The 57,240-nt window shown below is 75.3% G+C and carries 43 protein-coding genes, 1 pseudogene and 1 CRISPR repeat array (2 of these 45 running past the window's edge); of the genes and pseudogenes, 21 read left to right on the top strand and 23 right to left on the bottom strand.

Annotated features, from left to right (window positions below; all coding sequences use genetic code 11):
* Window positions 1-482, top strand: the 3' portion of a protein-coding gene (locus ACIQI7_RS00820) for a hypothetical protein (RefSeq protein WP_401103556.1). The gene continues 220 nt to the left of window position 1, outside the view; only the last 482 of its 702 coding nucleotides appear in the window; the start codon falls outside the window, past its left edge; its stop codon occupies window positions 480-482.
* Window positions 483-694: 212 nt separating this feature from the next.
* Here the strand turns inward: ACIQI7_RS00820 and ACIQI7_RS00815 are convergent, their stop codons facing one another.
* The 4 genes from ACIQI7_RS00815 to ACIQI7_RS00800 form a co-directional block, all read right to left on the bottom strand.
* Window positions 695-1,036, bottom strand: coding sequence for a hypothetical protein (locus tag ACIQI7_RS00815; protein ID WP_401103554.1), 342 nt, complete (start codon window positions 1,034-1,036; stop codon window positions 695-697).
* Window positions 1,033-1,260, bottom strand: coding sequence for a hypothetical protein (locus ACIQI7_RS00810; RefSeq protein WP_401103552.1), 228 nt, complete (start codon window positions 1,258-1,260; stop codon window positions 1,033-1,035). Before ACIQI7_RS00810 ends, ACIQI7_RS00815 begins: the two co-directional genes overlap by 4 nt.
* A gap of 70 nt (window positions 1,261-1,330) precedes the next feature.
* Window positions 1,331-3,133, bottom strand: coding sequence for a hypothetical protein (locus ACIQI7_RS00805; RefSeq protein WP_401103550.1), 1,803 nt, complete (start codon window positions 3,131-3,133; stop codon window positions 1,331-1,333).
* Window positions 3,130-4,194 (bottom strand): ATP-binding protein, encoded by a 1,065-nt coding sequence (locus ACIQI7_RS00800; protein ID WP_387755776.1) that lies wholly within the window; start codon window positions 4,192-4,194, stop codon window positions 3,130-3,132. Before ACIQI7_RS00800 ends, ACIQI7_RS00805 begins: the two co-directional genes overlap by 4 nt.
* Window positions 4,195-4,378: 184 nt before the next feature.
* On the opposite strand from ACIQI7_RS00800, the gene ACIQI7_RS00795 reads away from it, so the two are divergent.
* Both ACIQI7_RS00795 and ACIQI7_RS00790 read left to right on the top strand, forming a co-directional pair.
* On the top strand, window positions 4,379-5,314 hold the full coding sequence (locus ACIQI7_RS00795; RefSeq protein WP_401103547.1) for a class I SAM-dependent methyltransferase: 936 nt from the start codon (window positions 4,379-4,381) through the stop codon (window positions 5,312-5,314).
* The gene (locus tag ACIQI7_RS00790; protein ID WP_401103545.1) at window positions 5,298-5,861 is read left to right on the top strand and encodes a GNAT family N-acetyltransferase; all 564 of its coding nucleotides are present in this window, start codon (window positions 5,298-5,300) and stop codon (window positions 5,859-5,861) included. The genes ACIQI7_RS00795 and ACIQI7_RS00790 overlap by 17 nt, the downstream gene beginning before the upstream one ends.
* Window positions 5,862-5,925: 64 nt before the next feature.
* Here ACIQI7_RS00790 and ACIQI7_RS00785 read toward each other — a convergent pair whose 3' ends face one another.
* Window positions 5,926-6,918 carry an alpha/beta hydrolase gene (locus tag ACIQI7_RS00785; protein ID WP_401103543.1) on the bottom strand — a complete coding sequence of 331 codons (993 nt, stop codon included), beginning with the start codon at window positions 6,916-6,918 and terminating at the stop codon, window positions 5,926-5,928.
* A gap of 187 nt (window positions 6,919-7,105) precedes the next feature.
* Here ACIQI7_RS00785 and ACIQI7_RS00780 point away from each other — a divergent pair, with 187 nt between their 5' ends.
* Window positions 7,106-9,187 (top strand): hypothetical protein, encoded by a 2,082-nt coding sequence (locus ACIQI7_RS00780; protein WP_401103541.1) that lies wholly within the window; start codon window positions 7,106-7,108, stop codon window positions 9,185-9,187.
* 134 nt (window positions 9,188-9,321) lie between these two features.
* Window positions 9,322-10,770: a WGR domain-containing protein gene (locus tag ACIQI7_RS00775; RefSeq protein ID WP_401103539.1), complete on the top strand. Its 1,449-nt coding sequence runs from the start codon at window positions 9,322-9,324 to the stop codon at window positions 10,768-10,770.
* Between the two features lie 105 nt (window positions 10,771-10,875).
* Here ACIQI7_RS00775 and ACIQI7_RS00770 read toward each other — a convergent pair whose 3' ends face one another.
* Window positions 10,876-11,892, bottom strand: a complete 1,017-nt coding sequence (locus ACIQI7_RS00770) for an NADP-dependent oxidoreductase (protein ID WP_401103537.1) — start codon at window positions 11,890-11,892, stop codon at window positions 10,876-10,878.
* A 194-nt stretch (window positions 11,893-12,086) separates the two neighbouring features.
* Here ACIQI7_RS00770 and ACIQI7_RS00765 point away from each other — a divergent pair, with 194 nt between their 5' ends.
* The gene (locus ACIQI7_RS00765; protein ID WP_401103535.1) at window positions 12,087-12,656 is read left to right on the top strand and encodes a Uma2 family endonuclease; all 570 of its coding nucleotides are present in this window, start codon (window positions 12,087-12,089) and stop codon (window positions 12,654-12,656) included.
* A 60-nt stretch (window positions 12,657-12,716) separates the two neighbouring features.
* On the opposite strand, the gene ACIQI7_RS00760 is transcribed toward ACIQI7_RS00765, so the two are convergent.
* The 8 genes from ACIQI7_RS00760 to ACIQI7_RS00725 all read right to left on the bottom strand — a co-directional run bounded on the left by ACIQI7_RS00760 (window position 12,717) and on the right by ACIQI7_RS00725 (window position 19,146).
* Window positions 12,717-13,763 (bottom strand): LLM class flavin-dependent oxidoreductase, encoded by a 1,047-nt coding sequence (locus ACIQI7_RS00760; RefSeq protein ID WP_401103533.1) that lies wholly within the window; start codon window positions 13,761-13,763, stop codon window positions 12,717-12,719.
* Between the two features lie 295 nt (window positions 13,764-14,058).
* Complete coding sequence (locus ACIQI7_RS00755; protein ID WP_401103531.1) at window positions 14,059-14,448, bottom strand: SCO5389 family protein; 390 nt, start codon at window positions 14,446-14,448, stop codon at window positions 14,059-14,061.
* Window positions 14,449-14,559: 111 nt separating this feature from the next.
* On the bottom strand, window positions 14,560-16,104 hold the full coding sequence (locus tag ACIQI7_RS00750; RefSeq protein ID WP_401103529.1) for an MFS transporter: 1,545 nt from the start codon (window positions 16,102-16,104) through the stop codon (window positions 14,560-14,562).
* Window positions 16,105-16,275: 171 nt separating this feature from the next.
* A complete protein-coding gene (locus tag ACIQI7_RS00745) occupies window positions 16,276-16,425 on the bottom strand; it encodes a hypothetical protein (protein ID WP_401104580.1) in 150 nt (49 codons plus the stop codon).
* A 28-nt stretch (window positions 16,426-16,453) separates the two neighbouring features.
* A complete protein-coding gene (locus ACIQI7_RS00740; RefSeq protein ID WP_401103527.1) occupies window positions 16,454-16,984 on the bottom strand; it encodes a hypothetical protein in 531 nt (176 codons plus the stop codon).
* Between the two features lie 134 nt (window positions 16,985-17,118).
* Window positions 17,119-17,556: a universal stress protein gene (locus tag ACIQI7_RS00735; RefSeq protein WP_401103525.1), complete on the bottom strand. Its 438-nt coding sequence runs from the start codon at window positions 17,554-17,556 to the stop codon at window positions 17,119-17,121.
* Window positions 17,557-17,674: 118 nt separating this feature from the next.
* Window positions 17,675-18,283 carry an ester cyclase gene (locus ACIQI7_RS00730; RefSeq protein ID WP_401103523.1) on the bottom strand — a complete coding sequence of 203 codons (609 nt, stop codon included), beginning with the start codon at window positions 18,281-18,283 and terminating at the stop codon, window positions 17,675-17,677.
* Window positions 18,284-18,402: 119 nt separating this feature from the next.
* Complete coding sequence (locus ACIQI7_RS00725; protein ID WP_401103521.1) at window positions 18,403-19,146, bottom strand: SDR family oxidoreductase; 744 nt, start codon at window positions 19,144-19,146, stop codon at window positions 18,403-18,405.
* A 130-nt stretch (window positions 19,147-19,276) separates the two neighbouring features.
* Between ACIQI7_RS00725 and ACIQI7_RS00720 the strand changes: the two genes are divergently transcribed.
* Complete coding sequence (locus tag ACIQI7_RS00720) at window positions 19,277-20,215, top strand: LysR family transcriptional regulator (protein WP_401103519.1); 939 nt, start codon at window positions 19,277-19,279, stop codon at window positions 20,213-20,215.
* 21 nt (window positions 20,216-20,236) lie between these two features.
* On the opposite strand, the gene ACIQI7_RS00715 is transcribed toward ACIQI7_RS00720, so the two are convergent.
* Complete coding sequence (locus ACIQI7_RS00715) at window positions 20,237-20,632, bottom strand: ArsR/SmtB family transcription factor (RefSeq protein WP_401103517.1); 396 nt, start codon at window positions 20,630-20,632, stop codon at window positions 20,237-20,239.
* A gap of 113 nt (window positions 20,633-20,745) precedes the next feature.
* On the opposite strand from ACIQI7_RS00715, the gene ACIQI7_RS00710 reads away from it, so the two are divergent.
* Complete coding sequence (locus ACIQI7_RS00710; RefSeq protein WP_401103515.1) at window positions 20,746-22,725, top strand: heavy metal translocating P-type ATPase; 1,980 nt, start codon at window positions 20,746-20,748, stop codon at window positions 22,723-22,725.
* 330 nt (window positions 22,726-23,055) lie between these two features.
* Window positions 23,056-24,972: a glycoside hydrolase family 5 protein gene (locus ACIQI7_RS00705; protein WP_401103513.1), complete on the top strand. Its 1,917-nt coding sequence runs from the start codon at window positions 23,056-23,058 to the stop codon at window positions 24,970-24,972.
* 44 nt (window positions 24,973-25,016) lie between these two features.
* Here ACIQI7_RS00705 and ACIQI7_RS00700 read toward each other — a convergent pair whose 3' ends face one another.
* The 5 genes from ACIQI7_RS00700 to ACIQI7_RS00680 form a co-directional block, all read right to left on the bottom strand.
* Window positions 25,017-25,547: a GNAT family N-acetyltransferase gene (locus ACIQI7_RS00700; RefSeq protein WP_401103511.1), complete on the bottom strand. Its 531-nt coding sequence runs from the start codon at window positions 25,545-25,547 to the stop codon at window positions 25,017-25,019.
* Between the two features lie 92 nt (window positions 25,548-25,639).
* The gene (locus tag ACIQI7_RS00695) at window positions 25,640-27,109 is read right to left on the bottom strand and encodes a condensation domain-containing protein (protein WP_401103508.1); all 1,470 of its coding nucleotides are present in this window, start codon (window positions 27,107-27,109) and stop codon (window positions 25,640-25,642) included.
* Window positions 27,106-40,410, bottom strand: coding sequence for a MupA/Atu3671 family FMN-dependent luciferase-like monooxygenase (locus tag ACIQI7_RS00690; RefSeq protein ID WP_401103507.1), 13,305 nt, complete (start codon window positions 40,408-40,410; stop codon window positions 27,106-27,108). Before ACIQI7_RS00690 ends, ACIQI7_RS00695 begins: the two co-directional genes overlap by 4 nt.
* Before the next feature lie 143 nt (window positions 40,411-40,553).
* Entirely contained in the window at window positions 40,554-41,864 is a 1,311-nt protein-coding gene (locus tag ACIQI7_RS00685; protein WP_401103506.1) for an MFS transporter, read from the bottom strand.
* Window positions 41,865-42,143: 279 nt separating this feature from the next.
* Window positions 42,144-42,602, bottom strand: a complete 459-nt coding sequence (locus ACIQI7_RS00680) for a PaaI family thioesterase (protein WP_401103504.1) — start codon at window positions 42,600-42,602, stop codon at window positions 42,144-42,146.
* Between the two features lie 398 nt (window positions 42,603-43,000).
* On the opposite strand from ACIQI7_RS00680, the gene ACIQI7_RS00675 reads away from it, so the two are divergent.
* The 8 genes from ACIQI7_RS00675 (at window position 43,001) to ACIQI7_RS00640 (ending at window position 50,922) form a co-directional block, all read left to right on the top strand.
* A complete protein-coding gene (locus ACIQI7_RS00675; protein WP_401103502.1) occupies window positions 43,001-43,720 on the top strand; it encodes a Phenylacetic acid catabolic protein in 720 nt (239 codons plus the stop codon).
* Between the two features lie 47 nt (window positions 43,721-43,767).
* Window positions 43,768-44,886 (top strand): radical SAM protein, encoded by a 1,119-nt coding sequence (locus tag ACIQI7_RS00670; protein ID WP_401103500.1) that lies wholly within the window; start codon window positions 43,768-43,770, stop codon window positions 44,884-44,886.
* Between the two features lie 121 nt (window positions 44,887-45,007).
* Window positions 45,008-45,262, top strand: coding sequence for an acyl carrier protein (locus tag ACIQI7_RS00665; RefSeq protein ID WP_387755827.1), 255 nt, complete (start codon window positions 45,008-45,010; stop codon window positions 45,260-45,262).
* Window positions 45,259-46,506 carry a beta-ketoacyl-[acyl-carrier-protein] synthase family protein gene (locus ACIQI7_RS00660; protein WP_401103497.1) on the top strand — a complete coding sequence of 416 codons (1,248 nt, stop codon included), beginning with the start codon at window positions 45,259-45,261 and terminating at the stop codon, window positions 46,504-46,506. Before ACIQI7_RS00665 ends, ACIQI7_RS00660 begins: the two co-directional genes overlap by 4 nt.
* Entirely contained in the window at window positions 46,506-47,318 is an 813-nt protein-coding gene (fabI, locus tag ACIQI7_RS00655) for an enoyl-ACP reductase FabI (protein ID WP_401103494.1), read from the top strand. The genes ACIQI7_RS00660 and fabI overlap by 1 nt, the downstream gene beginning before the upstream one ends.
* Window positions 47,315-48,331 carry a beta-ketoacyl-ACP synthase 3 gene (locus ACIQI7_RS00650; protein ID WP_401103492.1) on the top strand — a complete coding sequence of 339 codons (1,017 nt, stop codon included), beginning with the start codon at window positions 47,315-47,317 and terminating at the stop codon, window positions 48,329-48,331. Before fabI ends, ACIQI7_RS00650 begins: the two co-directional genes overlap by 4 nt.
* Window positions 48,328-49,329 (top strand): alpha/beta fold hydrolase, encoded by a 1,002-nt coding sequence (locus tag ACIQI7_RS00645; protein WP_401103490.1) that lies wholly within the window; start codon window positions 48,328-48,330, stop codon window positions 49,327-49,329. Before ACIQI7_RS00650 ends, ACIQI7_RS00645 begins: the two co-directional genes overlap by 4 nt.
* 33 nt (window positions 49,330-49,362) lie before the next feature.
* The gene (locus ACIQI7_RS00640; RefSeq protein ID WP_401103488.1) at window positions 49,363-50,922 is read left to right on the top strand and encodes a long-chain fatty acid--CoA ligase; all 1,560 of its coding nucleotides are present in this window, start codon (window positions 49,363-49,365) and stop codon (window positions 50,920-50,922) included.
* Window positions 50,923-51,005: 83 nt separating this feature from the next.
* Here ACIQI7_RS00640 and ACIQI7_RS00635 read toward each other — a convergent pair whose 3' ends face one another.
* From ACIQI7_RS00635 to ACIQI7_RS00625, 3 genes are all read right to left on the bottom strand, one after another.
* Window positions 51,006-52,094 carry a branched-chain amino acid aminotransferase gene (locus ACIQI7_RS00635; RefSeq protein WP_401103486.1) on the bottom strand — a complete coding sequence of 363 codons (1,089 nt, stop codon included), beginning with the start codon at window positions 52,092-52,094 and terminating at the stop codon, window positions 51,006-51,008.
* Between the two features lie 160 nt (window positions 52,095-52,254).
* Window positions 52,255-53,031, bottom strand: coding sequence for an NAD(P)-binding domain-containing protein (locus ACIQI7_RS00630; RefSeq protein ID WP_401103485.1), 777 nt, complete (start codon window positions 53,029-53,031; stop codon window positions 52,255-52,257).
* Between the two features lie 82 nt (window positions 53,032-53,113).
* Window positions 53,114-54,151, bottom strand: a complete 1,038-nt coding sequence (locus tag ACIQI7_RS00625; protein ID WP_401103484.1) for an alpha/beta hydrolase — start codon at window positions 54,149-54,151, stop codon at window positions 53,114-53,116.
* 180 nt (window positions 54,152-54,331) lie between these two features.
* Here ACIQI7_RS00625 and ACIQI7_RS00620 point away from each other — a divergent pair, with 180 nt between their 5' ends.
* From ACIQI7_RS00620 to ACIQI7_RS00605, 4 genes and pseudogenes are all read left to right on the top strand, one after another.
* Window positions 54,332-54,997 (top strand): TetR/AcrR family transcriptional regulator, encoded by a 666-nt coding sequence (locus ACIQI7_RS00620; protein WP_401103482.1) that lies wholly within the window; start codon window positions 54,332-54,334, stop codon window positions 54,995-54,997.
* Between the two features lie 68 nt (window positions 54,998-55,065).
* Window positions 55,066-55,278 (top strand): annotated as a pseudogene (locus ACIQI7_RS00615) (MerR family DNA-binding transcriptional regulator); the annotation flags it as partial.
* 318 nt (window positions 55,279-55,596) lie between these two features.
* Entirely contained in the window at window positions 55,597-55,914 is a 318-nt protein-coding gene (locus ACIQI7_RS00610; protein ID WP_401104512.1) for a GyrI-like domain-containing protein, read from the top strand.
* On the top strand, window positions 55,911-56,885 hold the full coding sequence (locus tag ACIQI7_RS00605; RefSeq protein WP_401103480.1) for a BtrH N-terminal domain-containing protein: 975 nt from the start codon (window positions 55,911-55,913) through the stop codon (window positions 56,883-56,885). The genes ACIQI7_RS00610 and ACIQI7_RS00605 overlap by 4 nt, the downstream gene beginning before the upstream one ends.
* A 108-nt stretch (window positions 56,886-56,993) precedes the next feature.
* Window positions 56,994-57,240: a CRISPR direct-repeat array (repeat unit 27 nt; unit sequence GCTGACCCCCGCGGGTGCGGGGAGGAG) (it continues 3,133 nt past the right edge of the window).

Raw genomic sequence — 57,240 nt, 5'->3', positions numbered from 1 at the left:
CGGCCGCCCAGGTTCTCCCGGATCCGGCGGGGCCCGCTCCCGAGGCGGTGGTGGTGGAGCCCGGCCAGCAGCTGCCGTTGGGCCGCCCGGGCTGGTGGATGCAGCTGAAGGACCAGGAGATCTGCGTCCACGACGCCCCCGCGTACGGAAGCTCCCCGGGCTGCGGCGGACACTCCTGGGCGGGCGGAGCGACCGAGGTCACCATGCAGTACTACGGGAACCCCGGGCAGCCGGACAGCCTGTACAACCTCGTCTACCAGGGCCCCGGCCAGGTGGCCCGGATGGCCGTCGAACTGGACGGCCAGTCGCGCTGGGCCACCGTCGCCTCCCTCCCCGGCACCCCGGGCTACGCCACCGGCTTCGTCTGGGGGCCCAGCCGGAAGACCCCCGACGGCCCGACGGTGTTCCCGCTCGAGGGCATCAGGATCGCCGCGTACGACGCCCAGGGAAGGGTTCTGGCGAGCAAGACGCTGTCGTCCTGACCCCCGCGGGTCGGAGCCGACGGGCGAAGCCCGGCCAGGGCAGGGCACACCCCCGCCCTGGCCGCGCCCGCGCCAAGCGCTTCCTGCCCCTGAGCGATCGGCCGGGGCACCCCTCGACGGTCTGTGGACCGCGGCGCCACCGGCTGATCTTTGTTGATCAACGGTGGCCGTCTTCACCGGCAGACCGGCTTGCCCGGCGCGATCAAGGGGCTTCAGTCCGCACGTCGGGACTTCCATGCGAAGGCGTCCGCCGTCCGCCCGGCCAACGATCCGGTCTGCCAGGACTCCGTGATGTCGGTCCAGTTGCGGAGGTGCGCACTGCGGGCACCGTGTTCTGCCTCTTGGTCGTAGAAGAGGCTGAACCTGTAGACCCTGCCCTCGGCGGAGATGATCTGGCCGTCTTCGTGGTCGGGGCCTTCCTGCACGAGGTCGACGACGACCGTCCCAGCGGGATCGAGCCCCTGGGCCCGCAGAAGCTCGCGCAACCGGGTCCAGAGGTCGAAAGTGCTGGTCCGCAGAAGCCCGGTGTACTGGACGACGATGCCGGACATCATGGGCTCAGCCCGATGTGACGGCGGCTCCCCCGGTGGCGGCCGGCCACGACGACGTTCTCGCCGCCGTCGCCCCAGGCCGGTGGTGCGATCCGCACCTTCGCCCCGGACGCGAGGTGCCGCAGCCCCTCGCGGATCTCCAGGCCGCCTTCGCCGTGGCTGGTCTCCTGAGCGACATCGGCCACCAGGCACATGCCCAGCGGCTCCGCTCCGGTTGCGTCCGTCATGACTGCCATGATGGCTCGGTCCGGGCGTAGTGGCGTGGTCTTTTTCCCGAGGGACGGCTCTCGGACCTGTTCAGCTCATCCGGAAGACCGGCCCGCGCGGGGTGAACGGCAGCGCGGCGCCGCGGGGGACGAGGAAGGCGTGTTCGCGGCGCAGCCGCAGGACGTCGCACTCGCCGTCGGTGATGACCAGGACGGGTGCGCCGGGCGGGAAGTCGTCGGCCCGTTCCAGCAGGTCGATGCCCGGCTGGAGGACGGTGCCGCCGCGCCCGTGCACCCGCAGCCGCCCGGCGATCTCCTCGACGGGGAGGTAGCCGGCGTCGTGCGGGGCGGCGTCGCAGTGCACCACCCGGGCGGCCGGGACGTCGCGGGCGGCGGCGTAGGAGGCGATCGCGCCGAGGGCCTTGCCGAGCAGCGGCCGGCTCATCGAACCGGAGGTGTCCAGGACGACCCCGAAGGTGCAGCGCGGCACCTCCTCCTCGGGGCGGTAGCGGCCGGCCCGGGGGATGTCCGGGGTCGCGGACTGCCGGCGGGCGGGACGGGAGTAGCTGCGCACCGGTTCGGGGCTCGGCACGAACTCGTCGAACCAGCGCGCGAGTCGCGCGTCCCAGGGGAGCGGCGGGTGGGCGAGCGCGCGGATCTCCTCGACCAGTCCGGCCGGGAGGAGGCCGCGTTCGCGCCGGTGCAGCTCGAAGCCCTGCTGGAGGCCGCGCCGGTAGAAGTCGTCGAGGTCCACGTAGTCGCGCGGGCCGCGGTCCAGCGGTGCGCCGAGGACGTCCGGGCGGTTCTTCCCGGCCAGGGTGGCGAGCCGGCGGATCCGGCGCTGGTCGCGGACGATCCGGTCGTACACCTCCTCGGCCGACAGGCCTTTCAACTGCGGGTCGTGCAGCAGGCCTTCGGGCATCTCGCCGACGCCCATCTCCAGCAGCCAGCCGTTGATGACGTAGTCGGCGGCGACGTTGAACAGGAACGGGTCCCGCCCGCCCTGGCGCTCGCCGTGCCGAAGGGCGGCGTGCAGCATCTCGTGGCCGAGGATGAACCGCCACTCCTCGTCGGTGTACTGGCGCAGCGGGTTGACGTAGACCTCCCCGGCGTCGGCGTTGACGGCGGCGATGGCGATGTCGTGGGCGCGGGCGAGTTCGGCGTCGGCCACCAGGGTCAGGCCGGCCGCGATGCCGCCGAGCAGCGGGTAGGAGGAGACGAACCAGTTGAGCGCCCTGGTCCAGGGGCGTTCGGGCAGGCGCTGGCCGGTCTTCTCGTCGATCCGGCCGCCGGCCCGGTCCATCGCGGCGGACACGGTGCGGGTGAGCGCGGCCGCGAAGGCGCTCTGCCAGTCCTTGGGCGCGCGGCCGCTGCCGTGCCACTCGACCAGCAGCTGGTCCCGGCCGGCCGGGCCGGCGGTGCCGGCCGTCCCGGCGGCGTCGGCCGGCGGCAGGCCGTCGCGGCGCCAGCGGGCGGTCAACTCCTCCTCGTCGCCGCCCGGGTACTCCGGCGGGAGAGCGACCGGCGCGTGGCCGACCGGGAAGGTGGCGAGGAAGCGGTTGACCACCGCGCAGCGGGCGGCGGCCGCGTGGTCGTCCGGCTGGACCCGGGCGCCGCGGGCGGCCGGGACGTGGCCGAAGCCGAGGTGCAGCAGGCCGTGCGCCAGCACCCACGCCCACTCCTCGGGCTCGGCCCGGCGGCGCGGGTTGACGTGCACGGTGCCGTTGGAGTCGACCACCGCCCAACCGCCCGGAGGGGCGGCCCCGCAGGTCTCGGTGCGGCAGAACTCGGCGGGCAGGGCGGCGAGGGCCGGATTGCGGCGCAGCAGCCGGACGCCCTCGGCGAAGGACTCCGCGCCCGGGTCGGGCTTCCGCTTCGCGGCGGCGGGCTTCACCGGCGGGCCTCGACCAGGCGCGGCATGTCCCGGGCGGCCTCGATCAGGAACCAGGAGGGCAGCACCGGATTGCCGTCCGCGCCGTCGGCGATCACCGTCTGGGCGACCTCCACCGAGATCTCGGCGAGCTGTACCAGCAGCGACTTGGCCCGGAAGGCGGTCTGCCGCTGCGCCCCGGAGGCGTGCTCCTTGCTGGCGGGCAGCTCCTTGACCAGGCGGCCGCGGAAGGAGTCGGCCAGGTAGTAGAGCAGGTCGCGGTCCTCCACCCGGTGCGGCCAGCGGGCGTCGCCCTTGAGGATGGCCTCCAGGCCGTACGAGTTGCGGACGATCTTCGCGTAGCCGCAGAAGGCGATCGCGTGCTGCGGGGTGAGCAGGCCGTACGCGAGGACCTTGAGGGTCTCCTCGTCCAGCGTGGGGCCGAAGGAGTGCAGCGCGTCGGAGAGCATGTGCCAGGCGCGCGGGGTGGAGAACGGCTCCTCGGTCTTTGGCGGGGCGGACCACAGGTGGTCGGGCCGGTCGGTGAGGTGGTCGAGGACCCAGGGGTGGATCCCGGCGCCGGCCGCCCAGCGCAGCCAGTCCTCGGCGCTGGCCCGCAGGTGGACGTGGATCATGCGGTTGACCAGTGCGGACGCCATCGGCCGGGCGAGCGCGCCGTCGGTGGCGCGGTTCCCCGCGCCGATCACGATCGAGCCGGGCGGCAGCTCGTACGAGCCGATCCGGCGGTCCAGGATCAGCGAGTAGAAGGCCTTCTGGACGTCCGGCGAGGCCGCGTTGAGCTCGTCCAGGAACAGGCAGTACGGCTCGTCGCGGGCGATCTGCTCGGGCGGGCAGAACCGGGAGCGCCCCTCGGGGGTGAGCTGCGGGACGCCGATCAGGTCCTCGGGGGCCAGCTGGGTGCCGACCAGGCTCACGCACTCCAGGCCGAGCGACTCGGCGAAGGCCCTGACCAGGGAGGACTTTCCGATCCCGGGGGCGCCCCAGAGGAACACCGGGCGGACGGTGGCCAGGCCGAGCAGCAGCTCGGGGATCTGGGCGGGCGAGACGCTGACTGCTCCCTGCACGGGGCTCCTTACGCGATACGGCGGACGACCGGCCCAGTGTGCGGGCTGGGGTTCGCCGGGCGCACCGGATTTTCGGCGGCGGGGACGGGGGTGGAGCACTGGCGGCCAACCGAGGCAACAGATGTTGCGCCACAGGGCAACGGATGTTGACGCCGCCTGCCACCGGTCCGTACAGTGCCGGGCCATGGAGACGGGTGATCTCGGGCGGCGGGTGGCGGCGGACGTGGCCGGTGGCGGCGGAGTCGACGGGCTGCGGCGGTTGTCGGGGGTGATCGAGGCGCTGGAGGAGCGGCGGACGGAGCTGGTGGAGGAGCTGCGGCGCGGGCGCGAGGCGACCTGGGACGAGATCGGACGGGCCTGCGGGATGACGCGGCAGGGGGCGACCAGGCGGTGGGCCGGACGGCTGCGGGCGCGGTCGTTCGGGGTCGCGGTGGACGCGTACCAGCACGGCCGGCCGGGCTATCCGCGGGCGCTGATCGGCTCGGCGGTGCCCCGGGAGGCCCGCCGGGTGCTCGATCTGGGCGCCGGGACCGGCAAGTTGACCGGACTGCTGGTCGAGGCGGGCCTGGACGTGGTGGCGGTCGAGCCCGACGAGGGGATGCGGGCGCGGCTGGCCGCGGCGGTGCCGAGGGCGGCGGTCCGGGCGGGCTCGGCCGAGCGCCTCCCGCTGCCGGACGCCAGTGTGGACGCGGTGGTGGTGGCGCAGGCCTGGCACTGGTTCGACCCGGCGGCCGCGGTGCCGGAGATCGCCCGGGTGCTCGTCCCCGGTGGGACGCTCGCCCTGGTGTGGAACGTCCGGGACGAGTCCGAGCCCTGGGCCGCCGCACTGGGCGTGCTGATGCACCGTTCGGCGCCGCGGCGGATCGACACCCGGCCGGTCCTCCCGGCGCCGTTCGGTGCGCCCGAGCGGCTGGAGATCCGCTGGGAGCACGTCACCACCCGGGCCGGGATCGTCGACATGGTCGCCTCCCGCAGCTATGTGATCGCGCTGCCGGAGGAGGAACGGGTCCGCCTGCTGGCCGACGTCGAACAGCTGCTGGCCACCCACCCGGACCTGGCCGGCCGGGACGAGATCGCCCTGCCGTACGTGACGAGGTGCACCCGTGTCCGTCTCGGCTGAGCGCGCGCGGCCGGTGCTCCTGCGCCGCCTCGGCGCCGCGGACGCCGGACCGTACCGGGCCTTCCGCCTCCAGGCGCTGCGCGAGACGCCGAGCGCCTTCACCTCCAGCCACGCCGAGGAGGCGGGCAAGCCGATGTCCGTGACGCTGCGCCGGCTGGCCGAGGCCGAGGACGGGCCGGGCGCCCTGATCGGCGCCTTCGACGGCACCGGCGCGCTGGTCGGCACCGCCGGGCTGAAGGTCCCGCGACGCAGCCGGGAACGGCACAAGGGCACGCTGTACGGCATGGCGGTGGCCCGCGGCGCCGCCGGCCGGGGGATCGGCCGCGCCCTGGTGCGGGACGTGCTGCGCACGGCGGAGGACGGACGGCTGCGGCAGGTGCTGCTGACCGTCTCCGAGGGCAACGAGCCGGCCCTGCGGCTCTACACCGCCTGCGGCTTCGAGGTGTGGGGACGGGAGCCGAGGGCCGTCCTGGTCGACGGCCGGGCGGTCGCGAAGCTGCACATGGTGTGCCTGCTGGACGGGGCCCGGGCGGCGGCTGGGGCCTGAGAACAATCCGCTGACGATCGGTCCCCTGGCGAGCGGCCCGGAAGCACCGCGCGCGCGGGCCCGGTCACCGGTGGAGGAGGCGCCGCAGCCAGCGGGTGCGGGCGTCGTGGGCGTCCTGGCTGATGACGGCGTGCGGGGCGAGGGTGTCGAAACCGTGGCAGGCCCCGGGCCACACGTGGAGTTCGGCCTCGCCGCCCGCCCGCCAGATGGCGTCGGCGTAGGCGACGGCCTCGTCCCGGAAGGTCTCGGCGGACCCGACCTCGACGTACGCCGCGGGCAGTCGGGACAGGTCGGTGGCGCGGGCCGGGGCGGCGTACGGCGAGAGGTCGGCGGCACCGTACCGGTGGCCGAGCACGGCCTGCCAGGCGGTGGCGTTGGAGGTGCGGTCCCAGGTGTCGTGGCCGGCCAGCTGGAGGCTGGAGAAGGTGGTGCCGCGGTCGTCGAGCATCGGGCTCAGCAGCAGCTGGCCGACCGGTGCCGGACCGCCGCGGTCGCGGACCAGCAGGGCCAGCGCCGCGGCGAGCCCGCCGCCGGCGCTCTTGCCGCCGACGACCACCCGCCGCGCGTCCACGCCCAGCTCGCCGGCGTGCCCGGCCGCCCAGACGAGTCCGTCGTAGCAGTCCTCGACGGCCCCGGGGAAGCGGGTGCGCGGCGCCAGCCGGTACTCGACGGACACGACCGCCAGCCCCAGCGGCAGCGCCCACCCGCGCAGCAGCCGGGGCAGCACGGACCAGGCGTTGCCCGTCACCATCCCGCCGCCGTGCAGGTAGTACAGCAGCGGCAGCTCCTCGCGCACCCCGGCGGGCCGCGCGCTGACGAGCGTGACCTCGCCCCCGCCGTCGGCGCGCGGCACGCGCAGCTCCGTCACCTCGAACCGGCCGCCGTCGCTCAACTGCTCCGGCGTCGGGCGGGGCCGGGCGGCGAGGTCCCGTTCCTGCCAGGCCGCCAGGCGCTCCGGGGTGAGTACCGGACGTGCCCCGTCGCCGGCCGCCGCCAGTGCCGCCCGCAGCTGCGGATCCAGCGGAGGCACGCCCCCGGTCGCCGACCCGTCCGTCATCAGGACCCCCTCGCCGAGCGGCGCCCGGCGGCGCCGCGATCGGTGCCAGCCTGCCAGCCCCCGCCGTGCGGAGCCGCGGCGCCCCCGAACCGCCGGGGACCGACCGGCGCGTCCGCGGCTCCCGTCGTCGGGCCGGTCCACCACGGTGCCGGGGGAATTGTCGGTCCCCCCTGCGAGCATCCCGCCCATGGACCTCACCACCGCCCTCGCCGGGCTCGACGCCCACCCCTGGGCCGACCTCTCGCACGCCTACGGCCCCGCCGAGGACCTGCCCGACCTGCTGCGCGCCCTCGCCGAGGGCGACGACGGTACGGCGGAGGAGGCGGTCTCCGAGCTGTACGGCAGCATCCTCCACCAGGGCACGGTGTACCCGGCCAGTGTCGACGCCGTGCCCTACCTGGCCCGGATCGCCGCCGCCGGGGTCCGGACGGTCGACGTGCTCGGCCTACTGGGCGGGTTGGCCGAGAGCGAGGGCGAGTGGGAGGTCCCGGACGGCGCCGTCCGGGCCGCGGTGTCCGCCCAACTGCCGCTGCTGCTCCCGCTGTTGGCCGACCCGGACGAGACCGTCCGGCTGACCGCCGCCTGGGCCGTCGGCCACACCGGGGACACCGGGACGGCGCCGGCCGCCCTGTGGGAGCGCTGGGCCGCCGAGGAGAGCCCGGACGTGGCCGCCGAACTGCTCGTCGCCCTCGGCCGGGTGGGCCTGGCCGCGGCCGCCGCCGAAGCCCGGGCACGGCTCGGCGAGGAGACCCCGGTGCCGCTGCGGCTGGCCGCCGTCCTGGTCGGCCTGAAGAACGGGGACCGCTGGGAGGCCGCCCACCACACGGCCGTGCTCGGCCTGCTGCCGGCCCGCGAACTCACCGTCGACCGCTACAGCGTCCACCACGGGGAACTGCTGCTCGCCGTCGTCGACACCCTGCTGGAACGCGACACCGACGCCGACCGCGAGGCCGCCCTCACCCTGCTGGAGGCCGCGCTGCGCGACCCGCGCCCCGAGGTGCGGGCCGAGGCCCTGTGGGCGGCCGACCACGCCTGCTACGTCTCGCGCGCCGCCCCGCCGCGGCTGGTCCCGGCCGTCGCCCCGCTCGCCGCCCAGGACACGGCGGCGAGCCTGCTGGCCAAGCTCGGCCCGCTCGCCGCCGGGGCCGCGCCGGCGCTCCTCGAACTCGCCACCCGCCCGGACGACAGGGCGGCCGACCAGGCCCTCGCCGCACTGGTCCGGGTCGCACCCGGGCAGGCCGCCCCGCTGCTCGCCCGGGACCTCGCACGGCGCCCGGACGCCCGCCGCGCCGCGGGCGACTCCCGTGCCCCGGCCTTCCCGTTCGCCCCGGAGCTGCTCGCCGCCGTCCGCGGCCGGCTCGCCGCCGACGGACTCGGCGACAACGAGACCGCCGACCTGGTCAACCTGCTGCGCCGGTGGGGCCCGCGGGCCGTCGACGGCCTGCCGGAGCTCTGCGCGGTGCTGCCCCGCTTCCCGTACGCCGCCTCCGCCGTCGCGGCCGTCGTCGCGGGCGGCCCGTCCGAGGCCCGCGAGCGGGCCGCCGAGGCCCTGCGGGCGAACGCCGGCCCGCTCCAGGTGGCCCGCGCCCACCACGACGTCACCGGCGAACCAGAGCTGCTGCTCGACGCCGTCGCCGAACGGCTGGCGGCCTCGCGCGAGCGGGCCGAGGCGGCGCAGGCGGCCGCCGACCTGGGCGCGGCCGCCGCCGGGCTGCTCCCGGACCTGCTCGCGGCGGTGAGCACGGAGCCGGAGCCGACCGTCCCGCAGCTGGACGCCGACATCGCCACCGCCCGCGCCCTCTGGCAGATCGACGGCGACGCCCAGGAGGCCGTCCGGATCCTGGCGTCCGTCCTCGACCGCACCGCCGGGAACGGGCCGTGGTACCGCTGGACGACGGTCCGCGCGCTGCGCGCCGCCGCCTCCCTCGGGGCGGCCGGCCGGGACCTCGTGCCCCGGCTGGAGGCGCTGCTCGACCAGCCGCAGGACGCCGCCGGCGCCGCCCGCGCCCTGCTCGACATCGCCGATCCCGACACCCTCGACCTCGGCCGCCTCGCCCGGGCCGCGCTCCACTCCGTCGAGACGGACGCCGACGTCACGGGCGGCTGCGAGGCCCTGCACGCGCTGGGTGCCGCGGCCCGGGACACCTCGCTGCTCCCGTACGTCGGGGACCTCGTCGAGCGCGACCGCCGGATCGTCACCTCCGGCCTCGCGTACGACATCATCGGCGAGGACGAGCGGCTGCGCGCCCTGCTGGCCGAGCTGCGCTGACCCGGCCGACCGACCGGCCGGCCGGCCGCGCCCGCGACCGGCGCCCACTGTCAGTGTCGGGCCGTAGCGTTCGGGGTGTCGGCGGGGCCCGCCCGCCGGCACCCCGACTCCGTCGCCCGAAAGGGGCCTTCGCCGTGTCCGTCGCCGTGGAAGAGCAGGTCACGTACCTCGAACTGTCCGAGGACGAGGGGAGTGCGCACAAGTTCTACGAGGTGCGGCTCGCCGGCCAGGTGGTGACGGTGCGCTACGGGCGGATCGGCGAGCCCGGGCAGAGCAAGGCGACCACGTACCCGAGCCCGGAGAAGGCGGCCGCGTCGGCGGCCAAGAAGATCGGCGAGAAGGTCCGCAAGGGCTACGCCCCGGCCGTCCAGGGCGTGCGCCAGCGCCGGGCGGTGACCAGGCGGCAGATCGTCAGCAGCCGCTCGACCGCCCGTCAGGCGCCGCTGCTGTGGCGCTTCCGCTCCGGCTCGCCCGCCTTCGGGATATTCGTCGGCGAGGAGCACGCCTGGGTCGGCAACGAGCGCGGCGACGTCTACACCCTGACCCACGACGGCGAGGTGACGGCCCGCTACGGCCTGCCGGAGGGCGTCAAGTGCATCGTCGCGGACGACTGGTGGATCTACGCCGGCTGCGACGACGGCAAGGTGTACGACCTGGGCGGCAAGGTCCCGCGGGTGGCCTACGAGATCGCCCAGGACGTGGACATCTTCTGGCTCGACATCCACGACGGCGTGCTCGGCGTCGCCGACGAGCGCGGCGGGCTGACCACGGTGGACCACGAGGACGAGTTCCAGTGGCGCCGCCAGGCCGACGGCCGGTCCGGCTGGATGGTGCGCTGCGACGCCGACGGCGTCTACCACGGCCACTCGCGCGGCGTCGCCCGCTACGACGACCGCAGCGGCGACCAGCGGTGGTACACCCCGACCAAGGGCGAGGTGCTGTTCGGCTGGCAGGAGGCCGACGAGGTGTTCGCCGGCACCGGCCGCGGCTGGGTGCACCGGCTGCGCAAGTCCGACGGCGCCGAGGTGGCCGCCTACCGCTGCGACGCCGCGGTGTTCTCCTGCGCCGCCTCCCCGGACGGCGAGTACGTCTTCGCCGGGGACAACCACTCGTCGGTGTACTGCTTCGCCGCCGACGGCACCCGGCTGTGGAAGCTCGCCACCGGCTGCGGCTCGGCGTACAGCATGCAGTACCGGGACGGCCGGCTCTACCTGGTGACCACCGACGGCTCGCTGGCCTGCCTGGACGCGAGCGAGCAGGCGGTGCGGGCGGCCGAGGACGGCACGCTGCCGAGGACCGCCGAGGTCAGGGACGCGGGCTGGGAGCCGGTGCTGGCCGGCGCCGGGCTGGAGACGGTCGGGGCGGCCACCGTCCGGACCGGTGGCGAGGTCGAGGTCGAGTGCGTGCAGGACGGCGCCCGGCTGCGGATGCGGGTGGTCTCGCAGGGCTACGACCCGTCCTGGCGGGTGCAGTTCCCCAAGGACATCCGGATCGCCGGGGCGCGCTACCTGGTCGCCGAGGTGCGGGAGTCCGCCTCGGGCGGCTTCTACCGGGCGCGCGGCGAGATCAAGCGCCTGCTCTGACCGGGGGCGGGGGGCCGAGCGCCTCGGGGGACGGGAAAACGGGGGAGCGGGCCCGGGCCCCGGGCGGCCGTGCGGGGGCGACGGCCGCCCGGGGGAGTCCGTTCGTCAGACGAGCCGGAGCACCAGCTTGCCGGTGTTCTCACCGCGGAACAGCATCCCGAAGGTCTCCGGGAAGTCGTCCACGGTGCCCTCCACCACCTGCTCCTTGACCTTGATCCGGCCCGCCGCGATCCAGCCGGCGATCTCGGCGGCCGCCTCCGGGTACCGGCGGGCGTAGTCGAACACCACGAAGCCCTCCATCCGGGCCCGCCGCACCAGCAGCGACAGGTAGTTGGACGGGCCCTGCACGGCGCCCTCGTTGTTGTACTGGCTGATCGCGCCGCAGACCACCACCCGGGCGTGCATCGCCAGGCGGGTCAGCGCGGCGTCCAGGACCGGGCCGCCGACGTTGTCGAAGTAGACGTCGATGCCGTCCGGGGCGTGGGTGCGCAGGGCCTTGCGGACGTCCTCCGCGCGGTAGTCGATCGCGGCGTCGAAGCCCAGCTCACCGGTGAGCAGCGCGCACTTCTCCGGACCGCCCGCGATCCCGACCACCCGGCAGCCCTTCACCTTGGCGATCTGACCCACCAAGCTGCCGACCGCCCCGGCGGCGCCGGACACGACGACCGTCTCGCCCTCCTTGAGCGCCCCGACCTCCAGCAGCCCGAAGTACGCCGTCATCCCGGGCATCCCGAGGGCGCCCAGGTACGTCGACAGCGGCGCGAGCGCGGGATCGACCGTGAGCGCGCCCTTCCCGTCCGACACCGCGTACTCCTGCACCCCGAACGCCCCGACCACGTGGTCGCCGACCCGGAACCCCGGGTGGTTCGACGCGACGACCTCCACCACCGAGCCGGCCCGCATCACCTCGCCCACCCCCACCGGCGGCAGGTACGACGGCCGGTCGTCCAGCCACCCCCGCATCGCCGGATCCAGCGACACGTACCGCGTCCGCCCCAGGAACTCCCCGTCCCCCGGCTCCGGCACCGCCTCCGCCACGTGCGCCCAGTCCTCCGGGCGCACCTCCCCGACCGGCCGACTGGCAAGACGGATCTGACGGTTGACTCCGGTGGCTCCGGCCATGACGTCTCCTGGTCACTCGGGTTCGACGGCTGAACGCGCCGATTCTAAGCAAGCGCTTATTCATATGACCAGAGAGTGTCCGGAATCAGTGGGTAGGTCTGGTGGTGCGTGCATATGCAGGCGCGATGCGCCGGTAGGCTTTCCGCCGGGCAGCCCCTGAGCGCGGAGACCGGCGCCTGACAGGAGAGCACTACGTGAGCACAGCGCACATCGGCCCGGGCGACTACAGCCACGTGCCGAACCCCGAACAGGCCCTCAAGTACGCCATTCGGCACATCGCGGGCGAACGCGTCGAGATCGTCGAGGGAGTCATCACCCCCGTGTCGCCGTCTTGGGAGCACGAGAACACCGTCGATCTGATCCGCTTGCAGATCGGGCCCCGTCAGCGCGAACTCGAACTGCGTTCGGGCTCGGGCAACCTAGACCTGCCGGGCACCGAGAACTTCTACATCCCCGACCTGGCCCTCGTTCCGGTGAAGCTGGCCGTGAACAATCCCGGCGCGTTGCTTCCCGACCAGACCGTTCTCGTGGTCGAGGTCACCTCTCCTTCGAACGCCGACACCGACCGGATCGTGAAGCGCCGCCGCTACGCCCAGTTCGGTGCGCCGCTCTACCTCCTGGTGGACCGGCAGGAACGGGCCTGCACGCTGTTCTCCCAGCCGGGGGCGCTCGGTTACACGCGGGTCGAGGGGCCGCATCCGTTCGGGGTGCCGGTGCGGCTGCCCGAGCCGTTCGAACTCGACCTGGAAACCGGCGAGTTCTGACTCGGGGGCGGGCCGGGTCGCGGTTCGATCCGATGGGATCCCGCGTGGGCCGGCGGTCGCTCAGCCCTGGTGCCCGGGCTCGGGTGACCAGCCGAGGGCGGGGCCGAGCCGGGTGGCCAGGTCGGTGAGGATCTGCACGTAGTCCTCGTACGCGAAGGTGAACGGCAGTGCGAAGGCGACCTCGTCCACCTCGCGGTAGCCGGCGTGGGCGTGCAGTCGCTCGACGAGCTCCTCGGTGGTCCCGACCAGGTCGGGGGCGAACAGCAGTCGGGCGGCGCCCTGCGGGGCGAGGGTGCGCGGGGTGCGGGCGAGGGCGTAGGCCTGGTACCTGGCGCGCTGTTCGGGGGTGGCGCTGTCGGTGGGGATGACCACCAGGCCCTGGGAGACCCGCGCGCGCCCGCCGTCGGGGTGGCGCTCGCGGAAGGCGCGGATCTGGGCGGCCTGGATGGCGGCGAAGTCGAGCGGGCCCTCCACTCCGGTGTCCTCCGGCTTGACCACGCTGCTGGTGAGGAGGTTGAGCCCCTGCTCGCCGGCCCAGCGGGCCGAGCGCAGGCTGCCGGCGCCGTACCAGAGGCGGGAGGCGAGGCCGGGGGAGTGCGGCTGGACCCGGCGGGAGTACACCTCGATGCCTTCGGTACCGGCGAAGCCGGAGGCGTCCTCGCCGCGCACCAGGGCGAGCAGCCGTTCGGCGCGCCGGGGCCCGAAGTCCTCCTGCTCGCCGGTGTCGGGGTAGAGCGCGCCGCGCACGTGCTCGTAGTGGGTGGGCGGGCCGACGCTGAAGCCGGGGTTGAGCCGGCCGCCGGAGAGCACGTCGACGGTGGCCAGGTCCTCGGCGAGTCGCAGCGGGTTCTCCCAGCCGAGCGGGGTCACGGCGGTGCCGAGCTGGATGCGGCTGGTGCGCTGGCTGGCGGCGGCGAGGACGGCGAGCGGGGAGGAGATGCCGTACTGGAGGTGGCGGTGGCGCAGCCAGGCGCTGTCGAATCCGAGCCGCTCGCCGAGCGTGATGAGGCCGAGGGTGGACTCGTGGCCGCGGCGCGGGTCCGCCTCGTCGAAGAGCCCGATGGTCAGGAAGCCGAGTTTCCGCAGCGGGCGAGGGGTCGGCGACATGGCGGGCTCCGCGGGGAGAGGCGTGGTGAGGGGCGAGGGCGCGAGGAGGGGCGGTGGGGCGTGGCGAGGGGAGGCCCGGGGTGGGCCCGGCCGGGTGGTGCGTTCCGAACGTACGCAGGCGCCGCGCCGCCCGACAAGATCGACGCGCGATCCGGACACCGGCCCGCAACGGAACGCAATGGCACGCAACCCCCCGCAACGGCCGGCAACCCCCCGCAACGGCGCGCAACGCGGCGACACGTACGCGGCCCCCACCCCGTCGAGCGAGGGTGGGGGCCGCCGCGTCCGGGCGCCGTCAGCAGCTGCGCAGCTCCGGGCTCTGGTTGCGGATCTGGTTGTGCAGCGACGTGAACTCCCGGTACGCCGGGCCGTCCTCGGTGCCGGGGCGGAACGCGCCGACCCGGTGGCAGTTGACGAAGGCGAGCTTCACCCCGAAGTGGTCCTCCAGGCTGCCCCGGATCGCGTTGCTGGCGAGCGCGCGCAGCAGCTGGGCGCGCTGCTCGTCGCTGGGCGTGGTGTTGTCGGTGGTGAACTCCGCCTGGCCGGCGGCGAGTTCGGTGCTGAGCCCGGCGACGACCTGGTAGGCGTACGGGAGCGAGGTGCGGACGGTGTCGATGAAGTCGGCCTCGTCGACTCGGCCCTCCCGGGCCTGGGCGAGGAGGGCGGGGGAGACGTCGAGCGACATGGGTGTCCTCTTTCGGGCGCGTCGGGATTCGGTGGGCGGCGTTCACCCGCAACAGTTATCGAAGATGAAAACCATTGCAATGAAGACTTTCCCGGTCGCCCTGACGCCCTGTCAAGCTCCGTCCCCCGGAGGGCTGACGGCGGGCGGCAGCGGCACCCGGCCGGCCTTGATCACGAACACCGCGACCACCACCGCGAGCGCCGCGAACACCAGGCCCAGCTGGAAGGCGCTCGCGATGCCGTGCACCAGCACCTGGTCGGCGTACGGCGCCGGGAGCCGACCGGTGGCCCGGAACTCGGCGGCCTGCTGCGGGGTGGCCTGCCGGAGGAACGCCCCGGCCTGCTGCCGGGCCTCGGTGCGGCTGGCCGTGCCGTACACGGTGACCAGGATCGACAGCCCGAGCGAGCCGCCCACCTGCTGGGTGGTGTTGAGCATGCCGGTGGCCGCGCCGGTCTCGTGCGGGGCGACCCGGGAGACGGCGGTCAGCATCACCGGGACGAAGATCGATCCCATGCCGAAGCCGAACATCAGGGTCGGCCCGAGGATGCCGCCGAGGTAGCTGCTGCCGATGTCGATCCGGGTCGCCCAGATGACCCCTCCCAGCACCAGCAGCGAGCCGGCCACCAGGAAGGGCTTGGCGCCGAACCTCGTCTGGCTGCGGGCGGCGAACTGGGCGGCGGCCACGATCGCGACGCTGATCGGCAGGAACGCGAAGCCGGCCCGCAGCGGGCTGAAGTCGAGGATCTCCTGCACGAACAGGGTGATGAAGAAGAAGATGCTGAACATCGTCGCGGCCATGCAGAGCATCAGCCCGTACGCGCCCGAGCGGTTGCGGTCGCGGAACAGGTGCAGCGGGGTGATCGGCTGGGGCGCCCGCCGCTCGTGGGCGAGGAAGCCGGCCAGCAGGACGACGGCGAGGCTGAACGCGGTCAGCGTCACGGTGTCCGTCCAGCCGTGGTCGGAGGCGCGGATGAAGCCGTACACCAGCGAGACCATGCCCGCCGTCGCGGAGAACGCGCCGGTCAGGTCGAAGCGCCCGGGGTGGCGCTCGGACTCGTTGATGTAGAGCGGCGCCAGCAGCGCGATCGCGATGCCGATCGGCACATTGACGAAGAACACCCAGCGCCAGGACAGCCAGGAGGTCAGCATGCCGCCGAGCAGCAGCCCGATCGCGCCGCCGGCCCCGGCGACCGCCGAGAACACCCCGAAGGCCCGGTTGCGCTCCGGGCCCTCCCTGAAGTTGGTGGCGATCAGCGCCAGCGCGGTCGGTGAGGCGATGGCGCCGCCCAGGCCCTGGAGCGCCCGGGCGGCCAGCAGCCAGCCGGAGGACTGCGCGACCCCGCCGAGCAGCGAGGCCAGGCTGAACAGCAGCACCCCGACGACGAACACCCGCCGCCGCCCCAGGATGTCGCCCGCCCGCCCGCCGAGCAGCAGCAGGCCGCCGAAGGTGAGGGTGTAGGCGTTGATGACCCAGGACAGCTCGGTGGTGTTGAACCGCAGCGCCTGCTGGATGTGCGGCAGCGCGATGTTCACGATCGTGATGTCGAGGACGACCATCAGCTGGGTCGCCGCGATGACGGTCAGTGCTATCCCCGGGTGCTGGCCCCGACGTGCGGTCGCGGGCGAAGCCTCGGCCAGGGCGCGCGAGGTGGCCATGGCAGGTCCCCCAATGGGTTCGGGGGTGAACGACGGGCAAACGACGGGCAGGGGACGGATTCGTTCACCTCTACCGACGGTATCCCCGGGAGATAGGGAACACAATCGTTCATTACGGACATGCGGCCACGGCGAATCCCTCGCGCACCCGCCTGCCCGGCCGCCCGGCCGTCAGCTGTCGAAGCCGAGGCCGAAGCGGTCCAGGGTGCGCAGCCAGAGGTTGCGGCGCCCGGCGTCGGCGCGGGTGAGGGCCCACTGGGTGATGCCGATGCCGATCGAGCGGAACTGGTGCACCACGTCGTAGCCGCCGTACCCGCCCACCCGCCGGCGCGGAAGTCCCGCCCGCCGGCTACCGCGCCACCCGGCAGCGGCGCCGGTAGTAGGCGAAGGCGAGGGCGAGCACCAGCGGGCCCCAGAGCACGAACAGGCCGCTGACGGCCGCCGCGAGCAGCCGCCACCAGCCGTTGACGTACGGGACCTCCGAGAAGCCGGCGAGCTGGAAGGCGGCGAGCACCCAGTCCACGGTGAGCGCGGTGAGGGCGAGGCCCGCGACCGTGGCGGGGACGAGCACCGCGTACGGGCGGATGTGCCTGCCGCCGAGGACGGGGACCCAGAGCGGCACCACCTCGCCCGAGCGCCGCACCAGGCAGGAGCAGAGCAGCGCGAACACCTCGGACAGGATGCTCAGCGTGCCGACGTACCCCACGCCGGCCCACAGCGGCAGGTCCATGCGGGGCACGTCCATCCCCATCAGGAACCCGAACCCGATGGGCAGGCGCCAGAGGCACACCGGCAGGCCGAGCCACGGGATCGCGCGGGCGGTCCGCTCGGCCCAGCGCGGGACGGGGAGTTCGGTCGGGTGGATCGTTGTGCTGGTCACCCGTCCAGCGTGCCGAGCGGGCGGCGGGCCGGAATCGCGCGTGCGGATGACCGGCCTCCCCCGCCCGGGGGAGGCCGATCATCCGCACGCGGGGCGGGGCTCCGTCGAGTGTCGTGGCCGCGGCCGCGTCGACGTCACCGAGCGCGGACGATGACCACCGGGCAGGCGGCGTGCTGCGCGCAGTGGGTGCTCACCGAGCCGAGCAGGGCGCGGGTGAAGCCGCCGTGGCCGTGGCTGCCGACCACCAGCAGCTCGGCGCCCCTCGCGGCGTCCAGGAGGACGTCGGAGGGGTCGCCCATCACCATGGTCTGGCGGATCTCGGCCCGGCAGTCCTCGCCGAGCACGGTGTGCAGCTCGTCGGCGAAGCGCCGCTCGGCCAGCTCCCGGTCGAAGGCGGTGTCGACCACCGGCGCCGACCAGCCGAAGTGGCTCGGCGGCTCCCAGGCGCCCACCGCGTCCACCACTCCGCCGATCAGCGTGGCGTGCCGGGCGGCCCAGCGCAGCGCGGCGTACGACGACGGCGAGCCGTCGACGCCGACCACGACGCGGGGCGCGGAGTCGTTCGCGTCCATCTGCACCGTCCTGTGGATCGTCGCCCCCTGACCACGGTGCTGGCCCCCGGACGGCGCCGCCACCACGGTCCGGCACCCGGGTGACGGACCGTGGTGGCGGCGCGCGGCCCGGAGGGCGTCAGGCGTGGACGCCCAGCTGGGCCATCAGGGTCGCGTTGTCCTCGATGTGCCAGTCCTCGACGATCCGGTCGGTGCCGACGTGCTGGATGTCGATGGCGTTGAACTCGACGCGCTGGCCCTGGCCCCGCACTCCGTCGAAGGTGCCGGTGAAGTGGCCGCGGAACACCAGCCGGGCGGTGATCCTGTCGCCGGCGACCAGGACGTCGGACAGCTCGCAGGTCAGGTCCGGCACCGCGGCGCGGAAGTTCTTCGAGGCGAAGACCGGCCCGGCGGGGCCCTGCGGACGGCCCGCCGGCAGGGTGTTGTCCCGGAACTGCGGGCTGACCGCCGCGTCCAGGTACCGCTGCTGCCCGGTGTTCCAGAAGGTGTACAACTGCTGGGCCAGGTGTACCTCCTGGGCGGCGCGCCGGGCGCCGATCGAGCGGTCCACGGTGAGCGCCTTCGGCTGGACGAGGCCGGGCGTGCGGTCGATCAGGCGCTGCGGCCAGTCGCGGGCGGAGTCGTGGCGGCCGCCGTCGTGGGCGGGGGCGGCCGCGGCGGTGCCGGCCGCCAGGCCGGCCACCGCCGCGAGGACGGCGGCGGTACGGATCAGGGTGCGCGAACGCATGGGAACAGCTCCTCGGATCGGGTGGTCACGCCCGGGATCCGGGCGTGCGGGGGTGGCCGGCGCCGCGGCCGCGGTGGGTGCGCCGCGGCCGACGGGCCGGTGGTCGGGCGGGCCGGACGTCAGGCGAGTCGGCCGCCGCCGTCGACGTGCAGCACGGTGCCGGTGACGTACGGGTTGTCGACGGCGTAGAGGACGGCCTTGACCAGGTCCTCCGGGGTGCCGACGCGCCGGGCCGGGTTGCGCTCGGCCACGCCGCGCAGGAACGCCTCCTTGTCGGCGCCCAGGCCGTCCCAGGAGCCGGTGTCGACGATGCCGGGGGAGACGGCGTTGACCCGGACCGGCGCGATCTCCACCGCCAGCGCCTGCACCAGGAAGGCCAGCGCGCCGTTGGTGGTGGCCATCACCGTGCGTGCGGGGGCCGGGCGCCACGCGGCCACACCGGAGAAGAAGGTGAACGAGCCGCTCTCGGAGACCTGCCCGACCAGGTGCTTGGCCAGCAGCAGCGGGCCGATCACCTTCGCCGCGAACGCCCGCTGGACGTCGGCCGCGTCGAGCTCCCGCAGCGGGCCGTTGGCGGGCATCGCGGCGGTCGAGACCAGGTGGTCGAAGCGGCCGGCCCGGGCGGCGAAGGCGGCGATCGACTCCTCGTCGGCGATGTCCAGGGCGATCACCTCGGACGGGCCGGCCAGCTCGCCGGCCGTCCACTCCAGCTTGCGCGGGTCCGGGCCGGCCAGCACCAGCGAGGCGCCGGCCGCCGAGGCGGCCTTGGCCAGGGCCTGCCCGGTGCGCGAACCGGCGCCGACCACGACGAGCCGTCGGCCCTGGAGCGAGGTGGCGGCGGGCGCGGAGACGGAAACGGACATGGGGAACTCCTGGGAATCGTCGGGGTGTTCGGCCGCCCGCTGCTTCGTGCGGCGGCCACCCCACGACCCTCTCCCGACCAGGCGTGATGAGTCCAAGGCTTGTTTTCTACCCCAGCGATAAAATCCGTTCATGGCAACACCGACGCTCAGGCAGCTCGAATACCTGGCCACCGTGGTCGACACCGGATCGTTCACCCGCGCGGCCGAACAGCTGCACGTCACCCAGCCCGCGCTGTCCCACCAGATCAGGGCCCTGGAGGGCGCCCTCGGCGGACCGCTGCTGGAACGCCTGCCGAGGGCCGTACGGCTCACCCCGATGGGCCGGGCGGTCCTGCCGCACGCCCGCGCCGCGCTGGCCGAGGCCGAACGCCTGCACGCGGCGGCCCGCCGGTCGGCCGGCCTGGAGGAGGGCGAACTGGAGGTCGCCGTCGTCTACTCGGTCAGCCTCGGCATCCTGCCGCCCGTGCTGCGGGACTGGCACCGCCGGCACCCCGGCGTGCGGATCCGGCTGCGCGAGTACTCCCACACCGGCCTCCTCCAGGAGGCCATGGCCGCGGGCCGCGCCGACCTCGCCATCGGCCCCGCGCCGACCGGCTGGGAGGGCCCGATCCGGGAGCTCGGCGTCGAGGAGTTCACCGTCGTGCTGCCGGCCGAGGACCCGCTGGCCGACCGCCCCGACGGCACCGTCGCGCTGGCCGAACTCGCCGACCGGGACTGGGTCCACTACGCCCCCGACAACGGCCTCGCCGACCTGCTCGACCAGGTCTGCGCCCGGGCCGGCTTCCACCCCCGGGCGGCGATCCGCGCCGAACAGACCTCCGCCGCACCGCTGTTGGCGGCGGCCGGGCTCGGGCCGGCGCTGGTGCCGGCCAACATCGTCCCGGCCCGCTTCGAGGGCGCCCTGCTGCGCCCGGACCCCCCGATCCTGCGCGCCCTCACCGCCTACACCCGCACCCGTCCCGACCCGCTCACGGTGGCCTTCGCGGACCTCCTGGCCCGGCAGGCCCGGGTCAACCCGGTGGTCTCCAGCCGGTCGGCCGGGTCCGGGCCCGACGGGCCGCGCGCCTGAACCAGGACGGCGCCGCGACGCTCAGCGCGCGGCGCCGCCGACCGGCCGGTCCGCGTCGTCGAGGTCGACGGCGTCGCTGAGGCCCAGGCGCAGGTGCTCGATGTGGTAGACGGCCTGGTCGAGCAGCGCGGCCACGTGGTTGTCGTAGAGCGCGTAGACGACCTGGCGGCCGTTGCGCTGCCCGACGACCAGGCCGAGGTTGCGCAGCAGGCGCAGCTGGTGGGAGCAGGCGGACTGCTCCAGGCCGACCTCGGCGGCGAGTTCGGTGGCGGCGCAGGGGCCCTCGCGCAGCCGGGAGAGGATCAGCAGGCGGGACGGTGTGGCCAGGGCTTGCAGGGTGGTGGCCACCCGGGCAGCGCTGGTGGCGTCCAGGCGCGTGTGCGGGACGGCGGTGGCGGGGGCGGCTCCATGACCCATGCGGACCATCCTACAACTCATAGATGAAGGAGCGTTCATATGTTCATGTATCGTGAGTGAGTCATAGGCCCGGCCCACGTCTGCCCGCGCCCGTCCCGAAGGGTCCCGCCCGCATGTCCTCCACCACCCTGGCCGAGCGCCCCGCGCCCTCGGCCGCGCCGCGTCCCGACACCGCGCCCCGCCGGCGCACCCGGGTGCTGTCGCTGCCCGAGGCCCGCTGGGCCGCCGCCGCGACGGTGCTCTTCCTGCTCGCGCTGCCGCTCCAGCTGGCCGGCGCCCCCGCGTGGGCCTGGGGCCCGCTGTACGCCCTCGCGTACGCCACCGGCGGCTGGGAGCCCGCCTGGGCCGGGCTCCGGGCGCTGCGGGAGCGGACGCTCGACGTCGACCTGCTGATGATCGTGGCCGCGCTCGGCGCCGCCGCCGTCGGGCAGGTCATGGACGGCGCGCTGCTGATCGTCATCTTCGCCACCTCCGGCGCCCTGGAGGCGCTGGCCACCGCCCGGACCGCCGACTCGGTGCGCGGACTGCTCGACCTCGCCCCGGCCACCGCCACCCGGCTGCTGCCCGGCGGCGGCGAGGAGACCGTGCCGACCGGGGACCTCGCCGTCGGTGACACCGTCCTGGTGCGGCCCGGCGAGCGGATCGGCGCCGACGGTCGGGTGCTCGACGGCGCCGGCGAGGTCGACCAGGCGACCATCACCGGCGAGCCGCTGCCGGTCGCCAAGCGCCGGGGTGACGAGGTGTTCGCCGGCACCCTCAACGGCACCGGGGCGCTGCGGGTGCGGGTCGAACGCGATGCCTCGGACACGGTGATCGCCCGGATCGTGCACCTGGTAGAGGAGGCCTCCGAGACCAAGGCGCCCACCCAGTTGTTCATCGAGAAGGTCGAGCAGCGCTACTCGATCGGCATGGTGCTCGCCACCCTCGCCGTCTTCGCCGTCCCGCTGGCCTTCGGCGCGGCCTTCACCGGCTCGCTGCTGCGCGCGATGACCTTCATGATCGTCGCCTCCCCGTGCGCGGTGGTGCTGGCCACCATGCCGCCGCTGCTCTCCGCCATCGCCAACGCCGGCCGGCACGGCGTCCTGGTCAAGTCCGCCGTCGTGATGGAACGGCTGGGCCAGGTCGACGCCGTCGCGCTGGACAAGACCGGCACCCTCACCGAGGGCACCCCCCGCCTGACCGGCCTGCGGCCGCTCACCGGCTCCGGCCTCGACGAGGAACGGCTGCTGGCCCTGGCGGCCGCGGCCGAGCACCCCAGCGAGCACCCGCTCGCCCGCGCCGTCGTCGACGCCGCCCGCGGCCGCGGCCTGACCCTCCGCACCGCCGAGGACTTCACCTCCACCCCCGGCGTCGGCGTCACCGCCACCGTCGACGGCCGGGTCGTCGCGGTCGGCACGCCCGCCCGTCTGGTCAACGGCCGCACCGACGCCGCCTCCGTCGAAGCCGCCGCGCTGGCAACCGAGTTGGAGGAGACCGGGCACACCGCCGTCCTGGTCGAGGCGGACGGCGTCCCGGTGGGCGTGCTCGGCATCGCCGACCGGCTGCGCCCGGACGCCGCCGCCACCGTCGCGTCCCTGCGGGCGCTGACCGGCACCGAGCCGGTGCTGCTCACCGGCGACAACCCGCGCGCCGCCGCCCGGCTGGCCGCCGAGGTCGGCATCGGCGACGTCCGGGCCGGGTTGCTGCCGCAGGACAAGGTCGCCGCCGTCCGCGAGCGGGAGGCGGCCGGGCGCAGGGTGCTGGTGATCGGCGACGGCGTCAACGACGCGCCCGCGCTGGCCGCCGCCCACACCGGCGTCGCGATGGGCCGGGCCGGTTCCGACCTCGCCCTGGAGACCGCCGACGCCGTCGTCGTCCGCGACGAACTCGCCACCGTCCCGGCCGTGGTGGCGCTCTCCCGGCGGGCCCGCTCCCTGGTGGTGCAGAACCTGGTCATCGCCTCGGTGTTCATCACCGTCCTGGTGGTCTGGGACCTGGTCGCCACCCTCCCGCTGCCGCTCGGCGTGCTCGGCCACGAGGGCTCGACCGTCGTCGTCGGCCTCAACGGGCTCCGACTGCTGCGCGAGGCCGCCTGGACCAGGGCCCGGGCCTGACGGCCCCGACCAGCGGATCCGACCGCTGCCGCCGCTCGACGGCCGGTCCGAGCCGCTGATCCCGCCCGGCGACGGCGGCTTCGGCTGGTACCGGGCCGGCGGGAGACGCCCCGTCGCGCGGTCCGCTCCACGGGCCACCGGCGCGCCGGGCGCACCGAGGACCGGCGCACCGAGGACCGGCGCGCCGAGGACAGCCCGGGGGAGGGCGCCGAGGACTGAGTGCGGTCCCGGCGTGCGCCCTTCCCGAACATGAGGATCCGTCATATTCTCGGTCCTCGCCGACGGTGCGGAACCAGGCCGTCGATCCCGGGCCGCCTCACCACAGCGGGGATGACCATGAAGAGTCCTGCGGCGCGACTGCTCGCCCTGGCCGCCGTCCTGCCGGTGCTCGCCGTCCTGGCGGCGGGCCCCGGGGTCGCGGCGCCGCAGGACGGCGCGCCGTCCCGGCCGGCCGCGTCCTGGACCGGCCCGCTGAGCACCCGGGGGCGCTACATCGTGGACGCCGCCGGCGAGCGCTTCAAGCTGAAGTCCGCCAACTGGGCCGGCGCCCAGGGCACCTGGCAGGGCAGCGGGAGCCCCGACGACCCGGCCGCCAACCAGGCCGGACAGGTGTCCCACAACATCCCGCTGGGCCTGGACCGGGTGCCGGTGGCCCGGCTGCTGGCCGACTTCCACGGGCTCGGCGTCAACAGCATCCGGCTGCCGTTCGCCAACGCGATGATCCACGACACCGTCCCCGTCCCGGACTCCGCCGTCGCCGCCAACCCGCAGCTGCGCGGCCGGACCCCGCTCCAGGTCTTCGACGCCGTGGTGGCCGCCCTCACCGCCGACGGCTTCGCGGTGATCCTCAACAACCACACCACCGGCTACCGGTTCTGCTGCGGCCTGGACGGCAACGAGCGTTGGAACAGCGGGCAGTCGACGGCCCAGTGGGAGGACGACTGGCTGTTCATGGTGAACCGCTACAAGTCCGACAAGCGGGTGGTCGGCGCCGACCTGCGCAACGAGGTCCGCCGGGACCTCTGGGACGACCCCAACTGGGGCCTCGGCGACGCCCACGACGAGTACGCCGCCTTCGAGGAGGCCGGCAACCGCATCCTCCAGGCCGACCCGGACCTGCTGGTCGTCATGGAGGGCATCAACTGGTACGGCGTCCCCGCCGCGGGGTTCAGCCACGGCCGCCCGATGCTCACCCCGGTGCGCAACCTCTCCAACACCCTGGTCGACTCCGGCAAGCTGGTCTACTCCGCGCACTTCTACGGCTACACCGGCCCGGCCAACACCGGCGCGGGCAGCGGCCCGGGAGCCACCGACGACCCCCGCTACCAGGACTTCACCCCCGAGCAGCTCGCCCAGGTGGTGGACGACCAGGCGCTGTTCGTCACCCGGGCCGGGCAGCACTTCACCGCCCCGGTCTGGATCAGCGAGTTCGGCGCGGGCGGCCGGGGCTCGACCGACGCCGAGGAGCAGGCCTGGCTGCACGCGTTCACCGACATCCTGGTGCGCGGCGACACCGACTTCGCCTTCTGGCCGCTGGTCGGCTGGGCCGACGGCGCCGGCCGGCCACTGGACACCTGGGCGCTGCTCTCCTACGGCCCCGACGGCAGGCGCACCGGCCTCACCGACCCCGGCGACTGGCGGGCCGCCGACTGGAGCAGGCTGATCGGCGCCCCGGCGGTGAGCGGCCCGGTGCCCGCGGTGGACCACTGGAACATGCTCGACCTCGACCACGCCGACCGGAACCTCTCCCGGCGGATGCTCGCCCGCCCGGACTGGAGCCCGGGCAACCGCAAGGGCGACTGCCCGGACGGCCAGCGCCTGACCGCCCTGGCCCGCGGCGACAGCCGGGCGCTGTGCACCGACGCGGGCGAGCCGGCCGCCGGCGGCGGCGACTGGACGACCGTCACCGACGAGCGCTACGTCACCCGGGGCGACTGGGCGTCCGGCTACGACAAGCTCCAGTGCCCCGACCACAGCTTCGCCGTCGGCTACAGCGTGCGCGGCAACGGCATGGCCGCGCTGCTGTGCGCCCCCGCCGCCGCCCCGCTGCCGCTGACCGGCCGCACCCTCTGGTTCGACCGGGGCGACAACCGGCCCGCCGCCGGCGGCTCGGTGGCGAGCGACTGGGCGCCGGGCCGCTACAAGGGCCAGTGCGCGGACGGCGAGTACCTGGCCGGCGTCGCCTCCACCTGGCAGCGGCTCCAGTACGGCGCCCCGGCCGCCCTGCTCTGCCGCCCGCTCGGCTGACCCGGCCCCGGAGGCGGGCTACCGCCCGGACGGACCGTCAGTGGTCACGGCTGCCACTCCTCCACCAGCAGCCCCAGCACGACCTGGTCCACGAACTCCCCGTGGGCCCAGGCGGATCGGCGCAGCCGCCCCTCCGGGGTGAAGCCGGCCGCGGCGGCGGCCCGGAGCATCGCGGTGTTGTCCGCGAGCGTCTCCAGTTGCAGGCGGCGCAGGCCGAGCACCGGGAAGGCGTAGTGGCCGAGTACCCGCAGGACGTCCGGCGCGAGCCCGCGCCCCCGGTGGCCCGGCCGCAGCGCGAGGCCCACGTGGGCGCTGCGGTTGTGGGTGTCGATGCCCCAGAGCAGGGCCTCGCCGGCCAGCTCCCCGGTGGCCGTCTCGACCACGGAGAAGCACGCGGCCTCGTCGGACGGCCCGGTGACGGCGTACGGGGAGTGTGCCGGGCCGGGCGGGACGGGCCGCCAGGGCCGGGAGTCGGCCCGCGAACGGGTCGCCACGTCGTCGTACAGCTCGGCCAGCAGCACCGGGAGGTCGGCGTCGTGCCGGGCCCGGAGGGTGATGTGAGCACCTTGTAACATGTCACATGTCTATCATTGGCGGCCCGACCGCGACCAGCGGAGCCCGGCGGGCCCCGGCGGGCGGCGCACCGCCTGCCGGGGCCCGCCCGGTCTCACGGGAGCGGGACGGCCAACTGCCGGGCCAGGTCCGCCACCAGGGCGTCCAGCCAGCCCCGGACGGTGTCCGGGTCGAACAGGTCGGCGTCGTACTCGGCCAGCCCCGCGTAGCCCTCGGCGTCCGGGGTGAGCGAGAACGCGAAGTCGGCGCGGGCGGACGGGCCGGGCACGTCCTCGATCTCGGTGGTCAGGCCGGGCAGGTCGAGGGCGATGGGCGGGGTGCTCTGGACGGCCAGCAGGATCTGCGGGTGCCAGGCGGGCAGCGGGACTCCGCGCTCCCGCAGCGCGTCGACCAGCAGGCCGAACGGCACCACCGAGTGGTCGAGGCCGGAGGCGATCTCGGCGGCGGCGCGGTCCACCAGCTCCCCGAACCCGGCCTCGGCCCGGCTGGGCACCAGGAGCGGCATGCTGTTGGTGAGCAGGCCGACCACCCGCTCGTCCGCCGGCCGGGTGCGGTTGGCGTTGGAGAGCAGCAGGAACATCCGCGGCGCACCGCCGAGCGAGCCCAGCAGCCGGGCGAACGCGGCCACGATCACCGCCGAGGCGGTGGTGGAGCGCGCGGCGGCGTAGCGCCCGACCGCCTCGCCCAGGGCCGCCGGGATCCGGAACGCGGCGGTCCGCCCGAGCCCGGAGCGCCGCTCGGGGCGCGGCCGGTCGGTGGGCAGGTCCAGCGCGAGCGGGGCGCCGCCGAGCGCCCCCACCCAGTGGTCGACCGCCGCCGCGACGGAGGCCCGGGTGACCACCGTCCGCTCCCAGCAGGCGTAGTCGGTCATCCGGCCGGGCTCCTGCGGCAACGCCCCGCCGGTCCGGTAGAGCGCGCCCAGGTCGGCCAGCACGGTGGCCAGCGACCAGCCGTCGACCGCGATGTGGTGGATGACCAGCAGCAGCACCCACTCCTGGTCCGCCGGGCGCAGCAGCCGGGCGCGCAGCAGCGGGGGCGCGGCCAGGTCGAACGGGCGGGTGGTCTCGGCGTCGAGGGCCGCGGCGAGCGCGGCGTCCCGGTCGGCGGGCGCGAGGGCGCGCAGATCCTCGACCGGGACGTCCAGCGGGGTGTTCGGCAGCACCTGCTGGAGCACCCCGAGCCCGGTGTCCGCGAAGCGGGTCCGCAGGCTCTCGTGCCGCTCGACCACCGCCGTCAGCGCGGCGGCCAGCCGCTCGGGCTCCAGCGGCCCGCGCAGGGTGATCCGCTGGGTGATGTTCCAGACCGCCGGATCGGCCGAGCCCGCGTGCGCCCTGCACATCCGCCGCTGCCCCACCCCGGCCGGCGCGGCGGCCAGGGCGGCCCCGGCGCCGGTCAGGGTGGTCAGCAGCCGGTCGCGGTGCGCCCGGACCAGGCCGGCGACCTCCTCGTCCATCGCCCCCGCCGGGGCGAGGTAGCCGAGCCGCTCGCCGGTGGTGCGCAGCACGATCTCGCGTTCGTCGAGCAGCTTGAGCAGCCGCTCCCAGCCCTCCTCCGCGGCGCTCACAGGGTGCCCTCCTCGTACGCCGGGGCCGGCGTCTGCTCGGCGGCCGGCCGGTGGGCGGCCATCGCGCGGACGGTCGGGCGGCGGAAGAAGTCCAGCACGCCGATCCGCAGGCCGGTCGCCTCGCGGACCCGGTTCAGCAGCCGGGTGGCGGCCAGCGAGTGCCCGCCCAGGTCGAAGAAGGAGGTCTCCACCCCGGCGGGGCGGCCGAGTTCCTCCTCCCAGAGCCGTTGCACGGTGCGCTCCAGTTCGGTGGCCGGCGCGGCCGCGGGCTCGTCCGCGCCGAGCGGGCGCGGCTCGGGCAGGGCGGCGGTGTCCAGCTTGCCGTGCGCGGTGAACGGCAGGGCGTCCACGGCGGCCCAGAGCCCGGGGACCATGTAGTCGGGCAGCAGGTCGGCCAACTGGTCTCGGACCCGGGGCAGTTCGGCGGCCGGGCAGTCGACGTACCCGGCGAGCACCGTGCCCGCGGCGGTGCGGCGGGCCGTCACGGCGGCGGCGCGCACGCCGGGCAGGCCGAGCAGCACGGTCTCGATCTCGCCCGGTTCGACCCGGTAGCCGCGGACCTTGACCTGGCGGTCGGCCCGGCCGAGGTACTCCAGCCGGCCGTCCGGCCGCCACCGGCCGAGGTCGCCGGTGCGGTAGCTCCGGCCCTCCGGGGTGTCGGCGAAGACGGCGGCGCTCTCCTCGGCGCGGCCGACGTAGCCGATGCCGACCTGGACGCCGAGGGCGTGTATCTCGCCGACCGCCCCGGCCGGCACCCGGCGCCCGGCGGCGTCGCGCAGCACGATCCGGCTGCCCGGGGTCGGCCGGCCGATCGGCGCGTACTCCGGGCCGTCCGGCTCGATCTCGCCGGCCGTCAGTGCGTGGGTCTCGGTCGGGCCGTAGTGGTTGATCAGCCGGCAGCCGGGGTTGCGGCGCAGGAAGGCCCGCAGCCCGGGGGTGAGCAGCACCTGCTCGCCGCCGGAGATCAGCTCCCGCAGGTGCGGCACCGGTTCCTCGCCGAGCGCGTCGGCCAGCGCGGCCAGCGGCGTGTACGGCAGGTGGAGCCGTTCGGCCCGGGTGGCCCGGACGACGGCGGCCAGCGCCGTCACGTCGTAGCGGGTCTCCTCCTCGATCAGCAGCAGGGTGCCGCCGCCGGCCAGCGTGGTCAGGATCTCCTGGACGCTGACGTCGAACCCGCAGGAGGCGTACTGGAGCGTACGGGCCGCGGGGTGGCCGGCGACGTTCCAGGCCACGAGGTGGGCCAGGGCCAGGGAGTGCATCAGCACGCCCTTGGGGCGGCCGGTGGAGCCGGAGGTGTACAGCAGGTACGCGGGCGCCTCGGCGGAGGGGGCGGGCAGCGGGGGCAGCCCGGCACCGGCGGTGTCGGCGGGGGCGGTGCCGGTGAGCACCGTCGGTACGGTCAGGCCGAGTTCTGCCGGGGCGTCGGGCGAGGTGGTGAGCAGGACGGCCGGCGCGCTGTCCTCGACGATCAGCCGGCAGCGCTCGGCGCCCTGCAGCACGTCGACCGGCACGTGGACGGCGCCCAGGCGCAGGACGGCCAGCAGCGCGGCCACCTGGTCCACCGAGCGGGGCAGCAGCACGCCCACCCGGTCGCCCTCGCGGACGCCGGCCGCCAGCAGCCGGCCGGCCAGCTCCTCCGCCCGGGCCAGCAGGGTGCGGTAGTCCGTGGTGGTGCCGTCGGCGGCGACCACCGCCGTCCGGTCGGGTCGGCCGGCCGCGGTCGCGGCGACGGTGGCCAGCGGGTGCGCGGGGTCCTGGGCGGCGGCCGGTCCGCACTCCAGGGCGGTGTCGGCCTCGTCCGCGGCCACGGCGGTGAGCTCGACGAGCGGGCGCTCCGGGTCGGCGACCGCGGCGGTGAGCAGCCGCTCGAAGGCGCCGAGCAGCCGGTCGACGGTGGCCCGGTCGAACAGGGCCTCGGCGTACTCCACGTGGCAGCGGATGCCGTCGGGCAGGCTGGTCAGGAAGAGCGTGAGGTCGAAGGCGGAGCGGTCCGCGACGTGGTCCAGCGGACGGGCGGTCAGCCCGGGCAGGTCCAGTTCGAAGACGGCGTGGTTCTCGAACTCCACCATGACCTGGAACAGCGGGTTGCGGCTGGTGTCGCGCCGCGGGTTGAGGTCCTGCACCAGGACCTCGAAGGGCAGCTGCTGGTGCTCGTAGGCGTCCAGCGCGGTGGAGCGGACCCGGCCCAGCGCCTCGGCGAAGGCCGGCTCGCCGGAGAGGTCCAGGCGCAGCGCCAGTGTGTTGACGAAGAACCCGACCAGGTCCTCGGTGCCCTCGGCCCGGTTGGCCACCGGGGTGCCCAGCACGATCTCGTCCTGGCCGGCGTACCGCTGCAGCACGCCGGCGAAGCCGGTCAGCAGCACCATGAACAGGGTCGAACGCCGGGACCTCGCCAACTCGCGCAGGCCGTCCGCGAGTTCGGCGGGCAGGTGGTGGACGAAGGCGCGGCCGCGGCCGTCCGGGACCGCCGGGCGCGGCCGGTCGGTGGGCAGCGCCAGCACCGGCAGGTCGCCGCCGCCGAACACCTTGCGCCAGTAGGCGAGGCTCTCCTCGTACTCGCCGGCGGCCACCCGGGCCCGCTCCCGGGCGGCCTCGGCGGCCGGGCCGGTGGCGAGCACCGGCAGCCGGGCGGCCCGGTCCTCCAGGGCGGCCAGGTACAGCTCGCCCAGCTCGCGGGTGATCACCACGGTGGAGAGGGTGTCGATCACGATGTGGTGCATCGACAGGACCAGGACGTGCCGGTCGGCCGCCTGTTCCAGCAGCAGCGCCCGGAACAGCGGGCCCTCGGCCAGGTCGAAGCGGTGCTCGCCCTCGGCGGCGACCAGGTCGGCGACGGCGTCCGGCGAGGTCCCGTCGGCGGTGACCCGCCGCAGCACCGGGCCGGTGGGCGGCGCCAGCACCTGCTGGAACGGTTCGCCGTCCTGCTCCCGGAAGACGGTGCGCAGCGCGACGTGGCGTTCGACCAGCCCGCGCAGCGCGGTGTCCAGCGCCCGCGGGTCGAGCGGGCCGTCCAGCTCGATGGCCTTGACCTCGTTGTACTGCCCGCCGTCGGGCAGCATCCGGTGCAGGAACCACATCCGCTGCTGGGCGTAGGACAGCGGGGCGCCGCGCAGGGTGTCCCGGCGCAGCACGTCGAGCTGCGGCAGGCCGGCCGCGACCAGCTCGGGGGAGAGCCCGAAGTCCACGAAGGCGGCGATCTCGTCCGCGCCGGCCGCCCGCAGCTCGGACAGCACGCCCTGGACGCTCTGCGGGGTGCCGATCAGCGCGCGGGAGGCGCAGTACCGCTCGTACGCGCGCTCCAGCACGAACTCCAGGTCGTCCTCGCGGGCGTTCTCGAAGTCCAGGGTCAGGCCCAGGCTGTTGGCCATCTGCCCGAACAGCGAGAGCGAGGAGCGCAGGTAGTTGCAGAACGGGCGGTAGGCCTGTTCGCGGGCGGTGGCCAGGTCGGTGCCCAGGTAGGTGTGGACCAGTACGACCACCCGGCCGGCCTCCGGGTCCAGGCCGTGCTCGGCCCGGGTGCGCCGGTAGACCGCGATGTTCTCGGCCAGCTGGGCGACGTCCTGGGTCATCAGGTTGGTGATCACGCCGAGGTCGTTGCGGGCCGCCTCGCGGAAGCTGTCCGGGTTGCCGACGATCGCGGTGAACATCGGCGGCAGGTCCTGCAGCGGGCGCGGGTGCAGGGTCACCTCGATCGGCTCGCCGTTGCCGTTGCGGCCCTGGTACGGCTCGCCGCGCCACAGCGCCCGCACGGTCTCGACCTGCCGGTGCATCAGCTCCTTGTGGCTGCCGTAGCGCTCGGGGAAGAACAGGAAGTCGTTGGGGTGCCAGCCGCTGGCGCAGCCCAGGCCGACCCGGCCGCCGGACAGGTTGTCGACCACCGACCACTCCTCGGCCACCCGCACCGGGTGGTGCAGCGGCAGCACGGCGCAGCCCGCGTTCAGCCGGATCCGGGTGGTCTCCCGGGCGAGGGCGGCGGCCAGCACCGAGGGGTTGGGGAAGATGCCGCCGAAGGAGTGGAAGTGGCGCTCGGGCAGCCAGACCGAGTGGAAGTCGTGCCGGTCGGCGAAGCGGGCGCTCTCCAGGACGATGCGGTACTTCTCGTCCTCCGGGGAGTCCAGCGGGTAGTCGCCGAAGAAGTAGAGGCTGAAGTCCACCGGCCGCTGCGGGTCGCTGACCGGCTGGTACGGAACCGGTTCGGCGTGGGCGCGGACGGCCTCGGCGGGGCGGGGGAGTTCGGCGGCCGGTCGCGGGGCGGGCAGCCGGACGCCGGGCGAGGCCGGGAAGAAGCCGCCGCGCCGCAGGTCGCGCAGCGACTCGCGGACCGCGTCGACCACGAACTCCAGGTCGCCGTCGGTGTGGGCGGTGGAGAGGAAGAAGTTGCGCCACTCCCACACGTAGACCCCGCGGGTCAGCAGGTGCGGGTAGAGCAGCTCCATGTCGGCCCGGGGCTCGAACCGGAAGAGCGAGCCGAAGTGCGCCAGGCGCAGCGGGAACTCCTCCTCCTCGAAGAAGCCGTTCAGGGTGGCCGCCAGCTCGTCGGTGCGGGCGTTCAGGCGCTCCTGGAGGCCGGGGCCGGCCGCCTTGAGGTGGCGCAGCACCGCGCCCGCGGCGGTCATCGCCAGCGGGTGCTGGATGTAGGTGCCGCCGAAGAAGGTGGTGTCCCTGGGCGGGTAGCTGTCGTCCCCGTAGTCCCAGTGCCCGCCGTCGATCCCGTCCAGGATGTCGGCCCGTCCGGCGATCGCGCCGATCGGGTAGCCGCCGCCCAGCACCTTGCCGTAGGTGGACACGTCCGGGGTGACGCCCCAGAAGCCCTCGGCGCCGCGCAGGTGGGGCCGGAAGCCGGTGAGCATCTGGTCGAAGACCAGCACGATGCCGAGCCGGGCGGTCAGTTCGCGCAGCGAGCGGACGAAGTCGACGGGCTGGCGGCCCGGGTGGCGGCTCTGCACCGGCTCGACCAGCACGGCGGCGATCCGGTCGCCGTGCTCCTCGATGACCTTGAGGCTCTCCGGGTCGCCGTACCGCAGCACCAGCAGGTCGGCGACCGCGCTGCCCGGGATGCCGATGGACACCGGCACCGTCTCCCGGTCGGCGCCGTGGCCCAGCGTGCGGCCGAGGGTGTGGTCGAAGTGGCCGTGGTACGAGCCCTCGAACATGACGATCTTGTCCCGGCCGGTGTACGCGCGGGCCAGCCGGATCGCCCCGGCGTTCGCCTCGGTACCGGAGTTGGCGAAGGCGACCCGCTCGGTGCCGGTCAGCTCGGCCAGCAGCTCGGCGGCCTCGCCGGTCTCCGGGCCGCGCGGGCCCAGCCGCAGGCCCGAGGCCAGGTGCTCGCGGACGGCCTCGGAGACGAACTCCGGGTCGTGGCCGAAGAGCAGGACGCCGAAGCCCATGGTGATGTCGACGTACGGGTTGCCGTCGACGTCCTCCAGCCGGGAGCCCCTGGCCCGACGGGCGGCCAGCGGGTAGAGCATCTCCTTGGTGCCGGAGCGGAAGCCGACCACGGCGCGGCTGTCCGCCAGGGTGCGGCGGTGGCGGCGGGTGATCGCCTTGGAGGCGGTGGTGCGGGCGGTGAAGCGGGCGACCAGCTCGTCCACGTGGGCGCGCTGCTGGTCGGTCAGGCCGCCGGAGGCCATGCCGGACTCGCGGGAGACCGTCACCCGGGGGCCGTGCACCTGCGGCCCGGCGGGGGCGGCGGCAGGTGCCTCGGCGGGGGCCTCGACGGGGACCGGGCTCTGCGCGGCGGGGGCGGCGGCGGGCTCCTGGACGGCGGGCGTCGGCGCCGGGGGGAGTGCGGGCGCGGGCGCGCCGCCGGCGAGCAGGCCGAGCTGGTCGCGCATCAGGTCGGAGAACTGGCCGAGCAGCGAGAGCTGGCGCTCGATCAGGCCGGTGCCGTCGGTGATCGGGGCGGCGGGCGCCGCGGGAGCGGCGGGGGCCGCGAGGACGGGCTGCGGCACCGGGGCCGGCGCCTGGACGACCGGGGTGGCCTGCACGGCCGGGGCGCTCTGGACCGCCGGGGCGGCTTGTACGGCCGGGACCGGAGCCGCCGCCACCGGGGCCGTCACGGGCTCGGGCGCCGCCACGGGTGCCGCCGCGGGCTCCGGCCCGGCGGCCGGCAGCAGCGCGGCCAGCACCGCCGGCTCCAGCCGGGAGGCGATCAGCCCGGCCAGCCGGGCCGGCGTGTCGGCCGCCTCGAACAGCTCGCGCATCGACACCCGCACCCGGAACGCGCGCTCCAGGTCCCGGATCATGTTGATCATCGAGAGCGAGTCGGCGCCCAGGTCGAAGAACGGCTCGTCCGCGCCGACCGACGCCTCGTCGTAGCCGAGCTGGCGGGCCGTCTGCTCGACGACCTGCCGCAGCACGGCCTGCTCGGCCAGCTCCTCGGGGGCCGGCGACGGTGCGGCGGCCGGGGCCGGGGCCGGGGCCGGGGCCGTGACCGGCGCCGCGGCCGGCGCTGCGACCGGAGCCGGGGCCGGTGCGGTCTGCTGGGGTGGTTCCTGACGCATGGCGGGGTCCTCGGTGGTCGGCCTGGCAGGGGCGGTGAACCAGTGGCGGCGGCGTTGGTAGACGGTGGTCGGCAGCGGGACGCGGCGGGCCGGGCCGTCCGGCCAGTCCCGGGCGGCGGCGAAGCGGGCCCAGTCGAGCGGGACGCCGTTCGCCCATAGCGCGGCCGCGGCGGCGTCGAACTGCTGCTCCGGGGACGCGCCGCGCCGGCCGCCGGCGACGAAGTGGCGCTGCGGCAGCTCCCGGCGGCCCATGCCGGTGAGCGTCGGGTGCGGGCCGATCTCCAGGAAGAGTTCGTGGTCCTGCCCGTCCAGGGCGGTGAGGACCTGGTCGAACCGGGCGGTCTCCCGGGTCTGCCGGAGGAAGTAGTCGGGCGCCGGGACGGTTCCGGGCGCCAGCACCTCGCCGCCGAGGTTGCTGACCAGCGGTACGGTCAGCGGCCGCAGGCGCAGCCGGGCCAGCTGGTCGCGGAAGGGGTCGAGCATCGGGTCGAGCAGGCGGGAGTGGAACGCCCGGTCGCCGCGCAGCCGCTCGGTGGCGACGCCGTCGGCGGCCAGGACGGCCTCGGCGGCGGCGATCTCGCGCGGCGGGCCGGCCAGCACGCACTGTTCCCGGCCGTTGACCACGGCCAGGTCCACCCCGGGCAGCCAGTCGCCGAGCCCGGCCAGCCGGTCCAGCCCGGCCCGGACCACCGTCATGGCGCCCGGCCCGGTCAGCCGGTGCATCAGCCGCCCGCGCAGCGCGGTCAGGAACATCCCGTCCGCGAGGTCGAGCGCGCCGGCCGCGTGGAAGGCCGCGTACTCCCCGGCGCTGTGCCCGGCGACCGCGGCCGGCCGGACGCCGAGCTCCTGCCAGAGCCGCAGGTAGGCCGCCTGGAGGGCGAACAGCGCGGGCTGCGCCGCCTCGGTGGTCCAGGTGTCGTCCGCGTCCCGCGGTGCGGCGTCCAGCAGCAGCGGTAGCAGCGGTTCGTCCCAGTTCTCGCGGTGCAGCCGGTCGCACTCGTCCAGGACGGCGCGGAACACCGGGAAGGCGCGGTGGAGTTCGGCGGCCATGCCCCGGTACTGGGCGCCCTGGCCGGTGAAGAGCAGCACCGGTCGGACCTCGCCGCGCCCGGTCTCGCGGTGGACCGCGCCGGCGGTGGGCCGGCCCGCCAGGAAGGCGTCCAGGCCCTTGCGCAGGGCGGTCGGGTCGGGCCCGGTGACGGCCAGCCGGTGGCGCAGCGCGCGCCGGCCGGCGCCGAGGGTGAGCGGCAGGTCGCCGGGCGCCAGGGCGGGTTCGGCGTCCAGCCGGTCGCGGACCAGGGCGGCCAGCTCGGTCAGGCCCTGGGCGGTGCGGGCCGACAGCGGCAGCACGGTCGGGGCCGGGCGCGGCTCGGGCACCGCGGCGGCGGCGGCCGGGGCCTGCTCCAGCACCAGGTGGGCGTTGGTGCCGCCGACGCCCAGCGCGCTGACCCCGGCCCGGCGCGGGGCGGGGCCGTCCGGCCAGTCCCGGCGTTCGGCGGCGAGCCGGAACGGGCTGTCGGCCAGTTCCAGCGCGGGGTTCGGGCGGGTGAAGTTGACCAGCGGCGGGATGGTGCCGTGCCGCAGCACCAGCAGCGCCTTGATCAGGCCCGCCATGCCCGCGCAGGTGTCCAGGTGGCCGATGTTGGGCTTCACCGAGCCGAGTGAGCAGAACCCGGCGGCGTCGGTCCGGGCGCGGAACGCCTGGGCCAGCGCCCGGAACTCGATCGGGTCGCCGAGCGGGGTGCCGGTGCCGTGGGCCTCGATGTAGCCGATGGTGTCGGCCGGCACGCCCGCCAGGTCCAGCGCCCGGCCGACCACGGCCGCCTGCCCGTCCACGCTGGGCGCGGTGTAGCCCACCTTCCGTCCGCCGTCGTTGTTGACGGCCGAGCCGAGGATCACCCCGTGCACGGTGTCGCCGTCCGCCAGCGCCCGGTCCAGGCGCTTGAGCAGGACGGCGGCGACGCCGTTGCCGCCGACGGTGCCGCCGGCTTCGGCGTCGAAGGCCCGGCAGGAGCCGTCCGGGGAGAGGATCGACCCCTCCTCGTAGCGGTAGCCGGCGGCCTGCGGGATGTGCAGGGCGGCGGCACCGGCCAGGGCCAGTTCGCAGTCGCCCGCCAGCAGCGACTGCACGGCCAGGTGCACCGCGACCAGCGAGGTGGAGCAGGCCGTCTGGACGCCGATCGCCGGACCGGTGAGGCCCAGCCGGTAGGCGACCCGGGTGGCGGCGAAGTCCGCCTGGTTGCCGATCGCGGTCTGCAGGGCGGCCACCGGCTCGGCCGGGTCGGCGGTGGCGGCCAGGGTGTGCTGGTAGTAGTTGCGGAGCGCGTAGAGGGTCATCCCGGTGCCGGCGAAGACCCCGACCCGGCGCTCCGGGTCCGGCGCGTCGTAGCCGCCGTCCTCCAGGGCCTGGCGGCAGATCTCCAGCAGCAGGCGCTGCTGCGGGTCCATCAGCGCGGCCTCGGTGCCGCTGATGCCGAAGGCCTCGGCGTCGAACCGGTCGACGTCGGTGAGCGCCCCGGTGACCGGGACGAAGTCGGGGTGGCGGTACTCCTCCGGGCGCAGCCCGGCCGCCGCCAGTTCCTCCTCGGTGAACCGGGTGGTGCTCCGGACGCCCTCGACGATGTTGCGCCAGTACTGCTCGGGGGTGTCGGCGCCGGGGAGGCGCAGCGCCAGGCCGACGATCGCCACCCGGCGGTCGTCGCCCGGGCCCGCGGCGGAGCCGGCGCCCGGACTGACGGCAGGGGAGGCGGCTGGAGCGGTGGGCGCGGCCGGTCCGGCGGCCAGGTGCGCGACCAGGGCGTCCACGGTGGGGTGGCGGAACAGCTCGGTGGGCGCCGGGGGTGTGGGCAGCGCGGCGCTGAGCGCGCCGTGCACCCGCATCAACTGGAGCGAGCCGATGCCGAGTTCGGCCAGCGGGCGGCCCGGGTCCAGCGGGCCGTCGAGGACCGACTCGAAGGCGTCCAGGACCAGTCGGCGCAGCCCGGAGGGAGCGGTGTGCCCGGGGGCGGACGGCCCGGCGGGCCGGGCGGCCGGGGACGCGGTGGACGGCGCTGGCGTTGCGGTGGCGGACGGTGACGGCGCGGCGGCGGTGGCCGCCAGCGGGCGGGGCGCGGTGGCGAGCAGCCGGCGCCGGGCGGCGGGGGAGGTCGGGTCCGGGCCGGCGTACCGGTGGCCCGGGGCGCCGGCCAGCAGCAGGGCGGCCAGCCGGCGGCCGTGCGCGGCGCTCAGCACGGCGATGCCCCGGCCGGCGGCGGCCTGCTCGTTCTCGGTGTCGCGGTTCATGCCGATCCCGCTCCACAGGCCCCAGGAGACCGTCCAGGCCGGGGTGCCGGTCTCCCGGCGCAGCCGGTCGACGGTGCTCTCCAGGTAGCGGTTGGCGGCGGCGTACCCGGTGGAGCCGACCGCCTCCTGGAGGCCGATCATCGAGGAGAAGGCGACGAACTGCGCGCCGGGCCGCTGCCGGACCAGCTCGATGAGGTGGTCGGTGCCCTCGGTCTTGGCCCGGACGGCGTCGCGCCAGCCCTCGGTGTCGGTGTCGGCGAGGAGTGCGAGCCGGTAGCCGCCGGCCAGGTGGAGCACGCCGTCCAGCGGTGCCCGCCACTCCCGTTCGGCCTCGGCGAGCACCTCGGCCAGTTGCTGATGGTCCGTCACATCGGCCTGGCGGTAGCGGACCTGGCCGCCCTGGGCGGACAGGCGGCGCAGCGCGGCCCGGCGCTCGGCCGCCTCGGCGGTCGGGGCGCCCAGGTCGCTGCGTCCGACGATCAGCAGCCGGGAGCCGTACTCGCGCAGCAGCCCGGGCAGCAGCTCGGCGGCGATCCCGCCGAGGCCGCCGGTGACCAGGTAGCGGGCGCCGGGGGTGAGCAGCGAGCAGCCCTCGCCGGCCGGGCCGGGGGCGGTGTCGGCCGCGCCCAGCCTGGGCACCCAGGGGCGGCCGGCGCGCCAGGCGGACTCGGGTTCCGGGCGGGGGTCGGCGAGCAGGGCGAGCAGCGCGGCGGCCTGCTCCGCGGCCGGCGCGTCGCCCGGCAGGTCGAGGTGCCGGGCGGCGGGCACCAGCTGCTCGGCCCGGGCCCCGGCGGTCAGCGCCGCGGTCAACGCGGCGCGGGGCCGGGGGAGTTCACCGGGGAGCACGGCGTGCAGCCCGGCGCTGACGGAGACCAGTTCGCGGACCGGCGCCCGGGCCGGGAGCGCGCGGAGCAGGGCGAGCAGCGCCTCGTCCGGCGGCGTCGTGCCGTCGGCCGTCGCGCTCCACAGGTAGACCAGCCGGTCGGCCGGACGGTCCCCGAGCGCCCGCAGCCAGTCCTGGGGGTCGCCGGTCGGCTGGTGGTCCACCACCACGGCGGTCGGCAGGGCGGCGGTCAGGGCCTCGGTGAGGGTGCCGGGGCCGGACGGGCCGAGCAGCAGGATCGTTTCCTCGGCCAACGCGGGCGACGCGGGCAGCGCGACCGACGCGGTTGATCCGGCCGACGTGGCCGAGCCGTCCGGTGCGGCCGACCCGGCCGCCGGGCCCCCCGGAACCGGGCGGGCCTCCCAGTCGAGCCGCCGCACGCAGTCCGGCAGCGTCCGGGAGTTGCCCTCCGCCAGGTCCAACGCCACGATGTGGTCGTCGAGTTCGCCGTCCAGCAGCCGGCGGCGCAGCGCGGTGCGCTGGATCTTGCCGCTGGTGGTGCGCGGGAAGTCGGCCGCCGGGACGGGAAGCACCAGCGCGGGAGCCGGCTGTCGGCGGGCCGCCAGCAGTTGCCGCACCTCGGCGGCGACGGGCGGCGCGGGGGCGTCCGGGTCGTTCTGGACGTAGGCGATCACCAGCTGCTCGGTGCCGGTGCGCTCGTCCGGCACCCCGAAGGCCGCGACGTGCCCGGAGCGCACCCCCGCCACGGAGGCCACCACGTCCTCCAGCTCGTGGCAGAAGTAGTGCACGCCGTTGACGATGATGATCTCCTTGCGACGGCCGGTAAGCACCACCTCGCCGTCGGCCAGGAAGGCCAGGTCCCCGGTGTCGAACCAGCCGTCGCCGACGAAGGCCTCCTGGTTGGCGGCCGGGTTGTTCAGGTACCCCGGCGTCACCCGGCCGGAGTGGACCTGGAGGCGGCCGACCCGGTGCTCGGGCAGCACCCGCCCGTCGTCGTCGGTCACCCGTATCCGGGAGCCGGGCGCGGGCCGGCCCATGCTGAGGAAGCCGGTGCCGCGCTCCGCCGACGCCGGGTCGACGGGCTCCAGACGGCCGGTCAGCGAGCCGGTGCGGACCAGTCGGCGGGCGCCGTCCTCGTGGTAGCGCTTGTAGGTGATCACCGTGCAGGTCTCGGCCATGCCCCAGCCCAGCAGCAGGTGCTCGGGGCGGACACCGAACGGGGCGGTGGCGGCCAGGAACTCGTCCAGCACCGCCTCGGTGCACTGCTCCCCGGCGTTGATCAGCGACTTGACCGCGGAGAGGTCCCAGTGGCGGCCGGGCCCGGCGGCCCGGACGGCCTCGGCGACCAGCCGGAAGCCGAAGTTGGGGGACCAGGAGTGCGCGGCCCGGTAGCGCTCCAGCGCGTCCAGCCAGACCAGCGGGTCGGCGAGGACGAGTTCGGTGGGCACCTGCACCTGGTCGGCGGCCAGCACCACGTCGCGCAGGTGGAACATCAGCAGCCCGGCGACGTGGTCCAGCGGCAGCCAGTTGACCGTGGTGTCGGCCGGGTCGCAGCCCTGGGCGACGGCTCCCGCGACGTACTCCAGGATGCCGCGGTGGGTGATCTGCACCGCCTTCGACCGGCCGGTGCTGCCCGAGGACAGCTGGAGGATCGCCACGTCGCCGGGAGCGGGGCCCCGCTCGGGAGCGGGCGCGGAGTCGGCGGCGTTCTCGGAGGCCGACGGCCCGTCGACCGCGATCACCCGCAGGCCCGGCGCCTCGTACAGCTCCCCGAGCCGCTCCAGACCCGCCACCGCCGGCCCGCAGGCGAGCACCGGCGGCTCCTCCAGGGTCTGCCAGGCGTGCCAGAGCTTCTCCAGGACGGGGTTGCGCTCGTGGTAGTCCGGCGGGCGGGCGACCGTCACCGGCTGGACGCCGCCCAGCAGGCAGGCCCACAGGGTGGGGAAGTAGAGTTCCGGCTCCGGGACCTGGAGGATCACCCGGTCCCCGGACCGCAGCCCGGCGCGGGCCAGGGTGGCGAGGATCTCGCGGGACCGCTCCAGGAGTCGGCGGTACGTCAGCCTGGTGGCCTCGCCGCCCGCCCGGACCAGGTGCAGCCCCCGGTCGGGGTGCAGCTCGGCGGCGCGCAGCAGCGCCTCGGGCAGCGTCCGGGGCGCGTGCGGCCCGGCGTCGGGCAGCGGGGCGCCGACGGCCTCGGTGCCGGGGCCGTCGACTCCGGGATCCTCGACTTCGGGATCCTCGGCGCCGGGATCCGCGGGTGGGGCCGCCTGCTCGGCCGGGGCGGCGCCGGCCGTCGCCGGCACCTCGCCGAACGGACGCCAGCGGTCGGTGAGTTCGCGCAGGTGGCGCAGGGCGGGGCCGGGCGCGGCGGGCGGCCGGGTGAGTGCCGCGGCCAGGGCGGCGGCGTCGGGTTCGCCCTCGGGTGTGCGCACGATGCCGTCCAGGAGGTGGACTTCGGCGCTCGGGTCGGCGTCCAGCAGCGCGGCGGCGGCCCGGCGGCGCAGGGCCTCGGGATCGCCGTCGACGGCGGGGACGAGGTAGGCCAGCAGACCGGGGCGGCCGTCCTCGCGCTCGACGGGCAGCAGGGCGCAGTCGGCGATCTCGGGCCGCAGCAGCAGTCGGGCTTCCAGGGTGCGCAGCCGGCCGTGGTCGGGACCGGTGGGGCTCATGAGGTTCGGCACCTTTCGGATCGGTGCCGGGGCGCGGGTGTGGGCCGCCCCGGGGCAGGGAGGGGAGCGGAGAGGGGTGGCGCGTACGGTGCGGGGGCGCCGGAGGTGGTGCGGAGAGGCCGGTGGGGCGGGCCCCGGGCCCGTCAGCGGCGGCGGGTGCGGGCGACCAGCACCAGGAAGGCGAGCGCCAGCACGATCGGGACGGCGTGCGAGACGCCGACCACGGTCAGCGGGCTGAGCAGCGTGAGCAGTGAGCCGCTCAGCAGCATCCCGGTGCCCATGCCGATGTTCTCGGCGGAGGCGAGGATGCCGAAGGCCTCGCCGCGCCGCTCGTCGGCGAGGGCCTGGATCCGGGTGGTGTAGGAGATCTCGGTGAAACCGTCGCCGAGGCCGGCGCCGATCGCGACCAGCAGGAAGAGTGGGGTCGGCAGGTCGGTGAAGATCAGGATGAAGCAGACGGACATCAGGCAGGTGCCCAGCGCGAAGCCGCGCTCGCCGGGTTCGATGCCCCGGCGCAGCATGAACCGGGAGACCAGTTGCTGGGCGCAGAGGTTGCCGATCGCCCAGGTGGCCCAGAAGGTGCCGAGCAGGGCGGCCGGGTTGGCGGGGGAGGACTGGTCGGCGAAGACCGGCAGGCTGATGTTGTGGGCGGCGGAGCCGAAGGCGTCCAGCAGCCGGATCCCCGCCATGGCGCCCACCACGGGAGCGGCCCGCAGGACGACCAGCGCCTGCCACCGGGAGCCGCGCTTCCCGGCCTTCGGCGCGGGCTCGTCCGGGTCGGTCGCGGGTTCGTCCGGCTGGACCACGGGTCCGTCGGACTGGACCACGGGTTCGTCCGGCCGGGCCGCGGGCCCGTCCGCCGGGGCGGCCCGGGTGGGCAGCGGCAGCCGGATCACCAGTGCCCCGAAGAGGACGAAGCTGGCCGCGTCGATGAGCAGCGCGGCCCGGAACCCGGCCCAGGCCACCACCACGCCGGCGGAGGCGAAGCCGAGCACCATCGCGGTGGAACGGCAACTCGCCATCAGGCTGTTGGCGCGGGCCCGGCGCTCCGCGCCGACCATCTCGGGGATGCTGGTCCGCAGGGCGACGGCGGCCACCGCGGCGGCGCCGCCCAGGACCAGGGCGAGCGGGTAGAGGACGGGGATGCGCAACGAGGCCGGGACACCGGCGACGACGACCAGCGCCAGCGCCTGGGCCAGGGCGCAGCCCGTCATCAGCCTCCGGCGCTCCAGCCGGGCCACCAGCCGCCCGGCGACCAGCCCGCCGACGACGCCGCCGCCCAGCCGCAGCACCAGGTACCCGGCCGTGCCGAGGGCGTTGCCGGCCGCCTCGTAGGCGAACAGGCTCAGTGCGACCAGGTCGAGCTGGCTGCCGTACGTGTTCAGGGCGTCGCCTGCGGCCAGCCGGTAGAAGACCCGGGGCAGCCTGCTCGCGGCCTGGTGCGGTGCTTCCAATGCGGTGTCCGACACCGTGGTCCCCCCGGGCATCCCGTATGGCCGTTCAGTGTGACATTGCACCGCAACCTAGAGGTGGCCGGGCCGGAGATCAATGCCTAGATCGTTTCCTGTCCGAAAGATCGTGAGTTCGGCCGACTTGCTGTCACCTTTCGCGCCACCCTGGCGAGTTGTTGGCGTACGGACAGCGGTGGGCTCGGCGCGGCGGTGGGCTCGGCCTCGGCGGTGGGCCCCGGCCGTCGGCGGCGCCCGGGCGCGCCCCGGGAGGGGGGAGCGGCGTCAGGCCGTCTCGGGGCGGGCCGGCGGGATCGCGTAGGTCAGCGTGGCACTGGCCACCAGCACGTCGTCGGCGTCCAGCAGTTCGGCCAGCACCACGCACAGCCGGCGCCCGAACTTGGCCGTCCTGGCGTGCACGCGCAGCGCCCCGGGCCGCGGCCGGTTGAGGAAGCTGATCTGCAGCGAGCTGGTCAGCGCCATCAGGGTGGGCCCGAGCCGGGAGTTGATGAGGAGGAACGCGGCCATGTCGCACAGGCCGGCCTGCTCCGGGCCCGAGACGGTGCCGCCCGGGCGGGTGCGCAGCCGGTCGCCGTCCACCGCCATGGTCAGGGTCCGGCCGTCCACCTCGGTCACCCGGCAGGCGGTGTAGTCGGGGAACTGGGCGGTGATCAGGTCGTTCAGCCGGTCGGGGCCCAGCAGGACGTCGACGGTGGCGACCGCCGTGTTCGAGTCGGTGGTCATGGGGCTCAGCGTAGTGGTCGGCCCGGCGGTACGCCCGGGGCGGTCCAGGCCTGCTTCCGGCCAGCTTCGTCTGCCGTGGTCAACCGCCAAGATCCTTGACGCGCAAGGGAATCGCGCATGTCGCGCCGGTGCCGCCGGGGCCGGAAGCAGCCGCTCCGGCGGTGCCGGATGGCCGAATCCGCTCGGCATGATTCGTAAGGGACCTTGTTCGGCCCAAAATGCAGCACCTACGCTCCGAGGAAGTTCAGCGGAGCCGGTGCGGTGCTCCGCCGGCCGCTGGGGGGCGGCGTTCTTTCCTTGTGGTCGTCATCGAGGGCCTCGGCGGAAGCGGGCCCCCGGCCGCTCACACCCGACCATGTCCTGCTTCAGAGTCCTTCTTCAGAACGGGGTGTTGCGCCATGGGTATTTCCATCCTGGACGACGAGGCGGTGGTGGTCCGCACTCCCGACGAGTTCCTGGCGATGCCGGAGGAGTACCGGGAGATCGCGATCCGCGGCATGGTCGTCAACACCGAGGGGGAGCTCTCCGGCGGCGACGACTACGTGCAGGTCTTCCTGCCGCTGGCCCCCGACGCGGAGGAGCGGCAGGTCTGCGCCGAGCGCGCCGCCGAGGAGTACGACCACTACAAGATCGGCAAGCGGGTCCTCGCGGAGATCGGCGTGGACACCGGCTACATGGAGACCCAGACCCTGGCCGAGCGGAACCTGTTCCGCGCCCAGGAGTTCCACACCTGCACCACCTGGGCCGAGCGCGGGATCTTCTCCTACATCGGGGAGGAGACCGCGATGGTGATGATCTCCGAGTTCGCGCAGAGCAGCTACCGGCCCTGGGCGGACGCCGTCCGCACGATCATCCTCGACGAGAAGGTGCACATCGCCCACGGCGCCCGGGTGTGCCGCAACCTCGCCGCCACCGACGACGGCCGCGAGCAGCTCCAGCAGGCCCTGGACCGGCTGTGGCCGACCTTCATCCGGATCTTCGGCAGCCCGCGCTCCGAGCGCGCCAAGCTGGCCGTCCGCTTCGGCCTGCGGCAGACCACCAACGGCCAGGCCTGCGACCTGTGGCGGGAGAAGGTCACCCCGCGCATCAAGAACCTGGGTCTGCGCCTCCCGGAGTAGCAGGAACAGCAGCACGCCGATCCGCGACTCCCGAGGAGCCCACCGTCATGGCAACACCCGTCACCATCGAACAGCGCCCGCTGAGCCGACGCGAGGCCAAGGCGCGCACCGCCGAACTCATCGCCGACCGGCCCGACCTGGCCGAACGCCTGCACCGGCTGCGTCGGCTCGGCCGCGAGGTCCGCTCCTGCGAGGTCCACCTCACCAACACCTGCAACATCCGCTGCAAGGGCTGCTGGTACTTCGAGGGCGGCTTCGACACCGCCGTCAAGGAACTGTCCGACCTGGACCGCATCCGGGCCTTCGCCCGCAAGCTGGCCGACGACGGCGTCAACCAGGCCACCCTGATCGGCGGCGAGCCCACCCTCGTCCCGCGCCGGGTGGAAGCCTTCGTCGAACAGCTGCCGTACATCACCATCTCCACCAACGGCCTGCGCCCGATGCCCAAGCAGGGCTTCGAGAAGATCGCCATCGCGGTCAGCATCTTCGGCGGCGGCCCGCTCGACGACGACCTGCGCGCGATCCGGGTCAACGGCTCGAAGTTCACCGGCCTGTTCGACACCGCGCTCTCGCACTACCGCGACGACCAGCGGGTGCTGTTCATCTACGCGCTCTCCGAGGCCGGCGTCGAGCACATCGAGCCCACCGTGCGGAAGATCGCCGAGAACGGCAACATCGTCACCTTCAACTTCTACAGCGAGCACGGCACCGAGACCCCGCTGAAGATCGCCAACGAGCAGCGGGTGCTGGACGAGGCGCAGCGGGTCAAGGACCTGTACCCGCACGCGGTGGTGAGCCACCCGTACTTCATCCGGACCCTGGTGACCGGCCGCACGCACTGGGGCGGCCGGTTCGGGTACGACGTCTGCCCCAGCCTCAGCGTCGACGCCCCCGAGCACGAGGACCGCGTCGCCAACGGCAACCCGGTCATCCCCGGCTTCAACGTCTGGGGCGCCGACTACGAGTCGCTCCAGTTCTGCTGCACCTCCGGCGACTGCGGCGGCTGCCGGGACAGCCAGGCCGTCTACAGCTGGCTGGTGGTCAGCGCCAACCGCTTCCTGGACGACGCCGCCCGGCTGGAGCAGTGGCTGGACATCGCCGAGAGCTACTGGCGGCAGTGGCACTGGGCGCCCTACCACGCCAGCAAGGCCGGCACCACGGCCTGAACCCGCGCCGCCCGACCGCGTCGCGTGCCCGCGTCGCCAGCCCGACCGCGCCGGGTGCGCGCGCCGCCCGCCCGTACGTCCCCCGCACCGCCACCGCCGCCCCGCGCGGACGAGGAGAGCCATGCCCGACACACTGGACCGCAGCGCCATCGAGAACTTCGTCGTCGACGCCCTGGTCGACCTCGGCGTCGAACGCGAGAGCATCGTCGACGACGCCGCCCTGGACGAACTGGAGATCGACTCGCTCGACATGGTCGAACTCAGCCAGTCCATCCGCAAGCAGCTCGGCGTCCCGGTCAAGCCCAAGGACTTCGACCAGCTGTACACCGTCGGCGAGGTGCTCGCCCTGTGCCGCCGCAAGGCCGGGCTGGAGTGAGGCCCCGGGCCGTCGTCACGGGCCTGGGCGCGGTCACCCCGCTGGGGGTGGGCGCCGACGAGCTGCACCGGCGCGCGGTGGCCGGCGAGAGCGGGCTCACCGACGGGCTCGGGCTGTGCCGGGACTTCCGGCCCGCCGACCACCTGTCGCGCCAGCAGATCCGCCGCACCGACCGCTTCACCCAGCTCGCACTCGTGGCCGCCGCCGAGGCCCTGGCCCAGGCGGGATGGACGGACGGCCCCCTGCCGTACCCCGCCGAGCGGATCGCCTGCGTCGTGGGCTGCGCGCTCGGCGGGACGGCCAGCTTCGAGAACCAGAGCGAGGTGCTCCGGCAGCAGGGCGGGGAGTTCGTCTCCCCGCTCATGGTGCCCGCCATGATGGCCAACGCCGCGGCCTCGCAGATCGCCCAGCGCCACGGCCTGCGGGGCGAGGCGCTCTGCCTGGCCTCCGCGTGCAGCAGCGCCACCCAGGCGATCGGCACCGCCCTGCTGCTGCTCGCCGCCGGCGCCGCCGACGCGGTCGTCGTCGGCGGCGCCGAGGCCTCCACCTCCGCCCTCGTACGGGCCGCCTTCCGGACCGCCGGGGCGCTGTCCGAGAGCGGCCGCTCGGTGCCCTTCGACCGCGACCGGGACGGCCTGCTGATCGGCGAGGGCGCCGGAATCCTGGTGCTGGAGACCGAAGCCGGCGCCGCCGCCCGGGGCGCCACCGCGCTCGGCGAGGTCCTCGGCTACGGCGCCACCTGCGACGCCCACCACCTCACCGCCCCCGACCCGACCGGCGAACCCGCGGCCCGCGCCGTCACCCTGGCACTCGACGCGGCCGGAATCACCCCCGGGCAACTCGGCTACCTCAACGCCCACGGCACCGGGACGGTCCTCAACGACCGCTCGGAGTGCGACGCCCTGCGACTGGCCCTCGGACCGGCCCTGGAGGAGCTCCCGCTCTCCTCCACCAAGTCCTGCACCGGCCACCTCTTCGGCGCCGCCGGCGCCGTCGAGGCCATCGCCACCCTCCAGGCGCTGCGCCACGCCACCGCCCCGCCCACCGTCGGGCTGCGCGCACCGGACGAGAAGCTCGGCCCGCTCAACCTGATCCGCCACGCCACCCCGCTGGCCGGCCCAACCCTGCCGGGAGGGCGCCGGGCGGGGCTCTCCACCTCCTTCGGGTTCGGCGGGCACAACGCGGCCCTGGTGCTGGCGGCCGCCGCCCCGGGGACCACCGGCACGACGAAAGGCCAGGAGTGATGCTCGGCTTCCACGGACGCCGCTATCTGATCACCGGGGTGCTCAACCAGGACTCCATCGCCTGGCACACCGCCAGGGCACTCCAGGAGGCGGGCGCGGAAGTCCTGCTCACCGGCTTCGGCCGGGCCCGGCGGATCACCGAGAAGGCGGCGGAGGTCCTGCCCCGCCCCACCGAGGTGCTGGACCTGGACGTCACCCGGCCCGAGGACTTCGCCCGACTGGTCAAGGAACTCGAACAGCGCTGGGGCGGCGTCGACGGCGTCCTGCACGCCGTCGCCGCCGCCCAGCAGACCGCCCTGAGCGGCAACTTCCTCACCACCCCGCCGGACGCCGCCGGCCTCGCGCTGCGCACCGCCGCCGTCTCGCTGCACTCGCTGGCCACCGCCCTCGCCCCGCTGCTCAGCGCGGACGGGCGGCGCGGCAGCGTCGTCGGACTGGACTTCGACGCCAGCGGCGCCTGGGCCGGCTACGACTGGATGGGCGTGAGCAAGGCGGCGCTCGGCGCGGTCTGCCGCTACCTGGCGATGTACCTCGGCCCGTCCGGCATCCGGGTCAACCTGGTCGCGGCCGGCCCGGTGGAGACCGTCGCCGGACAGGCGATCAGCACCTTCGACCGGATCGCCGACCGCTGGCAGGCCGAGGCCCCGCTCGGCTGGGACCGCACCGACCCGGCGGTGGTGGTCGGACCGGTGCTGTTCCTGCTCTCCGACCTCGCCGCGACCGTCAGCGGGGAGATCCTGCACGCCGACGGCGGGATGCACGCCGTCCGGATGGGCACCGGCCCCGCCTTCGCCGACGGAGGTGCGGCATGACCGCCGCCATCGTCGGCGTGGGCGCCGCACTGCCCGAACGCGTCGTCCCCAACGAGCACTTCGAGCGGATCGGCGCCTCCCCGGAGTGGATCGTCAAACGGACCGGCATCCGGGAGCGCCGCTTCCTGGCGCCGGAGGGCCGGCTCGCCGACCTCGCGGTGGCCGCCGCCGAGCAGGCGCTGCGCGGCTCCGGGCGCACCGCGGCGAGCATCCGGCACGTCGTGGTCGCCACCATCACCCCCGACCGGGTCACCCCCGGGGTGTCGGTGGAGGTCGCCGCCCGGCTCGGCCTGCCGCAGGCCGTCGCCTTCGACCTGCACGCGGCCTGCGCCGGGTTCGTCTACGGCCTGGACCACGCCGCCGCGCTGATCGAGACCGGCCGGGCCGAGGCGGTGCTGGTCTGCGGCGCCGACGCGCTGACCCGGATCACCGACCACGAGGACCGCGGCACCGCGGTGCTGCTGGCCGACGGTGCGGGCGCCGCCGTGGTCGCCGACGTGCCCGGCGCGCCCGAGCCCTGCTTCTCGCTCGGCAGCGACGGCGAGCAGATCCCGCTGCTCTACGCCGACCGGGAGGACCGCAAGCTGCGGATGGACGGCCGGGAGGTGTTCGACCACGCGGTGGAGAAGATGTCCGCCGCCACCCGGGAGGTGCTCGCCCGGCGCAGCCTGACCTGCGAGGACCTCGACCTGTTCGTCGCCCATCAGGCCAACGCCCGGATCGTGCGCGCCGTCGGCAAGGAGGTGGGGCTGCCCCCGGAGCGGCTCTACCTGAACGTCCACCGGGTCGCCAACACCTCGGCGGCCTCGATCCCGCTGGGCCTGACCCACGCCCGCGAGGAGGGCCTGCTGGACGGCCCGAAGCTGCTCGGCCTGGCCGCGTTCGGCGCGGGCATCACCTGGGGCGCCGGGGTGATCGGCTGGCGGCCGGGCGCCGGCTCCGGGTCCGGGTCCGTTTCCGAGACCGGCTCTGAGACCGGGTCCGGGTCCGTCGACCGGGAGGCGGGGACGTGAAGACCCCCCGGTTCCCCGTGATCGCCGAGATCGCCGCGCCCGACGGCGCCCGGCTGACCGTCCGGGCGCTGGCCCGGCCGGAGCCGGGCGCCCCGGTGGTGATCGTCCTGCCGGCGATGGGGACGGCCGCCCGGCACTACGCCCCGCTGGTCCGCGCCCTGCACGCGGCCGGGCTGAGCGTGGCCACCTGCGACCTGCGCGGCCACGGCGAGAGCCGGCCGCAGCCGCGGCGCGGGGTCGCCTTCGGCTTCCGTGAGCTGGTGGAGCACGACTTCGGGGCGGTGCTCGACGCGGTGGCCGGGGCGTTCCCGGGCGCGCCGCGCCTCCTGCTCGGGCACAGCCTGGGCGGGCAGCTGGGCCTGGTGCACTGCGGCGTCTTCCGGCCCCGGATCGCCGGCGCGGTGCTGGTGGCCAGCGGATCGGCCTGGTACCGGACCTTCGGGCTGCGGGCGGGCCTGCGGCGGCTGGCGCTGAGCCAGTTCTCGATCGTCGCCTCGGCGGCGGTCGGCCACTGGCCGGGCGAGCGGTTCGGCTTCGGCGGCCGCGAGTCGGCGCGGCTGATGCGGGACTGGGCGCGGCAGATGCGCACCGGCCGCTACCGGGTGCGCGGCGCGGTCACCGACTACGAACGGGCGCTGGCCCGGGTCGACCTGCCGGTGCTGGCGGTGGACGTGCAGGGCGACGAGCTCGCACCGCCGCGGGCCGTCGACCACCTGTGCGCCAAGCTGCCCTCGGCCCGGGTGGAGCGCTGGAGCTACACCGCCGAGCAGGCGGACGGCCGCGAGCTGGACCACTTCCGCTGGATCCGGCACAACCGCGGGCTGGTGGAGCGGATCGCCCCGTGGATGCTCGCCACCGCCGCGGGGGCCGCAGCGGGGGGAGCCGTGAGCGCCTCCGAGGAGGCTGCCGCGGGCGCCGACCCGGGCACCGACGCGACGGTCGGTGCGACCGCCGGCGAGACCGCCGCTCCGCACGGCGGCGTCCGTCCGACCGTATGACGATGTGACCGAGCCTGCCCGAGGAGCGCCCGCATGCCCGCCGTCCCCGACCCGTCCGACAGAAGCACCGACCTGCCGCCCGGCGGCCCCGGTCTGCCGCACACCATCCCCGACCTCCTGGCCGCGACCGCCGCACGCTGTCCGGAGCGCCCCGTCCTGCGGCTCGACGGGCAGGTGCTGAGCTTCGCCGACCTGGAGGCGCGCAGTGCCCGGGCCGCGCACTGGCTGGCCGGCCTCGGCGTCGAGCCCGGCGACCGGGTGGCCGTCCTGCTGCCGAACGTGCCGGAGTTCGCCGTGCTGTACTACGGCATCCTGCGCGCCGGGGCGGTGGTCGTCCCGATGAACCCGCTGCTGAAGACCCGGGAGATCGAGCACTGCCTCGCCGACGCCGGGGCCGCCGTACTGCTCGCCTGGCACGCCGGCGCCGAGCACGCGGTCGAGGGCGCCCGGCGCACCGGCACCCGGCTGGTCGCCGTCGAGCCGGCCGCCCTGGCCGCGACGCTCGCGGAGCAGCCGGCCGGGCCGCCGCGGACCGGGCGGCGCGGGGCAGCGGACACCGCGGTCATCCTCTACACCTCCGGCACCACCGGCGCCCCCAAGGGCGCCGAGCTGACCCACCGCAACATCGTGTGCAACGTCCGGGCCGGCGTCGGGGTGCTGGGGCTGGTCGAGGGCGACGTGATCTTCGGCGGGCTGCCGCTGTTCCACTCCTTCGGCCAGGTGATCGGCCTCAACTGCGCGGTGTCCGTGGGCGCGTGCGTGACCCTGGTGCCGCGCTTCGACCCGCTCGCCGCGCTCTCGGTGATCCAGCGCGACCGGGTGAGCGTCTTCCTCGGCGTCCCGACCATGTACACCCTGATGCTGACCCACCCGCAGCGCGCCGGGTACGACGTCTCCTCGCTGCGGGTCTGCCTGGGCGGCGGCGCGCCGATGCCGCCGGAGGTGCTGCGCGGCTTCGAGGCCGACTTCGGCTGCGTGGTGCTGGAGGGCTACGGCCTGTCCGAGTCCTCGCCGCTGGCCTGCGCCAACCGGAGCGACCGGGAGCGGGTCGCGGGCACCATCGGCATCCCGATCGAGGGCGTACGGATGCGGATCGTCGACGAGGCCGGCGCGGAAGTGCCGGACGGCACGGTCGGCGAGGTGGTGATCCAGGGCCACAACGTGATGAAGGGGTACTGGCGCCGGCCGGACACCACCGCGCAGACCGTTCGGGACGGCTGGCTGTACACCGGGGACCTCGGCACCCGCGACGAGCGGGGCGACTTCCGGATCGTCGACCGCCGCAAGGACCTGATCATCCGGGGCGGCTTCAACGTCTACCCGAGGGAGGTGGAGGACGTGCTGTACGAGCACCCGGCGGTGGCCGAGGCCACGGTGGTCGGCGTCCCCCACCCCGTCCACGGCCAGGAGGTGGCCGCCGCGGTGGTCCTGCGCGAGGGCGCGTCGGCGACCCCGGAGGAGATCCGCGGCTTCGTCCGGGAGCGGGTCGCCCCGTACAAGTACCCGCGGCTGGTCTGGACGGTGGACGCGCTGCCCAAGGGGCCGACCGGAAAGATCCTCAAGCGTGAGGTCGTGGTGCCCGACGGGAGTTGAGCCGCGCCGGGCGCCGGGGGCGGGGGCCGGGCGCCGGTCCTGGCCGGCGGGCCGGGCGGCCCGGTCGGGCCGCCCCCGGGTGGTCAGACCACCCGACGCATCCAGCCGTGGACGTCCTCGGCGCGCCCGTACTGGATGTCCAGCACGTGCTCGCGCAGCGCGAGGGTCTGCTTGCCGGGCGCGCCGTTGCCGACGGTGAACTCGTAGCCCTCGCCCTTGAACCCGACGATCGGGGTGATCACCGCGGCCGTCCCGGCGGCGAACACCTCGGTGACCGTGCCGTCGGCGGCACCGGTCCGCAGCTCGGAGAGGGTGATCGCGCGCTCCACCCGGGTGAGTCCGAACTCGCCCGCCAGGGCCAGGATCGAGTCCCGGGTCACCCCGTCGAGGATGCTGCCGAGCGCGGGGGTCACCAGCTCGCCGGTCGAGGTGACCAGGCACAGGTTCATCGTGCCGGACTCCTCCAGGTCCCCCTCGCCGCCGGTGTCGTCCAGGAACAGCACCTGGTCGCAGCCGTGCTCGCGGGACTCCAGCTGCGCGGCAAGACTGGAGGCGTAGTTGCCGCCGCACTTGGCGGCGCCGGTGCCGCCCCGCCCGGCGCGGGTGTACTTGCTGCTGACCCAGAGCGTGATGCCCGTGACACCGCCGGCGAAGTACGGGCCGGCCGGGCTGGCGATCACCGAGTAGGCGATCTCCTCGGCGGGCCGCACCCCGAGGAAGGCCTCCGCGGCGAACATGAACGGCCGCAGGTAGAGGCTCTTCTCGTCACCGGAGCCCGGCACCCACGCCTCGTCCGCGCGGACCAACTCCTCGACGCTGGCGAGGAAGTCCTCCTCCGGCAGCACCGGCAGGGCGAGCCGCTCGGCGGAGCGGGCGAAACGGCGGGCGTTGAACTCCGGGCGGAACAGCCAGACGCTGCCGTCGGCGTGGCGGTAGGCCTTCAGCCCCTCGAAGATCTCCTGGGCGTAGTGCAGCACGGCGGCGCTCGGGTGCAGCGAGTACGGCACCAGCGCGGACACCTTGCGGTCGTGCCAGCCCTCGGCGGGCGTCCAGGTGGCCGAGGCCATGTGGTCGGTGAAGAACCTGCCGAACCCCGGCGCGGCGAGGATGGTGCGTCGCTCCTCCTCGGGGACGGGATCGGTCGTCCGGGACAGAGGGAAAGCGCGACTCATCGTCAACTCCTCGAAACCGCTGTGGAATCTGTGCGAACCGACGCCAATGACCGGCGTCATACCCGTCATGCTAACGGTCGTCAGCCGGGCGGGATACGGCGCGACCCGACGAGCGGGGAGCCGCCGGCCCCGAGGGGACCGACGGCTCCGGGGATCCGTCCTACCGGTGGCCGGCGTGGAGGTCGGTGACGAGCCCGTCCAGGGCGGTCCGCAGCGCATCGGAGTTCGCCTGGTCGAACCAGGTGGTACGGATGCGCTCGTTGCTCCCGCCCGGCGTCTCGTGGTCGGCCGCGAGGCGCTCCAGCGAGTGGGCCCCGTCACCCAGCGAGCGGCCCACCTCCTGGAAGACGCCGCGGACGAACCGGTCGGCGTCCTCGGCGGGGACGCCCTGGTCGGCGGCCCAGGAGACCAGCGTGGTGAGGAACGCGTAGTGGGTGGTGAGCGTCGAGGTCAGCGCGGACAGCACGTTGAGCGCCGCCTCGTCCGCCACCGGCAGGGCCCCGCCCAGCCGTTCGAAGAAGGCGTCCACGTCGGGGTGCGAGGGGTGGACCACGGTGACCGAGCGGCGCTCGCGGATGGGCGGCAGCGGAATGGCGTGGGTCACCGTCGCGTCGGTGGCCAGCACCCGGCGCAGCTCCTCGGTGCCGACGCCGGGGATCACGTTGACCACGATCCGGTCGCCGGGCACCTCCAGCCCGGCCAGGGCCGCGCGCCAGTCCTGCCGGCGCAGCGCCACGATCACCAGGTCGGAGCCGTCCACCACCTCCTGGTTGTCGGCGCACACCCGCACGTCCTCGTACCGATCGGCCAGCTCGGCGGCGGTCCGGGCACCCCGCGGGGACAGCAGGACCTCCGGCCCCGCCTCCTCCCCGTGGCGCAGCCCCATCACGATCGCCCGGCCGATCTCGCCCACTCCGATGATGCCGATGCGCTTCACGATGACTGCCTCCGTCGGTTCCGATGGTCCAGGGGAGGCCGGACGGAGTCGGTCGTCGTGCCCGTCGTGCCCGTCGCGGCCCTCATCGGACCGTAACCCCTGCGGGGCCCGGGCCGAGAGCCGAACGGAGGAAGCCGATGATCTCGGTCCGGGCGGCCGCGGCCTGCGGGACCAGGCCCGGCAGGCTCAGGAAGGCGTGCGGGGCGCCCGGGTACTCGGTGAGCCGCACGGGGACGCCGGCCGACCGCAGCCGCTCGGCGTAGCGGCGGCCGTGGTCGGCCACCGCGTCGTGGGTCGGCACCACCACGAGGGCCGGCGCCAGCCCGTCCAGGCCGTCCGCGTACAGCGGCGAGAGCGCGCGGGCGTCGGTACCGGCCGGGACGGCGAGCCGGCGGAACAGCTCCAGCTTCGGCATGGCACGGGTGGCCTCCCCGAACTCGGCGGCCGAGGGATAGGCGAACGCCGACGCGGTCACGTCCACGGCGGGGTTGACCAGCACCTGCGCGCGCAACGGCAGCCCGGTCTCGCCCGCCCGGATCGCGGCCAGCGCGCACACCAGTCCGCCGCAGCTCTCCCCGAGGAGGGCCGTACGCGCCGGGTCGACGCCCCACCGCCCGGCGTCCCGCAGCACGTGCCGGAGGGTGTCCCAGCCGTCCTCGACCGCCGCCGACAGCGGGGTCGTGTGGTCGAGCAGCCGGTGCTCGACCGAGACGACGACCGCGCCCAGCCCGGCGGAGACGTGGCTGTTGATCCAGTCGCTCTGCGGCGCCGTCCCCACGAAGGCGCCGCCGTGGACGTGCAGGACCAGCGGCAGCGCGGCGCGGCCGGCGTCCGTCCGGCCGTCCTCGGCCGACGGCCGGTACACCCGGACCGGCAGCTCCCGGCCGGGCAGCGCCACCCGCTCCCAGCGGATCGCGACACCGGCGGCGGGCTCACCGGTCGCCACCCGGGCCGCGGCGGAGGCCCGGAAGCGGTTCTCCGCCTCGCGGTAGGCGATCAGCTCCTCGGCGGATATCGCCGAGAAGTCCGGCTCCGGCGGCTGCGCGGCGGTCGCCGCGTCCGCCGTGTCCGCGGTGTCCGCGGCGTTCACGGCATCGGTGGCGCTGATGGCGTCGCTCATGTCTCCCATGTCTCCTGCTCCCCTTCCCCGGCCGGCGGCCGGGCGCGTGGTGGTGGTCGTGCGGGGTGGAACGGGCTCGCGTCCCCATTATGCACGCACCGCGTGCAATGGCGAGTGCATCGCCGCGCGCACCTCCGGGCGCGTTCGTTACACTGGCCCCGACGGAACGAGAGGGGCGACATGGCAGGCCGCAGACGTTGGTCGACCGAGGAGATCCTGGACGCGGCAGCGGACCTGCTGCGCACGGGCGACGCCGAGTCGTTCAGCGTGCGCAGACTCGCCGCCGCGCTCGGGACCGACTCCTCCAGCCTCTACCGGCACTTCCGCAACAAGACCGAACTGCTGCGGTCGCTCGCCGACCGCATCCTGGTGGCCGCCCTGGACGGCTACCGACCGGAAGGCGACTGGAAGCAGCGCATCACCACCCTCGCCCTGCGCCTACGGGAGGCCTTCGGCGAGCAGCCCCAGGTCGCCTCGATCTGGGGGCGCTACGCCTCGGGCGGCGCCGGCTCGCGGCTGGCCATGGAGGAGGTGCTGCAGGCCCTCCGTTCGTCGGGCCTGCCCGACGAACGGATCCCGGCCTGCTACCACCGGATCGTCGTCCTGCTCTCCGCCCTGATCGCCGCCGAGGCCGGCATCGGCGGCATCACCTCCGAGGAGTACGACCAGGGCATGGAACAGTTCCGCGTCGCGGTCCTCGGCGCCGACCCCGACCGCTTCCCCGCCCTCGCCCACTTCGCCCGCGACATCCGCCCCCTGGGGGTGGACCGCCAGGCGGCCTTCGAGGAGATCCTCGCCGCCCACCTCGCCCAGATCGAGACGGAGATCCAGGCCGGGACCCCCTGACCACGAACTGTCTCCCCGGGGGGCGTCCGGATGGACCCTCCCACGGCGGGAGGGTCCACGATGGCCCTGTGCGAGACCAAGACCTCCTCACCATCGGGCGCTTCGCCCGCCTCTGCCGGTTGAGCGTGAAACAGCTCCGCCACTACCACGACAGCGGCCTGCTGCCCCCGGCCGGTGTCGACCCGGCCACCGGATACCGCTACTACGCCCCCGAACAGGCCCGCGACGCGCTCACCGTCGCCCTGCTGCGCGAACTCGACGTCCCGCTCGCGGTGATCGCCGCGACGCTGGCGGCCGCCGAGCCGGAGCGGGCCGGCCTGCTGCGCGCCGAACGCGACCGGGTCGCCGAGCGGATCACCCGCGACCAGGCCCGTCTTGAGCTGCTGGAACGCCTCGCGGACGGCGGCGGGCTGCCCGGGTACGAGATCACCCTCGGGCGGGAGCCCGAGCGTCCGCTCGTCGTCGTACGGACGGTGGCCGGGCCGGGCGAGCTGGCGGAGCGGATCGGCGCTTCCGTCGGCCGGCTGGTGGCCGGGCTGCGGGGCACGCCCTGGCGGCCCCCGCTGTGGGGGCTGTTCCCGCTGGACCTCGCCGACGACATGCGCATCGCGGTCGGTGCCGAGGCGGGCGCGGGCGACGGGGCGAGCCGGACGGGCGGGGCCGGCGGGCTGCCCGACGGCCTGGAACGCGAGCTGCTGCCCGGAGGACCGGTGGTGGAGACGGTGCACCACGGCCCGTACTCCCAACTGCCCCTCGCCTACCACGCGTTGCTGGCCGCCGTGCACGAGCGCGGGCTGCGGCCGATGGCACCGGTGCGCGAGGCGTACCTGGTCGGACCGGGGGAGGCCCCGGCGGAGGAGTGGACGACCCGGCTGGTGGTCCGGGTCGTGGAGGAACGGACGGAGGGGGCGGCGTGACGGAGCCTTGGGGTGGCCGGCACTGCGAGACGACGGCGCTGGACGTGCTGCTGCGCCACGAGGGCGTCGAGCTGTCGGAGCCGATGCTGTTCGGGCTCGGAGCCGGGCTGTCGTTCGTCTACTGGGACGGCAAGGGGCTGGACTTCCCCTTCCTCGGCGGCCGGGTCAAGCCCTTCGAGCTGACCCGCGCCCTGGCCGCCCGGCTCGGGCTGCTGCTGGACGTCCGGGAGACCGCCTCCGCCGAGCGGGCCTGGCGCAACGTGGCGGCTGAGCTGGACGCCGGACGTCCGGTCGGGCTCCAACTGGACAGCTACCACCTGGAGTACTTCACCTCCCGGGTGCACTTCGGGGGGCACGTGGTCGCGATGCGCGGCTACGACGCGCACGACGCCCACCTGGTGGACACCGCGCAGCAGGGCGGCGCGGTCACCACCAGCCTGGCCTCCCTCGCGGCGGCGCGGGCCCAACGCGGCCCGATGACCGCCCGCAACCGCTCCTTCACACTCGCCCTGCAGGGCGATCCGCCGGACGTGCGCGCCCTGCTGGCTCCGGCGATGGCCGACTGCGCGACGGCCTTCCTGAACCCGCCGATCGCCAACCTCGGCCACCGCGGCATCGCCAAGGCCGCCGGTCTGGTGCCGGGCTGGTTGGCCCGCGCGCAGCAGCCCGGGGTCCAGCTGCCGCAGGCCGCCCGGATGATGGAGCTGGCGGGGACGGGCGGCGCCCTGTTCCGCAACCTCTACCGCGACTACCTCGCCGAGTGCGCGGAACTGCTCGACGACGCCCGGGTACGGGCCGCCCGGGACGGGTACGCCGAGGCCGCCGCGGGCTGGACCGAGGTGGCCCGCCTGGTCGGCGCGGCCGGGGAGTCCGGGGACGCGGCGCCGCTGGAACGGGCCGGCACGCTGCTGGGCGAGCTGGCGCGGATCGAGCGCGAGGCGATGGAACAGCTGGCCCGCCTGGGCGGCTGAGGCCCGGCACCGCCACCCGCCGGCGGAGCCGCCGGAACGCCCCGTGCCAGGCCCCTCGGTTCCCCCGGGCCCACCATCGTCCGCGCCCTCGCCCCCTCACCGCGCAGGACGGACCCCCGCGGGTGCGGGGAGGAGCTGTGCGACTCGGCGCCGATACGGGGCACCCGCGGCTGACCCCCGCGGGTGCCCGAGGAGCGCCTGATCCGGTTCTGCCACCTCGCCAGCCGCGGCTGACGCCCGCGGGTGCGGGGAGGAGTTCGCGGAGCTGGCGTTCGGGACCGGCGCCGACGGCTGACCCCCGCGGGTGCGGGGAGGAGGTGTCGCTGCCGACGACGAGCGGCACGTCGGCCGGCTG

The sequence above is a fragment of the Kitasatospora sp. NPDC092039 genome (genome assembly GCF_044756065.1).
Classification (GTDB): Bacteria; Actinomycetota; Actinomycetes; order Streptomycetales; family Streptomycetaceae; genus Kitasatospora.
This window is presented reverse-complemented; position numbering and strand designations above follow the sequence as displayed.

Excerpts from the sequence above, each read along its gene's own strand:
- ACIQI7_RS00620 (WP_401103482.1), top strand. The coding sequence starts at position 54,332 with ATGGCAGGCCGCAGACGTTGGTCGACCGAGGAGATCCTGGACGCGGCA.
- ACIQI7_RS00650 (WP_401103492.1), top strand. The coding sequence starts at position 47,315 with ATGACCGCCGCCATCGTCGGCGTGGGCGCCGCACTGCCCGAACGCGTC.
- ACIQI7_RS00810 (WP_401103552.1), bottom strand. The coding sequence starts at position 1,260 with ATGACGGACGCAACCGGAGCGGAGCCGCTGGGCATGTGCCTGGTGGCC.
- ACIQI7_RS00640 (WP_401103488.1), top strand. The coding sequence starts at position 49,363 with ATGCCCGCCGTCCCCGACCCGTCCGACAGAAGCACCGACCTGCCGCCC.
- ACIQI7_RS00635 (WP_401103486.1), bottom strand. The coding sequence starts at position 52,094 with ATGAGTCGCGCTTTCCCTCTGTCCCGGACGACCGATCCCGTCCCCGAG.
- ACIQI7_RS00755 (WP_401103531.1), bottom strand. The coding sequence starts at position 14,448 with ATGTCGCTCGACGTCTCCCCCGCCCTCCTCGCCCAGGCCCGGGAGGGC.
- ACIQI7_RS00625 (WP_401103484.1), bottom strand. The coding sequence starts at position 54,151 with ATGAGCGACGCCATCAGCGCCACCGATGCCGTGAACGCCGCGGACACC.
- ACIQI7_RS00785 (WP_401103543.1), bottom strand. The coding sequence starts at position 6,918 with ATGACGGACGGGTCGGCGACCGGGGGCGTGCCTCCGCTGGATCCGCAG.
- ACIQI7_RS00680 (WP_401103504.1), bottom strand. The coding sequence starts at position 42,602 with ATGACCACCGACTCGAACACGGCGGTCGCCACCGTCGACGTCCTGCTG.
- ACIQI7_RS00610 (WP_401104512.1), top strand. The coding sequence starts at position 55,597 with ATGCGCATCGCGGTCGGTGCCGAGGCGGGCGCGGGCGACGGGGCGAGC.
- ACIQI7_RS00815 (WP_401103554.1), bottom strand. The coding sequence starts at position 1,036 with ATGATGTCCGGCATCGTCGTCCAGTACACCGGGCTTCTGCGGACCAGC.
- ACIQI7_RS00730 (WP_401103523.1), bottom strand. The coding sequence starts at position 18,283 with ATGCGTTCGCGCACCCTGATCCGTACCGCCGCCGTCCTCGCGGCGGTG.
- ACIQI7_RS00700 (WP_401103511.1), bottom strand. The coding sequence starts at position 25,547 with ATGTTACAAGGTGCTCACATCACCCTCCGGGCCCGGCACGACGCCGAC.
- ACIQI7_RS00710 (WP_401103515.1), top strand. The coding sequence starts at position 20,746 with ATGTCCTCCACCACCCTGGCCGAGCGCCCCGCGCCCTCGGCCGCGCCG.
- ACIQI7_RS00725 (WP_401103521.1), bottom strand. The coding sequence starts at position 19,146 with ATGTCCGTTTCCGTCTCCGCGCCCGCCGCCACCTCGCTCCAGGGCCGA.
- ACIQI7_RS00735 (WP_401103525.1), bottom strand. The coding sequence starts at position 17,556 with ATGGACGCGAACGACTCCGCGCCCCGCGTCGTGGTCGGCGTCGACGGC.
- ACIQI7_RS00705 (WP_401103513.1), top strand. The coding sequence starts at position 23,056 with ATGACCATGAAGAGTCCTGCGGCGCGACTGCTCGCCCTGGCCGCCGTC.
- ACIQI7_RS00670 (WP_401103500.1), top strand. The coding sequence starts at position 43,768 with ATGGCAACACCCGTCACCATCGAACAGCGCCCGCTGAGCCGACGCGAG.
- ACIQI7_RS00780 (WP_401103541.1), top strand. The coding sequence starts at position 7,106 with ATGGACCTCACCACCGCCCTCGCCGGGCTCGACGCCCACCCCTGGGCC.
- ACIQI7_RS00720 (WP_401103519.1), top strand. The coding sequence starts at position 19,277 with ATGGCAACACCGACGCTCAGGCAGCTCGAATACCTGGCCACCGTGGTC.
- ACIQI7_RS00750 (WP_401103529.1), bottom strand. The coding sequence starts at position 16,104 with ATGGCCACCTCGCGCGCCCTGGCCGAGGCTTCGCCCGCGACCGCACGT.
- ACIQI7_RS00715 (WP_401103517.1), bottom strand. The coding sequence starts at position 20,632 with ATGGGTCATGGAGCCGCCCCCGCCACCGCCGTCCCGCACACGCGCCTG.
- ACIQI7_RS00760 (WP_401103533.1), bottom strand. The coding sequence starts at position 13,763 with ATGTCGCCGACCCCTCGCCCGCTGCGGAAACTCGGCTTCCTGACCATC.
- ACIQI7_RS00770 (WP_401103537.1), bottom strand. The coding sequence starts at position 11,892 with ATGGCCGGAGCCACCGGAGTCAACCGTCAGATCCGTCTTGCCAGTCGG.
- ACIQI7_RS00795 (WP_401103547.1), top strand. The coding sequence starts at position 4,379 with ATGGAGACGGGTGATCTCGGGCGGCGGGTGGCGGCGGACGTGGCCGGT.
- fabI (WP_401103494.1), top strand. The coding sequence starts at position 46,506 with ATGCTCGGCTTCCACGGACGCCGCTATCTGATCACCGGGGTGCTCAAC.
- ACIQI7_RS00665 (WP_387755827.1), top strand. The coding sequence starts at position 45,008 with ATGCCCGACACACTGGACCGCAGCGCCATCGAGAACTTCGTCGTCGAC.
- ACIQI7_RS00675 (WP_401103502.1), top strand. The coding sequence starts at position 43,001 with ATGGGTATTTCCATCCTGGACGACGAGGCGGTGGTGGTCCGCACTCCC.
- ACIQI7_RS00690 (WP_401103507.1), bottom strand. The coding sequence starts at position 40,410 with ATGAGCCCCACCGGTCCCGACCACGGCCGGCTGCGCACCCTGGAAGCC.